The following is a 57116-nucleotide window of genomic DNA, read 5'->3' as shown; positions in this document are numbered from 1 at the left end:
TGAACAAACCGATCTTGGTGCGTACGACCGGTACGCCGACCGCCCGAGCGCTGTCGGCCGACCCGCCGACGGCGTAGATCCAGTTGCCGACCCGGGCGCGTTGCAGTGTCCACGCCGCCAGGGCAACGAACAGGATCCACCACAGTACGGTGATCCAGACGGTCGCCGAGCCGAGCGTGAAACTGGACGCGAAGACCTTCTGGAGCGAGGCGAATCCGTCGATCGCGCTGATGTCACGGCTCGACACCGAGCCCGTGACCAGCTTGGTCACGCCCAGGTTGGCACCTTGGAGCACGAAGAACGTGCCCAGTGTGATCAGGAAGCTGGGGATGCCGGTGCGCATCACCAGCCAGCCGTTGACGAACCCGACGGCCAGGCAGAACGCCAGCGACAGCACCGCGCCGACCCACAGGTTGATCCCGAAGTACCAGCAGAACATCGAGTTGACCAGACCCGCGCTGACCGGCATGACCCCGGCCGACAGGTCGAACTCGCCGCCGATCATCAGCAGGCCCACGCCGACCGCGACGATCCCGATCGTCGACGACTGGTAGAGCACGGTGAAGAACGACGCCGTCGACCGGAACGACGGCGCCACCAGCAGGAAGAACACGAAGATGGCCAGCGCGGCGACCAGGGCGCCCACTTCCGGGCGGGCCAGGAGCGCACCGAGCCGGATCGGCGCGGTGCGTGTCCGTGGCTCGGCGGTGGCGACGGTCATCGGGTGTTCTTCTCGGTGAACGGCAGGATCTTGTCGATGTTGCTGCTGTCGACGAAGGACGGGCCGGTCAGCACCGGCTTGCCGCCGCCGAGGTCGTTGCCGTTCTTCAGGTAGAGGTAGAGCGAGCTGACGGCCATGTAGCCCTGCGCGTACGGCTGCTGGTCGATCGCGAACTCGACCGAGCCGTCCTTGATCTTCTTGGCCATCTCCTGGTTCAGGTCGAACGTGGCGATCTTGGCGGCCGAGGTCGCCTGCTGCTTGGCGTTGATCGCGTCCAGGGCGATCGGGGCGCCGAGCGTCACCACGTAGTCGATCGTCTTGTCCTGCGCCAGCTTGGCCTGCAGGGTCGTCGTCACGGCACTGTCGTCGGCGCCGTTGACCTGCAGGTTCTCGGTACCGGGGACGGCGCTCCGGACGCCGGCGCAGCGGGCCTCGAGGGAGACCGAGCCGGTCTGGTGGATCACGCAGAGCGGGTGCTTGGCGCCCGCGGCGGCGATTCGCTGGCCGACGCTGGTGCCGGCCACGGTCTCGTCGGAGCCGAAGTACATCAGCGCGCCGAGCTGCTTGTACTGGTCGATGCCGGCGTTGAGCCCGACGACCGGGATGCCTGCGGTGGTGGCGGCCTTGACCGACCCGGCCAGCGCGTCCGGCGTGACCAGCGTGGTCGCGATGCCGCTGACCTTGGCGTCGACCGCGCTCTGGATCAGCTGGGCCTGCTTGCCGGCGTCCGGGTCGTTGGAGTACTTCAGGGTGACACCCTCGTCCTTGGCGGCCTGCTCGGCGCCGGCGCGCACCTTGTCCCAGAACGTGTCACCGGGCGTCTCGTGGGTGACGAAGGCAATCGTGTAACCGGAGCTGCCGGCGGCGTTCCCGCCACCGGAGCTGTCCGAGTTTGATTCCTGCCGGCCTCCGTCGCTGCACGCGGCGAGGGAAAGGACCGCCACCGCTGCGGCGGCGAGGAAAGGCCTCATGCGAAAACTCCAGTCTCTTCAAGATATCTGCGCGTTCGTGTGGCGATCGACAGCGGAACATCGAAGTCGACCGGGTACATATCCTGCTCCACCACGACGAACAGGTCCGCATCGAGGTCGCCGAGGGCCGCCAGGACGGCCGGCACGTCGGGTGCGCCAGCCGGCGGGGCGACGCTCACGCCGAGCGTGACGGCCTGCGCGAACGCCAGATCCTCGGCCTCGGCGCGGGCCGCCAGCACCGGGTCCATCTGCTTGAGGTGTACGTATCCGACCCGTTCCGGGTACTTTCTGATCAGCCCGAGCACGTCCGCGCGGCGGTAGGCCAGGTGCCCGGTGTCCAGGCACAGCGACACGAACCGCGGGTCCGTCCCGTCGAGCAGCCGCTCCACCTGTGGCTGGTATTCCACCTGGTAGTCGGCGTGCGGGTGGAAGCGCAGGCGCAGACCGTACTCCTCGGCGAGGATCCGGCCGAGCACGGTGGTGTTGTCCAGCAGCGCCCGCCACTGCTCCGGCCCGAGCTCGGACGCCTCCAGGTAACCGCCGGTCGCGTCGTCGCGATAGCCCGGGACCGGGACGAACACGACGTTCTGCCCGCCGGCGGCCCGCGTCAGTTCGGCGACGCGCCGGGTCTCGGCGACCACTTCCCGGAAGTTGCGGTGCGGCCCGCCGACCCCGCCGACGGTTCCCGCCGCGCACCTCAGCCCGCGTGCCTCCAACTCCTCGGCCAGTTCTTCCGGGTCGGTCGGAAGGTAGCCGTACGGCCCCAGTTCCAGCCAGCGGTAACCGGCCACGGCCAGCTCGTCGAGGAACCGTGACCACGGGATCTGCCGCGGGTCGTCGGCGTACCAGACGCCCCACGAGTCGGGGCAACTACCGAGCTTCAACGGGCGCATGCCGCCGCCTCCGCTGCGCTCCGGTGTCGGCAGGTGTAAAAGCCTGTGCCCGATGATTCACTCGCCGGCTCGCTCATTATCGACCTCCGGGTCTCAGGTGATGACGCTGGTCACGCTTTGCTTCGAGATAGCCGGTGCGGGCGTGCCGGGTGCTGTGCAGGGTCGCCACCTCGGCCACCGGGACGTCCCACCACGCCTCCGAGGAGAGGCCGTCGGCGAGCGGGTCGGTCTCGATGTGCACCACGGTCAGACGGTCCGCCTCGCGGGCGCGTTTCAGGCCCTCGGCCAGGTCGCCCGTCGTCCGGCAGCGGATCACCGACGCACCCAGGCTCTCCGCGTTGGCGGCCAGATCGACCGGGAGCAGCGCGCCGTCGTAGTCGCCGGTCTGCGCGCTCTTGAACCGGTAGCTGGTCCCGAAACGCTGGGAGCCGACCTGCTCGGAGAGCGCCCCGATCGAGGCGAACCCGTGGTTCTGCACGAGGACCACGATGAGTTTCACGTTCTCGGCGATGGCGGTGACGATCTCCTGCGCCATCATCAGGTACGAGCCGTCGCCGACCAGCGCGTACACCTCGCGGGAGGGGTCGGCGATCTTGATCCCGAGCGCGCCGGCGATCTCGAAGCCCATGCACGAGTAGCCGTACTCCACGCAGTACTGCTTCGGGTCCCGCGCCCGCCACAGCCGCTGCAGGTCACCGGGCATGCTGCCGGCCGCCTGGACCACCACGTCACGGGCGCCGCACGCGTGGTTGACGACACCGATCACCGCCGCCTGGGTCGGCAATTCACCACCCTTTCTCCGGTACGCCCGGTCGACAGTCGCATTCCACGCGGCGACGTCGTCCTGGAAGTCACCGGTGAAGCGGCGCCCGTGCAGGGCCGGGCGCAACGCCTGCAGACCGGCCTTGGCGTCCGCGACCAGCGGCAGCGCGGCGAGTTTGCCGGCGTCGAAGGAGGCCACGTTGAGGTTCACGAAGCGCACCTGCGGATGGCGGAACGCGGTACGCGACGCCGTGGTGAAGTCCGAGTACCGCGTGCCGATGCCCAGCACCACGTCGGCGTGCCCGGCGAGCCGGTTCGCGACGGGACTGCCGGTCGCCCCGATCCCGCCGACCGCGAACGGGTGGTCCCAGCTGAGCGCACCCTTGCCGGCCTGGGTGTCCGCGACCGGGATGCCGGTCTCGCGGGCGAACCGGTCGAGCTGCGCCGACGCCTCCGAGTAGATCACTCCCCCACCGGCGACGATCAGCGGACGGCGGGCGCCGCGGATCACCGCGGCCGCGCGTTCGACCGCCAAGGGGTCCGGGGCCGGACGGGTCACGTGCCAGACGCGTTCGGCGAACAGTTCGTCCGGGAACTCGTACGCCTCGGCCTGAAGGTCCTGAGGGAGACACACGGTCACCGCGCCGGTCTCGGCCGGGTCGGTCAGCACCCGCATCGCACCGAGCAGAGCCTGCGGCAGTTGCTCCGGACGCCACACCCGGTCGAAGAACCGCGACAGCGGGCGGAACGCGTCGTTGACCGACACGTCGCCGAAGCGTGGGTCCTCCAGTTCCTGCAGCACCGGCGGGGCCACCCGGGTGGCGAACACGTCCGAGGGCAGGAGCAGCACCGGGATCCGGTTCACGGTGGCGAGCGCGGCGCCGGTGAGCATGTTGGTCGAGCCCGGGCCGATCGAGGCGGTGCAGGCCATCGTCGACAGCCGGTTGCGCATCCGCGCGTAGCCGACCGCGGTGTGCACCATCGCCTGCTCGTTGCGGGCCAGCCGGTACGGCATGTCGGGTGACCCGGTGCGCTGCGCCTGCAGCAGCGCCTGACCGATTCCGGCCACGTTGCCGTGCCCGAAGATGCCGAGGAACCCGGCGACGGCCCGCTGCCGGATCCCGTCGCGCTCGGTGAACTGGTTCGCCAGGAACCGCACGGTCGCCTGCGCGACGGTCAGCCGGTGCTTCACGCTCGCCTCCGCAGGATCAGCCGGTGCTTCACGCTCGCCTCCGCAGGATCAGCCGGTGCTTCACATTCGCCTCCCGCACGGTCAGCCGGGATTTCACGGTCGCCTCCGCTCGCGGGCCGTGGTCAGCGGTAGCCGCGGGTCGATCTTCTGGACCGCCCAGACGCCGCGGACCCAGCTGTGCGCCGGGTCGTCCCGGATCAGCCAGCGCCGCTCGCCGGGACCGGCCATGACGTTGAGGTAGTAGAGGTCGTAGCCGGGCGCGGCCATCGACGGCCCGTGCCAGCCGTACGGGATCAGCACCACGTCACCGCTGCGCACCTCCGCGCAGACGTCGATCGGGCGGTCCGCCTGGCCGTAGACGCGCTGGTAGCCGCACCCGGGCTGCCCGGACGGCGAGGGCGCCACCTCGAAGTAGTAGATCTCCTCCAGCCGGCTCTCGCCGTCGCTCTGCTCGTCGTGCTTGTGCGGCGGATACGACGACCAGTTCCCGCCCGGCGTGAGCACCTCGACCGCGATCAGCGCGTCCGCCTCGAACGACTCGGGCGTGCAGAAGTTGTTCACCTGCCGGCTCGCCGACCCGGCGCCGCGCAGTTCGACCGGCACGTCCTCGGCCGGGCCGTACCGGAACGGCAGCTGGCGGCTCGCGCGGGCGGCCGGCAGCGCGAACCGCCCCCCGTTCGGCGCCCGCAGGGTGATCTCGGCGCCGCACGGCAGGTAGGCGAAATCGGTCACGCGGGAGAAGACCGATCGGCGCCCGGTGAGCGTCAGCCGCTCGTCGTCACAGGCCACGTCGCAGCCCCCGGAGAGCGGCAGGACCAACATCTCGTCGCCGCCGGTGCCGAACTTGACCCGCCCGCCGACCGGCAGCCGGACCACCCGCAGGCCGCTGTGCGCCCACCCGGCGTTCTCCGGGTTGACCACGACGTCGAACGGGCGGACGGCGGTGGAACCGCGCGGCATCACCGGGTTCACCCGTGCCTCAGCCATGACCGGCCCGGATCAGCTCACGCACTTCGGACTCGGTGGGCATGGCGTCGGCACAGGCTAGCCGGGAGGCGACGAGAGCGCCCGCCGCGTTGGCGAAATGAATCGTCGCCGAGAGATCCCAATCGGACAGCAGGCCGTGGCAGAGTGCGCCGCCGAAAGCGTCGCCGGCGCCCAGTCCGTTGACGATCTTCACTTCCAGGGCTTGCGCGTACGCCGTCTGGCCGCGCGTGTAGGCCCGCACCCCGCCCGGCCCCTGTTTGATCACGGCCAGCTCGACGCCGTGGTCGAGCAGTGCGGCGGCGGCCTCGTCCGGGTCGCGGGTGCCGGTCGCGATCTCCACCTCGTCGAGGTTCCCGACGGCGACCGTGGCGTGGCGCAGCGCCTCGGCGTACCAGGGGCGTGGCTCGTCACCCCAGAACATGGGTCGCCAGTCCAGGTCGACGATCGTCACCCCTGATTTGTCGCGACACTTCAAGGCGGCAAGCGTCGCTTCCCGTGACGGCTCCGCGCTCAGCCCCGTGCCGGTGACCCAGAAGATTCCGGCGTCCCGGATCGCCACCGTGTCCAACTCCGGCGGAAATATCATGAGATCCGGAGCCTTGGGATAACGGTAGAAATAGAGCGGAAAATGATCAGGCGGAAAGATCTCGCAGAAGGTCACCGGCGTCGGCAGCCCGGAAACCGTCCCGACGAATTGATCGTCCACCCCGAAATTCCGCAGCGCCGCCCGCAGATATTCGCCGAACGGATCCGCACCCACCCGGGTGATGACCGCCGCGCGACGCCCGTACCGGGCCGCGGCCACCGCCACGTTGGACGGACTGCCCCCGAGGAACTTGGCGAACGTCCGGACCTCGCCCAACGGCACCCCGGCCTGCTCCGGATAGAGGTCGACGCCGATACGCCCCATCGTCAGGACTTCATGGACAGGCATGGTCGTCCCTCCGGCCGTTCACTACACGGACGCGATGAACCAGGCCTGCCAGCGGCACGCGATCACACCACGACGCTGAGTGGACCTGGTTTACATGCAATTACGGCTGTGCGTCCACGTCAATACCCGGGCGGGAACGACAAGGGGGCACGGCTTCACGCCGTACCCCCTTGATCGGATTTTGATCTTTAAGCGGCGGGACGCCACATCCGGAAGAACGGAGTGCCGTCGGGCAGAAGGATCGCGAACGGGTCCATGTCGGTGTAGCCGTAGCGGCGGTACAGCCGGACGTTGTTCTCGTTCGTGGCCTCCAGGTACGCCGGGAGACCCTCCGCGTCCAGGATGTCGTGGACGTTCTTCATCAGCTTGCCGCCCAGGCCGTGGCCCTGCATCTCCGGCCGGACGGCGAGGAACTGCAGGTGCCAGTGCTGCTCGGTGGGGTGGTTCTTCTCGAACAGCTCACCCAGCGCGCCGAAACGCTCCAGGTGCTCGCCGGCGAACGCGGTCAGCCGCTCCATGTAGCCCGGGAACTCCGGCAGCGGGGTGACCCGGTCGTACCAGACGGCGGCGGCCGCGTAGCCACCGTCCTCATGGTCGATGACCTCGACCTTGCCGTGACCGAAGGCGTACTCCGTCTCCAGCGTGAAGAACTCGGCCATGATCCGCTCGCGGTCCTCGGGGACCGGCACCAGGTACGCGTCGGCGTCCAGGTGGTCGAACGAGCGCGAGATCAGCGCGCCGATCGCCGCCAGCTCATCGGCGCGGGCGGGCCGGATGGTGAAGTCGCTCATCGGTGACCACCCGCGTAGGGGTCGTTCGCCTCGTTCAGCGCCGCGGCGAACCCGCCGCCACCGGTGGTGGTGGCGCTGCTCGCGCCGAGGCCGATGCCGGCGTAGACCTGCGGGCGGCTGCTCTTCAGGAACAGGCCCCAGATGATGCCGAGGATCAGCACCACACCGAACGACGACGGCACGACGATCGCCGGCTTGCTGCCCGGCTCGACGCCCAGCAGCGTGGCGATGTTGTCCAGCGCCAGGTAGGAGACGACGATCAGCAGGACCGCGCCGACCACCGGCGCGACGACGCGGTGCATCACGTCCTCACCCTCCGGGTTGCGGGCGAAGTAGCCGATGACCGCGAACGCGGTGAGCGTGATCAGCAGCAGGACGCCGAGGCCACCACCGGTGCCGCCCCAGAAGAAGAGCTGGACCAGCGGGTCCCAGCCGGCGACGGCGTAGGCCACGATGACGATCAGGCCGACCGCGGACTGGGCCAGCGAGCCGTTCTTCGGTGCGCCGGTGCCCGGCACCGTGCGGCCGAACAGGCGCGGCAGCACGCCCTCACGGCCGAGCGAGAACATGTACCGCGAGATGATGTTGTGGAACGAGATCATCGCGGCGATCAGCGAGGTCAGGAACAGGATGTGACCCAGGTGCAGCGCGATGCTGCCGAGCGGGCCGGACGCCAGGTTGAAGAAGAGCTCGGGGCCCTCGGCGCCGGCGCGGGCGACGACGTCGCCACCGGCCGCGGAGATCATCGCCCAGGAGGCGAACGCGTAGATGACGGCGATCAGGGCGATCGCGATGTAGGTGGCGCGCGGCACGGTGCGCTTCGGGTCGCGCGACTCCTCGGAGAAGACGACCGACTGCTCGAAACCGACGAAGCCGGTGATCGCCATGACCAGCAGCGCGCCGGCGCCCGCGCCGGTCAGCTGGGAGACGTCGACCGGGGCGGACGAGGCGTGGAAGCCGTCGGAGAGGATCTCGGCGATGCTGAAGACCACGGTCAGCGCGATCTCGGCGACCAGCAGGGTGGCCAGGACCTTGCCGTTGACGGCGACGTCACGCACGCCCAGGATGGCGACCAGCGCCCAGGCGACCAGGCCGAACGCCCACCACGGGGCGTCCAGGCCGAACCAGTCGACGAAGAGCGGCTGGGCGATCGCGCCGAAACCGCCGTACGAGGCGACCTGGAACATGTTGTAGGCGAGCAGCGCGACCCAGGAGGCACCGACGCCGACCGGACGGCCGAGGCCCCGGGAGACGTACGCGTAGAACGCGCCCGCATTGGAGATGTGCCGCGCCATCGCGACGTAGCCGACCGAGAAGATCGCCAGGACCAGCGCCACCGCGATGAACGCGATCGAGATGCCGGTCAGGCCGGTGACCGCGAGACCGGTCGGCACCACGCCGGCGACCACGGTCAGCGGGGCGGCCGCGGACATCACGAAGAAGACCACGGCGGCGACGCCGAGCCGGTTACGGGCCAGGGCGTTGGAGAGCTGGCTCTCCGAGGGTTGGGTTGCGGTCGAGGACACGCGAATCTCCATATTTATGAGGGGTGAGGGGGCAGAGCGGAAGTCAGGCGCGGCGGGCCATCACGGCGTCGCCGACAGCGGCCTCGGCGTGCGCGACGAGTTGCTGCAGCATCGCCGGGAACAGCCGGCGGAACTGGTCGAAGAGGCGGGCCCGGTCACGGGCGTTGAGGGTGGCGAGCACGTGCTGGTCCAGCCCGGTGGCGAGGATCAGCCCGGCGAGCAACAGGTCGGCCACGTCGAGCTGCTCGTCGCGGGAGACCTTGGTGCGGATGCGGGTGGCGGGCCAGCCTGCGGTCATCGAGTCGGCCGGCACGAAGGCGACCTTGGTGCCGAACAGGCCGCGTTTCTCCTCGCGCTTGATCAGGCCACCCCGGGCGAGGCGACGCTCGACCAGGTCGGTGGCGATGCCGGTGGAGAGGTAGGCGACCCAGTTGCGCACGCCGTGCTGGCCGGCCTCACGCCGGAGCTGTTCCAGCAGGGCGGTGGTGGCGGCGTCCCCGGTCGGGCGCTCGTCGATGACGATCAGCTCGGTCTCGACCAGATCGATGCGGCGCCACAACATGAGCTCGCCGAGCAGCGCGGCCCCCAGACCGAGCCCGAGCGTTGCCGGTGACAGCAGCGATTTGCCCCGGATCGTGTCGTGCGCGGTCAGGTAGAGATCATCCGCGGGCGGAAGCTGCGGCGGTGACGCCACGGCTCGTTCTCCTCTCGACGCTTTGGGAATGCCCGCGAAAATCACCGTGCGTAATCAAGGTGAGAAACCACGAAGCAAGGACGTTGCGCTCCCCGTAGCGCGACCGCGTGTAGCCTGCCAAACCGGATCGTTTCTCGCAACGTCCAGATGCGACAAATGCCGAATCCACCGTGGACGAAGTTGATCACACGGCCTGCCAGCTATTTCGAGCGTCGATCAATAACCCCGCGGGAGCTGGGGTATCACCGCGGGCTCAACGACCACGAAACCTCGATCGATGGCGAAGCACGATTCGATCACGGTGGCGGAGCGTCACATTTCAAGATCAATTACTACACTGAGTAAGTTTCCGTGCGGATAGTTGAAGGGTCAAGCTTTTCCGCGTACGGTGGTGGTGAGTTAGTTGAAGTTTCAACGGAGGTCACCGTGCGGATGCCCACCCTGTTCCTCAGCCACGGCGCGCCGCCCCTGGTGGACGACCCCACCTGGGTCGCGCAGCTGCGTGATCTGGCCGCCACCCTGCCCCGCCCGAAGGCCATCCTGATGGCCTCCGCGCACTGGGAGTCGGCCCCGTTGATGCTCGGCGCCACCGAGACCGTGCCCCTTGTGTACGACTTCGGAGGGTTCGCCCAGCGTTACTACGAGGTGCAGTACCGCGCCCCAGGTGCCCCGGTTCTGGCGGAACAGGTCGCGGCCCTGATGCCGGACGGCGAAACCGTCGCGCGGACCGATCGTGGTCTTGATCACGGCGCCTACGTGCCGCTCACGGTGATGTACCCGGAAGCGGACATTCCGGTCCTGCAGATGTCACTGCCGACCCTGGAACCCGACCGGCTCCTGGAGCTCGGCGCCCGGCTCACGCCGCTGCGTGACGAAGGCGTGCTGATCGTCGGGTCCGGTTTCACCACGCACGGTCTGCCGTTTTTGCGCGACTGGAGCCCGAACGCGGCCGCGCCCGGCTGGTCCCGCGAGTTCGACGCCTGGACCGCCGAGACGCTCGCCCGCGGGGCCGTCGACGAGCTGGCCGACTTCCGGGCGCTCGCGCCCGGGATGCCGTATGCGCACCCGACCATCGAGCACTTCGCGCCGATGTTCCTCACGCTGGGCGCGTCCGGGGCGCCGGATCAGGCTCCCGAGCAGCCGGTCGAGGGGTTCTGGATGGGCCTGTCCAAGCGCTCCTTCGTCACCGTCTGACCCATGAGCCCGGGCGCGCCGGACCGATCAACTCTCCCCCGGCCCGGCGCGCTCCGGTCCGCGCGAGCTGCGGCAACCGGGTGACCCACAGGGATCTTCCAGGGAGTTCCGGGCGTTCTTTGCAGGAACTTTGGGGATCCTTTGAGCATGCTTGAGGTCACCGCGCTCGGCTGGACCCTGACGATCGGCGTCATCGTCGCCCTGCTCGCCCTCGATTTGACCTTGGGGGTGATACGTCCGCACGTCGTCGGCTTCCGCGAGGCCGCGGGGTGGTCGATCTTCTACATCGCCGTCGCGATCGTTTTCGGGCTGGTCTTCGCGAACGTCGCCGGCTGGGGGTTCGGCACGGAATACTTCGCCGGTTACATCGTCGAGAAGAGTCTGTCCGTCGACAACCTCTTCGTCTTCGTCATCATCATGAGCACGTTCGCCGTCCCGGAGCGCTACCAGCAGGAGGTGCTGACCTTCGGGATCATCATCGCCCTGGTGCTGCGCGTCGTGTTCATCGCGCTCGGGGCGACGCTGCTCAACCTCTTCTCGTTCATGTTCCTGATCTTCGGGCTGATCCTGATCTACACCGCGGTGCAGCTCTTCCGGCACCGCGACGAGGATCCCAGCATCGACGACAACGCACTGGTCAAGGCCGGTCGCCGCTTCCTGCCCGTCACCGAGGACTACGTCGACGGCAAGATGATCACCCGGATCGACGGGAAGCGGATGGTCACGCCGCTGTTCCTGGTCCTGCTCGCGATCGGCAGCACCGACATCCTGTTCGCGCTCGACTCGATCCCCGCGGTCTTCGGGGTGACCGAGGAGGCGTACATCGTCTTCGTCGCCAACGCGTTCGCCCTGCTCGGTCTGCGTGCCCTGTTCTTCCTGGTCAAGGGCCTGCTCGACCGCCTGGTCTACCTGTCGACCGGGCTCGCGGTGATCCTCGCGTTCATCGGGGTGAAACTGGTGCTGCACTGGGCACACAAGAGCCTGAGCGACTCGGTGCCGGAGGTCAGCACCCCGGTCTCGCTCGTGGTGATCATCGGCATCCTGGTCGTCACCACGGTCGCCAGCCTGATCAAATCCCGTCGTGACCCGTCACTGAAAGCCCACGCCGGCAGCCTGCGCCCGCACCCCGAGCACGAGCCCCGGGACTGAGGTCACCGGCCCCGGACGGGGAACCGCCCCCGGCACGCATCGCGCCGGGGGCGGTCACGGGTCGGCCCGCGCGGCCCGGGGACGGTCCGGGCCGGGCGCGGGAACCCGCCGGGTCGGCTCCACGACCCGAGGTCCTGCTGCTACCGCTACTGCTGGTCGCTGAGGCTGTACGACGAGAACGCCCGGTGGTAGCGACGCTCGGCGTCCTGACGGTTGAGGATGGCCTCGATCTCGCGGGTCTCCTCGGCGGTGTGCCGGCCCAGGACGAGGTCCAACTCGGTCCGCTCGGCGCCGGTGCGGAACGCGGCGAGCTCGGCGGACAACTGGCGGTGAGCGCGGCGCTCGGCGACCCGGTTCGAGATCGTCCTGCGGATTTCACGAATGAACGGCATGGCGCACTCCTTAACGGATAGTGACGGAGAAAGCCTCGTCGCTTCCGGGTACAACACTGCCGGGTTATCGCGTCATCCCCAAATCAAGCAGGTAAAACTTGGAAGATGAAAGTGACCGCCGCCACCGTATTGCGGTAACCCAGCTCACTCTCCGTCGCCAATCCCCAGGTCAGCGAACCCTCGTGATCTCCGACACCGGGTGCTGCGGCCCGGACCACCGGCGGCCTCGCATGCGAGGCGCGCGCGACGCCCGCCGGGGGTCCGGGCCGTAGCGCGGGGCACCCTTTCCGGCCGGCTCGCACCGCGGTACCGAGCCACTGATGATCACGGTGAGAACCGATCGGCGACGGCGAGCTGCGGCCGTGCGCACCCGCCTGCGTCGCGGGCCCCGACGGGCGGGCACGGCTGCTCACGACGTACCTGATCAGGGGGGAGAAGGACCACGGCGGAGCTCACGCCGGCGAGGCCGGCTCCGGGAAAGGGCCTCCGTCGAGCGCCTGCAACCGCGACGACAGCTGCGTCCGCGAGCGCACGCCCAGCTTGCGATAGACACGGGTGAGGGTGGCCTCGACCGTCTTCACGCTCAGGTACAACCGGCTGGCGATCTCCCGGTTGCTGGCGCCGTCGCGGACCAGCTGGGCGATCCGCAGTTCGGTCGAGGTCAGGCCCTGCTCGGGGGCCAGGCTGCCCTCGGTCCGGGCGAGGGCGCGTTCGGTCTCCTCGGCCCAGGGCCGCGCGTCGGCGGACAGGAAGATCGCCAGTGCGGCGCCGATCAGCAGGCGCGCGGCGGCATAGCGACGGCGACGGCGTTCCGCTCCCCCGGCGACGAGCAGCGCGTGCCCCTGCTCGACGGGCTGCCGCAGCTGCTCGAACAGCTGCGCCGCCGACGTCGACAGTTCCACCGCGGAATCGGCCTGCCCGCTCTCGGAGTGCACGATCGCGGTGGCCCGGTCCAGGTATCCGGCCAGCGCCGGACTGCTCCCGAGCTGCTCAGCGGCCTTGCGCGCGTGCGCCAGGGTCTCCGCCGCCTCCACGTGCTCGCCGAGCGCGGCGAGACCGGCGGCCAGGTCGGCGTGCCAGCGGACGATCATCGGGTCGGAGTTGCCGGCCTCGGCCTCCAGGTCGCGCAGCCGGCGCAGCGCCGCCACCCCGGCGCGGGTGTCCCCGGAACGCAGCCCGGCCTGCCCCAGCGCGTGCAGATTCCGTCGCAGGTAGAGGTTGTCACCCTCCTGTTCGGACGCGCGGATGCCCCGCTGCGCGAACCCGGCGGCCGCGGACAGGCTGCCCCCGGCAAGTTCGGCGACGGCGGCGGTGTACCACGTCGGGCCGGGGCTGAGGCCGGCTTCCTGCGCGGCCTGGACGGCGCGATGCGCGTACCGCAGCGCCTCCCGGCAGCGACCGGCGCGCGTCGCCACCTCGGAGAGGCTGCGCAGCACCTCGACGCGGGCCTCGCCGATCCGGTCGTGTTCGGCGACCGCGAGCAGCCGCAGCAGTTCGGCGCGGGCCTCGTCGAGCCGGTCGTCGATCAGGGCGAACCGGGCGGCCATGTAGTGCGGCCCGAGGTGCAGCCAGTCCGGCGCCGGGGAGGCCGGCAGGGCGAGCGCGCGGGCCAGCGAGTCACGCCATTCCGGTTCGCCGCGCATCCGCTGGATCTGGGCGAGCCCGCTGAGCGCCATCGCCTCGCTGGTCGCGTCGCCGGCCCGGTGCGCGATGGCGGCGGTGCTCAGCGCCTCGGCGGCGGCCCGGTCCGGGTCACCGGTGATCATCGCCTGCCAGATGAGCCGCAACCGGACCGGCGCGAGCAGCGCCGGATCGTCCCCGGCCTCGGCCAGGGCGGCCGCGAACATCTCGCCCATCTCCCCGAGAGCCTGACCGGCAAGATCAATAAGAACCACCCTGGCCCGTACGCGGTGACCAGCCGGAGCATCCGCGGCGATCACCGCCTCGGCGGCCCGTCCGGCCAGAGCCGGGGAGCCACCGGTCAGTGCCGTCCGGGCCGCGGCGACCAGCCAGTCCAGGCGGGCGGCGGCCAGCTGGTGCGGGGCGCGGTCGGCGGCGAGCAGGTACAGCTCGGCGGCGGTCCGGTCGGCGCCGCGGGCCGCGCACTGGTTCGCGGCGTCGGCGAGCCGCCGGGCGACGGTCGTATCCGGCCGGGCGCTGCGCAGCGCCCGGTGCCGGAGGGCGTCGAGCGGGTCGAGCGCGGCCCCGGCGAGCGCGGCGTGCGTGGCGGCCCGGTCACCGGCCCCGGTCTCCTCGACCAGCACCTGCGCGACCAGGGGTGGCGTGAACCGGATCGCCTCCCCGGTCAGCTCGACGACCCCGGCCGTGGCGGCCAGCCGCAGCTCCCGGTCGGCGTCGTCCCGCCCGGCGCGCAGCAGCAGGGTGATCGTCGGGTCGGTGGCCAGCGCCGCCACCAGCAGCGTCGCCCGGACGTCGGCGGTCAGGCCGATCAGCAGGTCACGAGCGAGGTCGCGGGCGGCCTCGGGCAGCTGGGCGGGACGCCACACCGGCCCGTCGGCGTCGGTGCTGCCGAGGGCGAGGGCCAGGAACGGGTTGCCGGCGCTGGCCCGGTGCAGGCGGCTCGCGGTGCGGCAGGGCAGGCCACGGGCCTCCAGCATGGCGGTGAGGTCGTCCGGGGCGAGCGGCGGCACGGCGATCTCGGCGACCGGGGCCGGGACGAGCCGGGCGGCCCGGCGGTGACCGGTCCGGTCGGGGCGGCGTTCGGCGGCGACGGCGCGGATCCGCGGGCCGGGGCGTCGGCGCATCGCGAACGCGATCAGCGCGGCCGACTCCGGGTCGAGCCACTGCACGTCGTCGAGGACCAGCAGCACGCCGGCGCCGCGGGAACTGTGCGTGAGCAGGGCCGGGAGAAGCAGACGGCGGGCGAGGGCCGGCACGCCGGTGCGGGGCGGCCGGCCCTGACGCAGGGCGGCGAGCGCATTGCGGGCGGCGGGCGGGAGGGACGCGACCGCGTCCGGCGGGACCTGCCGGACGAGGTCGGCGATTCCCGCGTACGCCACGGTGCGCTCGCCCCGGGCTGGTCGCAGGCGAAGAACGAGTTCGCCACGAGCCGCGGCCTGATCGGCGACGGCTTCCAGGAGCGCGCTCTTGCCGATCCCGGGCGGCCCGTGGAGCGTCACCCCGCCACCGACGGCGAGGCGATTATCGATCTCCAAAAGCAACGCTGCCCGGCCGACAAGTTCCGGCAAGCGCCACCCCCTAGGGTTCTGAGCTGGGCTCAGCCTAGGGAGCGACTGCCGTATGCATCAATGCGTATTTCATCACTTGCTCTGCGAGGTCACCGATGTGGCGGTCACCGCACCGTCCGAACCGGTCGCGCCCTTGACCGTGATCGAGTCGCCGGTCCGGACGTCGGTGATCTTGCCCTTCTTGGCCGTCGCCACCGTCGTCCTGCCGTCGGTGTTGACCGTGACGACCGTGCCGTCCGCGGTCTGCACGTAGATCGTGGTGCCGCTGACCAGCTTGACCGTGCCCGTGGTGTCGGCCGCGGCCGCGGTCGTCCCGCTGCCCGTCCCGGTCCCGGTGCCCGTTCCGGTGCCGCCGCCGAAGTTGCCGCCGCCCGGGAAGCCGCTGGCGCTCAGCCCGCCGGGGAAGTTCCCGCCGCCGGAGCCCCGGGTGCCGCCGCCCGGGAAGCCGGAGGTGGCGGTCGTGGACGTGCCCCACTGCTTCTGCGAGTAGATGCCGCCGAGGAAGCCACCCATCAGCAGTACGGCCACACCCAGCCCGATCGTGCCCTTGTTCCACCATTTCTTGGGCGCGACCGCGGCGAGTTCCTCGGCCAGGCCCTCGTGGCCGGCGTCGCCGGGCCCGTCCGGATCGGCGGGCGCCGCCACGGTCGGCAGGAGTGCGGTCTCGTCGTTCATCCGGTTCACTTCTCAGTCCTCACTCGTAGCGCAGCGCGTCGATGGGACGCAGGCGGGCGGCGCGGGCGGCGGGCAGGCCGCCGAAGAACAGCCCGATCGCGACGGACACACCGACGGCGAGCCCGATCGAACTGGGCACGATCACCGGTTTGACACCGACGATCGTGAAGTGGCTGCCGATCAGCGCGGCGGCCACGCCGAGGGCGCCACCGAGCACGCTCAGCAGGGTCGCCTCGATCAGGAACTGGGTCAGGATCACCCGGCGCGGGGCGCCGAGCGCCTTGCGGATGCCGATCTCGCGGGTTCGTTCGGTGACCGTGACCAGCATGATGTTGGTGATCCCGATGCCGCCGACCAGCAGACTGATCGCGGCGACCGCGCCGAGCAGCGTGGTGAACGTGTCCGCGGTCTCGGTCTGCGTCTCCAGCAGCGAGGAGGCGTTCTGGATCCGGTACGGCGTACTGGAGTTGCTGTTCCTGCCGCTACCGCTGCGGGACGTGGTGGACGTCGACTTCACGTTCAGCTGCTGGTCGAGGATCGTGGAGACCTCGCTCTGCACCGCGTCGACCTTGTCCGGATCCTTGGCCTCGACGATGATCGAGGTCAGCGAGCCGTAGCCGGCGAGCACCTGCTGCACGGCGGTGAGCGGGGCGACCGCGGTGTCGTTGGAGTCCTGGAAGCCGGTGGAGCTCTTCTCCTTCAGCACGCCGACCACGGTGAACAACGCGCCGCTCACGGTGACCTGCTTGTCGATCGGGTCGACGCCGGGGAACAGTTCCTCGGCGACGGTCTGCCCGATCACCACGACCCGCCGGCCCTGGGTGACGTCGTCCGCGGTGAACGACGCGCCCTTCTCGATCGGGGTGCTGGACGCGCCGAACCAGGCCGGCGTGGTGCCGACGAACGTGGCGACGGAGTGGTCGGTGCCCTCGTACGTCATCGTCGCCGACGACGCGCTGACCACCGGCGACACCGACTTGATGTCCGGGGCCAGCTCCGGGTCGATCAGCGCGTCGGACATCTTCTTGGTCAGGGCCGTGGAACTGGACCCGCCACGGCCGGTGCTCATCACGGTGATGGTGTTGGTGCCGAGGGCCTCGATCCGGTCGCTGATCGCCTTGGCCGAGCCGTTGCCGACCGCGACCAGCAGGATCACCGCGGCGACACCGATCAGGATGCCGAGCATGGTCAGTGCCGAGCGCAGCTTGTTGGCCGAGAGTCCCCGCAGCGAGAACCTGACCACCTCGAGAAAGTTCATGCCGACACTCCGCTTCGCTCCGCGCCGGCCCGAACTTCGAGGAAGCTCAGCCTGATCAGTTCTTCGCTTCGCTCAGTCATGCGCTGTGCCGACCCCCGTTCCCGTCGGAGGCGGCGCTGCCGTAGGTGGTTCCGGCGCCGGCTCGAGCGGCGACGCCGTGACCGGCCGCGAGGTGACCGCTGGCCACCTGCTGCACCCTGGCGTGGGCGGCGGCCGCACCGATCGGCGGGAGCTCGATCGGGGACTGCCGGGTGTCGGTCACGATCGAGCCGTCGACCAGGCGGATCAGCCGCTTGGCGCGGGCCCCGACCTCGTCCTCGTGCGTGATGATGACAATGGTCCGGCCGGCCGCGCTGAGGTCGTCGAAGACCTGCAGCACGTCGTCGGTGGACTTGCTGTCGAGGTTACCGGTGGGCTCGTCGGCTAGCAGCAGGGCCGGCTCGGTGACCAGGGCCCGGGCCACCGCGACGCGCTGCTGCTGACCGCCGGAGAGCTGGTTCGGCTCGTGGCCGGCCCGGTCGGCGAGCCCGACGACGTCGAGCGCCGCCATCGCACGCTTGCGGCGTTCCCTGGGTTTGACTCCGGCGTACGCGAGCGGCAGCTCCACGTTGGCCACCGCGGTCGTACGGGGAATGAGGTTGAACGCCTGGAAGATGAACCCGATGAGCCGGTTCCGGGCCAGCGCCAGCTGGGCGTCGGAAAGCGTTCCGACCTCGACGCCGTCCAGCTTGTAGGACCCGGACGTGGGGACGTCGAGCGCCCCGAGAATGTTCATCAGCGTCGACTTGCCCGAACCGGACGAACCCATGATCGCCACGTAGTCGCCGCGGTGGACGGTCATCGTCGCTCCGCGCAGGGCGTGCACGGTGGCCTCGCCCGTACCGTAGATCTTCTTCAGGTCCGTGACCTCGAGGACCGGCCGGCTCATCGGGACCTGCGCTGCGCTCCGGCGCCCCGATGAGTTGATGACTCTGCTCCTGGACTCGCTCACCGGCTCGCTCATCGGCCGCCGCCCGGGACTCCGCCGCCACCACCGAGGTTGCCGCCGCCGCCGAAGTTGCCGGTTCCGCCGCCGGGGAATCCGCCGCCCGACTGGCTGCCGCTGCCGGTGCTGGTCGAGGTGGTCTTGACGACGACCTGCTCGCCGGCGGTCAGGCCGGAGGTGATCTCGGTGGTCGAGTCGCCCTCCAGGCCGATCTCCACCGAGCGCGTCTCCTGTGTGCCGTTGGCGACCACGGTGACCGTGTGCCGGTTGCCGACCGTGGTGATCGCCGCCGAGTTCACCGCGACGACGTTCTCCTTGGAGCCGGTGGTGACCACGACCGAGACGGTCTGGCCGACCTTCACGCCGGTCGGCACCTTGTCCAGGGTCAGCGTGACGCCGTAGGTGACGACGCTGTTCGAGGTGGTGCCGGACGGGTCGATCGCGGTGACCTTCGCCGTCTCGCTGGTGCCGCTGAGCGCGTTCCAGGTGACCGTCGCCGCCTGCTTCTCCTTGAGCTTGGTCGCGTCGGCCTCGGCGAAGCTCGCGGTGACCTGCATCTTGGTCAGGTCGGCGATCTCGATGAACCCGGTGGACGACGAGGAGGACGAGGACGAGGTGGAGCCACCGCCCTGCGACCCGCCACCGGACGACGACCCGCCCGACGACGAGGAGCCGCTGCCCGAGGCCGAGCTGCCGACCGTCCCGCTGACCGCGGTCACGGTGCCCGCCATCGGCGCCTTCAGCACCGCGCCGTCGACCCCGGCCTGCGCGTCCTCGACGGCGAGCTCGGCCGAGTCGACCGAGTTCTGCGCATCGGTGGTGTCCGAGCCGGCCGTCTCGGCACGGTCCAGCGAGTCGTTCGCGGCGTCGAGGTTGGCCTGCGCCTCGGCGAGCGTGCGCTTGGCCGCGGCCGGGTCGACCTTCGCCAGGACCTGACCCTTCTTGACCTTGTCACCGATCTTGACGTCGATCTCGGTGACGGTGCCACTGGTCTCGAAGCTGGCACTCGCGGTGCTCGCGCTCTCCACGGTGCCGCTCGCGGTCACGGTCTTGGTGACCGTGCCCTGCTGGACGGAGACCGTGCGCTCGGAGGCAACGGCGGCCGTTCCCCCGCCGGCGGAGGAGGAGAATGTCTCGTACACCGTGATGGCCCCGGCGACGAGCATCACGCCGATCACGGCGTTGACCACCAAAGACGGGTGGCGGCTCACAACGCGGATTTTCATTTTGCATTCCGCCGCGGAATAGCAGAGCGTACCTTCATGCCGCACACTTTCGGGGTACGGCCTTGGAGGAGATTCGGGGAAACCTCGGAGCCAGCTTTGAATCGCGGGACAGAACCTAGACCGAGTCACTGAGAGCCGGGAGCAGGACGCGGAACGTCGCGCCGCCACCGGGGGTCTCGTGCAGCTCGATCCAGCCGCCGTGCCCGTGCACGATGGCGGCCACGATGGCCAGTCCGAGCCCGGATCCGCCGCCCTTGGCCCGGTTGCGGCTCGGGTCCGCGCGGTAGAGCCGCTCGAAGATCCGCGTCGCGTGCTCGGGCCGGACGCCGGGCCCGTCGTCCTCGACCTCCAGCACCGCGACCGGCAAACCTTCACGTACGGTGACCGCCCCGGAGCGCACCGCGGCGCCGTCGGCCGGCCCGGCGAGCTGGTGCCCGACCCGGACCGTGACCCGGGTCCCGTCCGGGGTGTGGTTCAGCGCGTTCGCGACCAGGTTGGTCGCCACCTGTCGCAGCCCGTGGTCGTCGCCGAGCACGGTGGCCGGCTCGAACGTCTCCTCGTCGTCGTCGAGCCCGCCGAGCAGCACCTTGCGGCCGGGCATCCGCGCGTGCGCGTCCCGGATGGTGTCCGCGGCGATCTCCAGCAGGTCGATCCGGCGCAGTTCCCGGGTGCGCTGCTGGTCGAGGCGGGCGAGGATCAGCAGGTCCTCGACGAGCACGCCCATCCGGCCGGCCTCGGCCTCGATCCGGCTCATCGTCTCGTCCAGCATCGGGCCGGGCGGGGCGCCGCCGCGGCGGTAGAGCTCGGCGAAGCCGCGGATCGAGGTGAGCGGGGTGCGCAGCTCGTGCGAGGCGTCGGCGACGAACTGGCGCAGCCGCTGCTCGGATTCGGTCCGGGCACTGGCCTCGACCTCGATCCGGGCGAGCATCGAGTTGAGCGCCAGGCCGAGCCGGCCGGGCTCGGTGTGCGGGTCGGCGCCGGGCACACGCCGGGAGAGGTCGCCGCCGGAGATGTCCGCGGCTGCCGCTTCCATCTCGGTGAGCGGCCGCATCCCGATCCGGACCACCCAGGCCGCGCCGAGCCCGAGCAGGGCCAGGATCAGCAGCAGCACGCCGGCGTCGATGATCAGGAGCTGGTCGCTGGTCTGCCGCACCTCGCTCAGCGAGGAGCCGAACAGCGCATAACCGCCGGTGTCGCCGACCGGGACGGCGATCACCCGCCAGCCGGTGCCGTCCGGGCTGGAGATCGTGTACGGCTTCGGACTCGCCGCCCGGGCCGCGACCTCGGCGAACGGCGGGATCGCGGGGCGCGAGTCGTCGGCCGGCGTGGTCCGCTCCGGGTCCAGGGTGCCGTCGGCCAGGTAGAGGTAGTTGATCTGATCCGGGCCGATCCCGCGGAAGAACCGGTTACGCGGTACGCCGAGGTTGTTCTCCGGCTGCTGCGTGACGAACCGGGTCATGCCGGTGAGCTGCTGGTCGATCCGGCCCGTCAGATAGTTGCGGATGAGCAGGACACCGGCGAGGTTCGCGGCGATCAGCGCGATCGCGGCGAGGACGCCGACCACCAGGACGAGACGGGACCGTAGCGTCCAGTGCCGCCAGGGCAGCCGGCGCGGGATCACTCTTCGCCGGTGCGGGGCAGTCTCAACGCGTACCCCACTCCCCGGACCGTGTGAATCAGCGCCGGCTCGGTCTTGTCGATCTTCCGGCGCAGATAGTAGACGTACGACTCGACGATCCGCCCGTCCCCGCCGAAGTCGTACTTCCACACCCGGTCCAGGATCTGGGCCTTCGACACGACCCGGCCGGCGTTGATCATCAGGTAGCGCAGCAGGTTGAACTCCGTCGGCGACAGCTCGATCAGACGGCCCGCCCGACGAACCTCGTGGGCGTCCTCGTCCATCTCCAGGTCGGCGTACCGGAGCACCCCGGTGTCCGGTGTCGGTTCCTCCGGCCGGCTGCGCCGCAGGATCGCGCGGATACGTAGCACGACCTCCTCGAGGCTGAACGGCTTGGTGACGTAGTCGTCGGCACCGGCCGAGAGCCCCAGGATCCGATCCTCGACCGCGTCGCGGGCGGTGAGGAAGAGCACCGGGGTCCGGGACCCGGCGGCGCGCAGCCGCCGGGCGACCTCGAACCCGTCCACGTCCGGCAGCATCACGTCGAGCACGATCAGGTCGGGCTCGAACTCGGCCACCGCCACCAGGGCGGAATGCCCGGTCTCGGCGACTCGCACGTCGAAGGCGACGAGCCGCAACGTGGCGCTGAGCAGCGCGGAGATGTTCGGCTCGTCGTCGACGACGAGGACGCGGGTGGCCCGCGCCGGCGCGTCACCGACGGTCATGGAGTAACGGGTTTCGGAGAGCACCGCAAAGATTTATCAACGTTTTCTTTGAATCAGCTATGAAACCGCTGTCTCTTGCCGTCTGACATTCACCAGGAGCGGGACACGACGTCACCCTCCGTCAAACCCGAGGTGATCTCAGTGTACTGGTCACCCCGGAGGCCGATCTCCACCTTCACCTCGGCGCCGCCCTTCTGCACGGTCGCGGACGTCCCCGAGACGTTGTGCACCGCGGTGCTCGGCACCCGCAGCACGTCGGTCTTGCTGCCGGTCGTCACCTTCACCTGCGCGCTCTGCCCGACCAGCAGGTCCTTGGGCGCGTCGACGAAGGCGAGCACCACGCCGAACGTGGTGAGCGTGCCGTTGCTGGTGCCGACCGGGTCGACCACCACGAGGGTGGCGTCGAAGGTCTCGCCCGGCTTGTCGGCCAGGGTGATCACCGCCTTCTGCTTGACCGCCAGGTGATCCGCGTCGGCCTCCGGGAAGTCGGCGCTGATCTGCATGTCGTAGACGTCGGCCAGGCTGATGAACGTCGAGCCGGAGCTCACCTGGCTGCCGACCTTGCCGCTGACCGAGAGGATCCGGCCGGCGATCGGCGCGGTGATGGTGGCGCCCTCCAGGGCATCCTCCTTCTCCTGCAGCGTGACCTCGGCCGAGTTGACCCGCTGCTGCGCGCTCAGGATGGCGTCGGAGCCGCTGCTCTGGCCGCCGCCCTGCTGGCCACCGCTGCTGCCGCCACCGGCCGTCCCGGAGCAGGAACCGGTGCCCGTCCCGCTACCGGTGCTCGTCCCGGTCTTCCCGCCGGTGCTGCCACCGCTCGTCGTGGCCGGCGTGGCGGTGGCGGTCCGGGTGGCCGTCGCACTCGGGCGTGCCGTCGCGGTGGCCGTGGCGCCGGCGCTGGGCGAGGCCGAGGCACCGGCGCTCGGCGAGGCGCTGGTCTGCAGCCTGTACGCCGCCGCCGCGTTGCACCCCGCCGACGTCGTCGCCGAGGTCGTCGAGGCGGCGTCCTTCGCCTTCGTCAACGCGTCCTCGGCGTCGTCGAGCGCGTCCTGCGCGTCGTCCACCGCCTGCTGCGCGTCGTCGTCGTCGACCGTGGCGAGGACCTGGCCGGGGGTGACCGTCGTACCCGCCCGCACCTTGACCGTCTCCACGGTGCCGTCCACGGCGAACGACAGGCTGCGCGTCTGCGCCGCGGCCAGCGTGCCGGTGGTGGCCACCTCCGTGGTCACCGCGCCCTTGTCCACCTTGACGGTCTCGGCCGCCTTCGACTCCTCGGCGTCGTCCGCCGTCAGCGCACGCACCACGCCGAAGGCGATCAGTGCGAGAACGACGACCGAGACGCCGAGCCAGATCCAACGCCGGCGACCGGCCAGTGCAACACCCATGGTCAGGGAGTGTGGCGAGCGGTTCTCGCCGCGGGCTCGGTCCCGCCTCGGAGTTCGCTCAAAGCCCGGCAGACCACTCAAAGGTAATTCCTAGGCGGATCCGATCTTCCGCATAGGAAGACACGGTTCGCTTTGCCGTCGTGCCCGCCGGATGAAAAAGGAGGCGGGCCCGTGTCGATGAGGAGACGCTTGTGCCGGTGATCAAGTCGAGGGTGGCCCGCCGGGTCGCGGCGTGCGCGGCGGTGGCGTTCGTTTCGGTCGCCTTCACCGCGGCCTGCGGTGACAAGGACGACAGCAGCGCGTCCAGCGGCACGACCGGGCAGAACGGCGGCGGTAACAACCAGGCGTTCGCGGCGTACACCGAATGCCTCTCCAAGAACGGCGTGACGATCACGATGCCCTCCGGTGGCCCCGGCGGCAACGGCATGCGCCCCTCCGGCGGTGCCTTCCCGTCCGGCGGCGCGCGGCCCTCCGGCCAGCCCCGGCCCTCCGGCAGCTTCGGCGGCCGCAACGGCGGCTCCCCCGGCGGGGGCGGCGGCTTCCGGAAACCCGACGACGTGGACGACGCCACCTGGCAGAAGGCCCAGGAGGCGTGCGCGTCGGTCCGGCCCAGCTTCGGCGGCGGCAACGGCCGGGGCAACGGCGGCGGCAACGGCGCGAACGCGGCCTACGACGACTGCCTCAAGAAGAACGGCGTCACCGACACCGCCAACCTGAACACGTCCGACGCCACCACGGCCAAGGCCGTCGAAACCTGCAAGGTGCTGCAGCCGACGGCGAGCGCCGCTTCCTGAAACACCCCCTGACCACCGTGCCGGCGTCGTTCGCCCCCCCCGTCGTGGCGACGCCGGCACGGTCGTTCCTCCTGAAGATCACCACCCCGCTTTTCCCGTACGCCGGATCAGCCCGATCAGGACAGTGGGCACGTGTGCCGGCAGTCGGAGGCCGCTGGGCTGCACGGGTCCGCACCGAGGCAGGTGCGCCGGCGGGAGTCCACAGATCCTGGGTTCATCCCGCCGCAACATCCCGGAAATTTCATCCTCTGCACGACATCGACGTCCTTCTTTCGCTTCGCGTCGTCGCGCGCAACACTTCCGACATGTTTCATGCACCTTTAGTGCAGGAAGTTGAGCATCTGCTGCGATCCGCCGCCGCAGGTCACGGCGGTGCTCTCCAACTGTGCGGCTCCCCCGGATCCGGCCGCAGCGCCCTCCTGCGTCAGGCTGCCCTCCGCGCCGACGGCTGGACCGTCCACTCGATCCCCGGCTACGCCGCCGAGCGCACGCTGCCGCTCGCCGCTCTCCGCCGCCTCCTCCCCGGCGACGACCTGCTGAACCACCTGCGTACGGCGTCGCGGCACCGCCCCCAGCTGGTCCTCCTCGACGACGCCCACCTGCTGGACGCGCCGTCCGCACAGGCCATCGCCCACGCCGCCCGCCGCGTCACCGGCGACCGCATCGCGTTCCTGGCCGCCGGCCCGCCCGGTCTCGCGCTCTTCCCGGCCCGGCACCTCGCCCCGCTGCCGGCCGACGAATGCCGCGCCCTGCTGAGCCTCCACGCCCCGGACCTGACCGACGACGTGACCGTGGCACTCACCGAGCTGTCCGGCGGGAACCCGGCCGCACTGACCGATCTGGCCCACTCTCTGTCACCGGCCCAGCGCCGCGGCTACGCTCCCCCGCCGGACACTCTGCCCCGGGACAGCCCCCTCCGCCACCGGCTCCTCGCCGAGCTCGAGGCCCTGCCCGCGGCCACCCGAACCCTGCTCCGGCTGGCCGCCTGCGAACCGCCGCCCCCGCTGCCCGTCCTGCTCGCACACGGCCGCCTGAGCGACCTCGCCCCGGCCGAGCACGCCGGCCTGATCACCGTCGACGACGACCACGTCCGCTTCGGATCACCGGTCTCGCGATCGGTCACCTATCACGGGATGACCGCGGTCGCGCGGCAGGCGGCCCACCTCGCGCTGGCCGAGGCGTCCACCGGCCGCGGCCGCCACCTCGATGCCCTGCTCCACCATGCCGCCGCCACGAGCAGCGACGATGCCGCCCTCGCGGCCGCACTCACCCAGGCTGCCGCGCCGGCCGCGCCGGCCTTCGCCACCGAAGCTCTCCGGTACGCCGCGCAGCTCACCCCGGACCCGGCCGCGCGCGACGCCGCCCTGCTCGACGCGGCCCGCGCGGCGTGGCTGGCCGGCCGCCCCCACCGCGCCACCCAACTGCTCCGAACCGCCGAGCACACCGCCACCCACCTCACGGGCCCCGCACCCGGAACCCACGTGCGGGCCCGCCGATCCGCGGAGACGCGTCTCCGGGCGCGCGGCCTCGCCGCCGAGATGCGCCCCGACGAGCCCGCCTCCCGCGAGATCCTCATGGACGTGGCCGCCGACATCGGTGACGCCGACCCCGTGACCGCGCTCGACGCGCTCGCCCTGGCCGGTGAAGCCGCCTGCCTCGCCGGTGAGCAGGGCCGATACATCACACTGGCGCAACGCATCGTTGCCGGGCAGCGCGGCGACGAGTCACCGCCGGTCGCGATGGCGTACCACCATGTCGCCGGGCTGGCCGAGCTGGCGCTGGGGCACGAGGACGCGGCGTTCGAGCGCTTCCGGCGGGAGCTGACGCTCGCCGGGTCGGTCGCCGAGCCGATCCCGCTGATCAGGGCAGCGACCGCGGGGATCATCGTCGGCGACGCGCGGGGCGCTACCGGCGCGGCCGGCCGGGCGGCGGTGCTGGCCGGCGCGGGCGGGGCGCACAGCCTGGTGCCCCGTGCTCTGGAGTTGGCCGCGCTGGCGGGGATGGCGTCCGGGGACTACGACGCGGCGACCACGGCGGCGCTCGACGGCGTCGCCCTGGCCCGCGGCACCGGACAAACAGCCCTTGCCGGTACGCACCTGGGGCTCCTCGCCGTCCTGGCCGCGCTCGTCGGGGACCGTGACAGCGGACAGGCGCGAATCCGGGCCGCGACCGGAACCGATCAGGCCCGTCCGTTGTGCGAGTGGGCACTGGCGCTGCTGGACCTGGTCGACGGACGCCCGCTGGCCGCGGCGGAGCGCCTGCGCGTGGTCGTGACCGGCCCGCCGGGCCGCGGGTCGGTGCTGCTGCACGTGGCGGTGGTGCCGCACCTGCTGGAGGCGGCCGGTCCGGAACCGGCGCTGAACCGGGTCGCGGCGGCGTTCGACGACTGGGCCGGACGCACCGGTCAGTCCGGCTGGCTGGCGCTGCGCGACCGGTGCCGGGCGCTGCGGACGCGGGACGGGGAGGCCGCCGAGGCCCACTTCCGCTCGGCGTTGCGGCGGGCCGGGGAGAGCGGGTTCCCCCGGGCTCACACCGAATTGCTGTACGGCCGGTTGCTCCGCCGTCGCCGCCGGCACGTGGCGGCCCGGGAACACCTGCGGCGGGCGGCCGAGACGTTCCGGCTGCTCGGCGCGGAACCGTGGGCGGCACAGAGCGTACGGGAGTTGCGCGCCGCAGGCGAACGATCCGGACCGGAAATGATCGCCGCAGCCCCGGTCCGGGGTGACGGCGACGCGGTGCTGACCGCGCAGCAGCTACGGATCGCGACGCTGGTCGCCGAGGGCGCCACGAACCGCGAGGTGGCCCAGGAGTTGCACCTGAGCACCCGCACGGTCGACCACCACCTGCGAAACGTCTTCGCCCGCCTCGGCGTCCGCTCCCGGACGGAGATGGCCCACCTGCTCACCGCCCGCTGACCCTTCCGCACCACCGCCGAGCCACCGCCGGACCGAGCCGGCCGGCTCTCGACGCTGCCTCGAAGCCCGGGAGACACCCCTGACACCCCCGCCGAATCCGGCCGGCCGCTTCCGGCGGTGCCTCGGCCCCGGCGAGGCACCGCTCACGCCCGCCGGAAGCACGGCGGCCGGCTCTCAGCGGTGCCTCGCGAAGCGGGAAGCACCGCAGAGAGCCGGCCGACAAGGGCGAGCCGACCAGCGAGCCCGAGCCGGCCGCGGGGAGCCGGGGCAGGCGAGATGGGCAAGCGAGACGGGGCGGGTGAGCGAGGTGGGGTGGGACGAACAGGGTGGGGTGGAAGGAGCGGGTGGGGTGGGTCATGCGGTGTGGGCGAGGTCCATCCGCGCCCAGCGCTCCGACAAGTGCCGGCGGCGGCAAGCGACCAGGTGCCCTGCCAGGATCGCCGGATGCCCGCCGCGCACGCACACGTCGGCCCCGGCGGTGAGGACCGACGCGACCAGCTCGGCCGGCGCCCACTCGTTGATGAGGACCACGACCCGGCTGGCCCGCGGCAGCACGGCCCGCGCGGTCCGCACGTCGTCGGCCCCGGCCCCGCTGAGCACCACGATCTCGCCGGGCCGGATGTCGTCGAGGCCGGTGACGGGCCGGACGGTCCACCCGGTCGGCAGGTGTTGCGGGAGCCCACCCACCCGGCTCCGCTGACCGAGGACGGCGACCACCGGGTCACCTGCCGGGGCCGGTGCGGTGACGGCTGGGGCGACCTCGCGGCTGAGCTGCTCGATCATGATGGTCATCTCCTCGGTGAGTCCCTCGTGATGCCCTTCACGATTCGCCCTGGACCTTGAAGTGCCGTGTGCCGTACCTGTGGGTTCGTTGTCAGCTGATCACCTCAGGTCACGCCGGGATCACCACGGACCGGGCCCGCCGCCCGGGACGACAGCGCCCGAGCCGCCCGAGAACCGCCCGGAACACCCGCGGGACGAGGCCCCGAGCCGGCGGAAAGCGGCCGGGGATGCAACCACGGATCAGGCGGAGTCGCGGACCACGACGCGGATCAGCTCGTCCGTCGAGAGCGCCGGCCCGGCCTGCCCACCCACCGCCGCCACGATCGTCGTCGCCAGGTGCGCGGCCAGCAGCTCCTGATCAGTGGTGACCGTGGTCAGCGCCGGCACCGCCAGCCGCGCCGCCGGAATGTCGTCCACGCCGATCACCGCCAGTTCCCCGGGCGTCGCCAGCCCCAGCGACCGCGCCCCGGCGAGCACGGCCAGCGCCACCTCGTCGTTGTACGCGCAGATCCCGCTCACCCCGTCGGCCCGCCACCCCGCGACCGCCGCCGCTGCCCCGTTCACGTCGAGCGGAACGGTCCGCACCACCGGCGCGGTGAGCGTCTTCACCCCGGCCAGGCGTGGCTCGGCGAAGATCTGCAGCCGTGGATCGTCGGGGTACGCGTATCCGAGGCGTTGATGCCCCGTACGGGAAAGGTGGTCTGCTTGTCTGCGGCCGATCAACGTCTGCGGAACCGCGAGCTCGCGCCCGTGCCTCCCGGGGCGCCCGAGCAGCGCGACGACGAGCGCCACCCCGGCCGCCCGCATGGCTTCGGTCTCGTCGTCGGAGAAGTCGGTGAAGGACAGCACCGCGGCCGGCGTGATCGCTTTCCAGATCTCGGCGATGGGCCGGTCGTCGCGGCTGCCGGGGTGGGCGAGGAAGGTGAGCCCCTCGCGGGCGAGGGCGGTGGAGAGGTTGCCGAGGGTGTTGCCGAGTTCGTTGCCGATGGGCCAGTCGGGGAGGAGGCAGAGGACCACGTCGGAGCGTCCGGTGCGCAGGGTGCGGGCGGCGGCGGACGGCGCGTAGCCGAGCCCGGCGGCGGCTTGCCGCACGCGGTCGCGGGTGGCCGGGGAGATGCTCTGGCCGGGGGTGGCGTTGAGGACGTAACTGACGGTGGCGCGGGAGACCCCGGCCCGGCGGGCGACATCGGCGCTGGTGATCCGGCGGGGCTCAGGCATGGGGTGACTTTACTACTTACACGTGTCAGCATAGGGGTCATGACGCTCGACCTCGCCACCAAGGTCGCCCTCCTCACCGGTGCCACGACCTTCACGCTCGCACCGAACGATCAGCTCGGCCTGCGCGAGGTCCGGCTCTCCGACGGCCCGACCGGGGTGCGGGGCCTCAAGTTCAGCGGCGGGCGGGTCGTCGCCCTGCTGCCGAACGCGACGCTGCTCGCCTCCGCCTGGGACACCGCCGCGACGTACGAGGCCGGCCGCATTCTCGCCGAGGAAGCGCTCGCCCAGCGGATCCACGTCGTCCTCGGTCCGACGATCAACCTGCACCGCAGTCCGCTCGGCGGCCGGCTCTTCGAGGCGTACTCGGAGGATCCGCTGCTCACCGGCAAGCTCGCCGCGGCGTACGTGCGGGGTCTGCAGGAGCTGGGCGTGGCCGCCTGCCTCAAGCATCTGGTGGCGAACGAGTCCGAAACTGATCGCAACACGATGAACAGCGTCGTCGACGAGGCCACGCTGCGCGAGGTCTACCTGCTGCCGTTCGAGATCGCCGTCGAGGAGTCCGACGCCTGGACGATGATGGCGGCCTACAACGACGTCAACGGCGTCGCCGCGACCGAGCAGCGGCACGTCAACAACGAGATCGTCAAGGGCGAGTGGGGTTACCGCGGGCTGATCATGTCCGACTGGTTCGCCACGAAGACCACCGCCGAGTCCGCGAACGGCGGCCTCGACCTGGTCATGCCCGGCCCGGGCGGCCCGTGGGGCGACGCGCTGGTCGAGGCGGTCAAGCGCGGCGGGGTCGACGAGGCGGTGATCGACGACCACCTCGACCGGCTCCTGCTGCTGGCCGAGCGGGTCGGCGCCCGCGGCCCGGAACGCGATCACCCCGGCGATCTTCCCCACCCCGATTCGGCCGTACGCCGTGAGCAGCTCACCCGCCTGGCCGCGACCGGCATGACGGTCCTGCGCAACGAGCGCGGCACCCTGCCGCTGTCCCGCGGGACCAGGGTCGCGCTGATCGGCCGGCACGCCGTGCAGACGATCGACATGGGCGGCGGTTCGGCGCAGGTCAACCCGCCGTACCAGGTGAGTGTCGCCGAGGGCCTGCCGGCGCGGATGACGGACGTGACCGTCACCGACGGGGTCGAGGTGCGGACCCGCCCGGTCCCGGCCCGCGGCGGTTTCCTCACCGACCCGGAGACGGGCGACCCGGGCGTCCGGGTCCGGCTGTTCGACGCGGACGGGAACCTGCTGGAGTCCCGTTTCGCCGCGCGGTCCTCGACGATGATCGGGATGGACGACGACTTCGCCGGCGCGGTGTGCGTCGCCGAGCTGACCGGCCGGATCAGCGTCGCCGGGCCGGTCGTGCTGGGCGTGCTCGGTGCCGGCACCTGGCACGTCACGGCGGCCGGCACCGCGTTCGACTTCTCGCTCGACCTGGTCGGCGGCGGCATCGGCGAGGCCGTGCTGACCCCGCCGCTGCGGGTGGACCGTTTCACCGCCGCCGAGGGTGACGTGCTCACCGCGCGGGTCGAGCTGGTCGCCGAGGGGACGTTCGCGAACGCCGGACTGTTCGGCCTCATCGGTCACGTCGCCCCGCGCCCGGTCGTCGACGTGCTCGACGACGCGGTCCGGGCCGCCGCGCAGGCCGACGTGGCCGTGGTCGTGGCCGGCCTCACCGAGGAGCAGGAGGCCGAGTCGGTCGACAAGTCCACGCTGGCGCTGCCCGGCGCGCAGGACGCGCTGATCGAGGCGGTGGCCGGCGCCGCCCGTCGCACGGTCGTGGTGGTGAACGCGGCCACCCCGGTCCTGATGCCGTGGCTGTCGCGGGTCGACGCGGTGCTCTGGGCCGGGCTGCCCGGTCAGGAGGGCGGGCATGCGGTGGCGGCGGCGCTGCTCGGCGAGCTCGAGCCGGCCGGGCGGCTGGTGACCACGTTCCCGGCCGCGGACGGCGAGTCGCCGGCCTGGTCGGTGACGCCGGTGGACGGTGACCTGCCGTACACCGAAGGGCCCTTCATCGGTTATCGGGGACATTACGCCGGGCGGGCCGCCGAGCCGGCCTTCTGGTTCGGGCACGGACTGGGCTACGGCAGCTGGGAGTATTCGGGCGCCGAGCGGGTGGGCGGCGAGGAACCCGGGGTGGCCGTCACCGTCACCAACACGAGCAGCCGCGCGAGCCGCGAGGTCGTGCAGGTCTACCTGCGGCCGGACGACCCGCGGCAGCCGGTCCGGCTGGCCGGCTGGAGCGCGGTCACGGTCGGGCCCGGGGAGTCCGCGCGGGTGACCGTCCGGCCGGACCCGCGAATGTGGCGTGTGTGGAACACCACGGCCGGGGACTGGGAGCGTGACTCCGGTGGAGAATTGCTGATCGCTCGCGGCCTGGGCGACATCCGAGCCACCCTGTGACCGGGCGGGGCCGGCCCGATGAGGCAACCGTCCTGCTTCATCGGGCCGCCCGCCCGAGAACTTCTTCGTTCAGCAGGGAGCGTTCCACGCGCTGAGCACGGGATCCACCTCGTGCTCGAAGCCAAGGACCGACACCGTCGCGGTGTCCAGTTTGAGCAGGCCACCGGCGCTCGGCGGCAGGCCGACCCAGCGCGCGCCGGCCACCCGCAGGCTGTGACCGTGCGCGATCAGTGCGACGTCACCGCCGATCGCGCGGGCGCGGGCGAGCACCCGGTCGAGCCGCTCGCCGACCTGCTCCGGGGTTTCGCCGCCGGGGCAGCCGTCCGTCCAGAGCGACCAGTCGGGCCGGTCGGCGTGGATCTGTTTCGTGGTGATGCCCTCGTACTCCCCGTAGTTCCACTCGGCCAGGTCCTCGGTCACCTCGGTGACGGTCAGCCCGGCCAGCTCGGCCGTGCGCAGCGCACGCCGGCGCGGGCTGGAGATCACCGCGGCGAACGTGCGCCCGCCGAGCCGCTCCCCCGCACGACGTGCCTGCGTCTCCCCTTCCGGGGTCAGTTCCAGATCCGTGTACGACGTGTGCCGCCCGTTGGCGCTCCACTCCGTCTGCCCGTGCCGGATGAGCACGATCTCCGTCATCGCACGCCCTCTCGTCGCTGATCTTCAGCCTTCCATCCCGGAGTGGGCCGACGCAGGAAGGTTGCCGGAGGTCACATCAGTCGGCGCTGGGTCCGATCTCACCCGGGAGGCGCATCGGATTGCGGGCCTCCTCGCGGACGGCCAGGCACGCCATCGCGCTGTGATACTGCCCGGGGCTCAGAACCCCGTCGATCAACCGGCTGCTGAGCAGGCCCTCGGCCGTGTTGGCGCGGCGCGGCGCCGGGGTCGCGGGTTGCTCGGCCGGCAGCAGCACCGCCGAGACCGGGCCGGGCCCGGCCGCGGGACCCGACGGCCCGCCGCGACGCCCGGGCCAGAACGTCAGGGCCAGGGCGGCGACCAGTCCTGCGATCAGCACGGACAGCAGCATCTCGATCACATCCTCGGCACTCATGGCGAACCGCGCATACCCGCGGGCACTGTGTCTATACCGCACCCACGCAAGTTCACGAGCCCAAGACAAAGACCGCAATCGATTCGGTACGCCGTCAGCCGCGCCGCCGCCGCTCGATGTCGCGAGCCACGTCGGGGTCCCAGCCGGTGCTCCAGCCCTCGGCGGTGACCTGCCCGGACATGACTCCCTGAGCCTCCACGGGCACGTCGGTCCCGGACCGTCGCCGGATCCACCGGCGGGTGTGCGCCACCCCGGCGATCAGCAGGATCACCCCGAGCAGGCGTTCACCGGCGGCCAGCAGCAGCGCGTCGGCGAGCCGCAGTCCACCGGGCCGGACGTAGGCAGCCGCGAACAGCAGCACGAACGCCCCGATCCCCCAGTAGCCGAGGTGCCCGGCGGACGGCGACCCGTACGCCGGTCTCGCGGTCTGCACCAGCCACACCACCGCGCAGACGACCAGGCCCAGGAGGGCGCCGAGCAGCAGTGCGGAGAGCACGATGCCGACGATCACCACCGCCGCCGCGACGGTGACCCCGCCGACCGGGTTCCGGGTGGCCCAGGCGAAGCTCGGGACGACGAGCACCGCCACGAGCGCGTAGGCGATCGCGAACCGGATCGTCCGCTTCCCGGCGAGCTCCCAGTCCGCCGACGGCGGTGCCGGCACCCGGTCGTCGTCACTGCTCACGGCACATCCCCATGCGCCGCAGACTACTCAGGGCCGGTGATCGCGCGGGACGGAGAGAGGGTGGCGTCGCTCGTCCCGGGCGGCGATCCGTTCCATCGCCCGCGTGTACTGCGGGCGGGAGATCTCGGCGGCGAGCAGCTGCGCGGTGAGCACGCCCTCGAGCGTGTCCGGCGTCCGCGGCGGCTCGGGCGGCGGCGCCTGCCGGGGGGCATTGCGGGCGGCATGCCGGGCCACGCGTTCGGGCCACGGCCAGAACGCGAGTCCGAGCCCGATCACCAGGCCCGCCGACGCGACGAGAACGATCATCATCAAAGGCACCCCCGCACCCCGCGACAACGTGGGGGCCATCATCGCCGATGAAGTTGAGCGGTGCTCGACCAAAATCCGACACCTTGCGTGTGACCTGCGGATACTCAGGGTGCTGAGCACCACCCGTACGCGCAAATGATGCTGATCCGGTCAAAACGGCGCGGGCCCGGTGCTCTCCCGGTGGCGGATGCTGATCGACGGGCCGGGGTGCTCACGGCCGGGCTCGCCGCGCACCACGCCGAGCACCGCGCGACCCAGCGTCAGCCCGTGCTCGTGCACGTCGGTGCCGAGCGCCGAGAGCGGCGGCACGGCCAGCTCGCACAGCGGCGAGTCGTCGCAGGCCAGCAGACTCACCCGGGCCGGCACGGGCACGCCCGAGCGGATCAACTCCTGCTCGGCGGCGACCGCCATCACGTCGTTGTCGAAGACGATCGCGGTCGGCGCCGGATCCGCGGCCAGCAGCTCGCGCAGCCCGCGGACGCCACCCTCGGCGCTGTAGTCGCCCTCGGCGATCAGGACCCTGACCCCGCGCCGGTCGGCCGCCGCCCGGATCGCCGCCGTGCGTTCCGCGGTGTGCACCAGGTCGGCCGGCCCGCTGACCCGGCCCACGACCCGGTGACCGAGATTGCTCAGCGTCTCGATCGCGGTGGTCATCGCCCCCGCGTCGTCGGTCACCACCTTGGCGAACGACCCGGGATGCCGGCCGGCGAGCACCGCGGGCAGCCCGAGACCGGCCACCCGCTCGGGCCGCACGTCGTCGTGGACCAGGTTGACCACCACGACCGCGGCCACCGTGTGGTCGTCGGCCCAGCGGCGGTAGGTGGCCAGCTCGGCGTCGAGGTCCGGCACGACCAGCAGCAGCACGGTCGCCCCGGCCGGGGCGAGCGCCTCCTCCATGCCGGCGATCAGCTCCATGAAGAACGGCTCCACCCCGACCCGGGCGGCACTGCCGGTCAGCACCAGCCCGATCAGCGCGCCGGCCACCGCGATCAGTCCCCGGCCACGAGGGTGTTCGCCGAGCGCAGCACCGCCGGCGTGCCGAACGCCCGCGCGTCGGCCCAGGTGGTGCGGACGTGGAAGGTGTGACTCTCGCCGGGCAGCAGGTCGACGAGCATGTCGTCGACGTACGCGCCGGGGTCGATCTTGTCGGCGAGGAGGGCGACGTCGCGGGCGAAGGCGGTGGCGGTCACGGTGATGGAGTATCCGCCCTCGGCCGGGGTGATGTCCGCAATGACCGGCGTGGATTCGTAGGCGAGATCGACGTCCTCGGCGAACAGGTGGGTGGCTCGGAGTCCGTCGAGGTCGGCGACGAGCACCTCGCGGGTCGCGTCCTCGGGCGTGGTGAGCCCGTCGTCGAGCTTGACGACGGCCACCGAGCGAGCAGGCACGGTGACCGATCTCGCCGATTTTTCGCGCACCTCTCCGTCGAACCCCACGCGCTGCAACAACGCCGAGCCCTGCCACTCCTCCGGGCTGTCGTTGATCACGATCAGCGCGCCCTCGCGGAAGTGGATCAGGCGCGGCGCATAGGACCGGCGCAGCGCGTACCAGGCCGGTTTGAGCCGCCCCGCCCCGTCCACGACGGCCCACGACGTCACCGGCCAGCAGTCGTTGAGCTGCCACAGAATGCTGCCCATGGTCCGCGGCGCATGACTGCGCAGATGCCCGATCGCGTACGCCGTGGCCCGCGCCTGATTCAGCTGTGCCGCCCAGTGCCAGTCCTCGAAGTCCTCCGGCACCGGCAGGTGACGGGCGATCCCGGTGTTCAGCTTGTCGTTGCCGCCCTCGGCCTTCTGGTGCAGCAGGAACGCCGGCGACTCCTGGTCGAGGTCCTCCGGCGCGAGCGACTCCCGCAGCGTCGACCAGGTCGCCGGTGCCTGCCAGCCGAACTCGGAGCAGAACCGCGGCACGAAGTTCGCGTGATAGGTGTAGTCCTGCCGGTTCCACGCCTCCCACTCGTGCCGGGTGCCGTACCGGTCGTCGTTCGGGTGCACGTCCGAAGGGTCGTGGCCGGGGCTCGACGGGCTGCCCGGGTGATACGGCCGGGTCGGGTCCAGCTCGGCCAGCAGCGCCGGGAACAACTCGTAGTAGTAGCCCGCGCCCCAGGTCAGGTCGCCGAGCTTCGCCTTCCAGTGCCAGTCCTCGTGACCCCAGATGTTCTCGTTGCCGCCGTTCCACAGCACGAGTGACGGGTGCGGGGTGAGCCGGCCGATGTTCTCCCGCGCCTCGGCGAGGATCTCGGAGCGGATCGGCTCCTCCTCGGCGTAGGCGGCGCAGGCCAGCGGGAAGTCCTGCCAGACGAGGACGCCGCGCTCGTCGCAGAGGTGGTAGAAGTCGTCGCTCTCGTAGATGCCGCCGCCCCAGACGCGCAGCAGGTTGGTGTTCGCGTCGATCGCACGCTGGATCGCGGCCTCGTAGATGCCGCGGTCCAACCGGGTGAGCAGGTGGTCCTCGGGAATCCAGTTCAGGCCGCGGACGAAGACCGGCTGACCGTTGACGATCAGCGTGAAAGCGCTCCCGGTCTCGTCCGGCGTCTCGTCCAGGGTCACCGTGCGGAAGCCGACCCGGGTCTCGAAGACGTCCAGGTCCTCGTCGTCGTCACGCAGGATCACGCTGACGCCGACCAGCGGTTGATCGCCGTGGCCGATCGGCCACCACACCGGCGCGTCCGGGACCAGGATCTCGGTCATGCCGGAGATCTCGCCCTCTCGCAGGCGGATCTGCGAGACGTGCTCGCCCAGTCGCACCTCGGCGACGACCTCACGGTCCTCCCCCCGCTTCGCGTGCTCCACGTCGACGTGCACGACGAGCCGGCCCGTCCCGTCCGCGTCCAGCGTGGCCAGCGGCCGCACCGACGCGAGCCGCGCCACCCGCCACCGCTCCACTCGCACCGGCTTCCAGATCCCGGCCGTCTGCAGGTCAGGACCCCAGTCCCAACCAAAAGAACAGGCCATTTTCCGTACGGCGTTGAACGGGTGCGGATAGGGCCGGGGACGTTCCCCGATCACCTTCTGCAGCTCCTCCGCATAGTCGAGCGCCGAGTCGAACCGCACCGACAGCGGGATCCGCCCGTCCCGCAGCCGATCCCGCACGTCGAACCGGTAGCTGCGGTGCATGTTCGCGGTCCGGCCCAGCTCGATCCCGTCGAACTCGATCGTCGCGACCGTGTCGAGCCCCTCGAAGACCAGGTCGACCCGTTCGTCCGCGGCGGCCGGCGCGATCTCGGCCGTCGTGGCGTAGAGCCAGGCCGCCCGATGGAACCAGGCCAGGTGGGCCTCGTTCTCCCCCAGGTACGGGTCCGGGATCAGCTCGGCGTCCAGCAGGTCGGTGTGGACCGTGCCGGGCACCGTCGCCGGCACCGGCTCGTCGGCGATCCCGGCCGGCACCGGACCACCGGCGGCACGCACGGTCCAGCCCTCGTGAAGATCGGTTCTGATCATTGAGAACGGCTCCTGTTCCTAGTGCCGCCGCATGCGGGGCAGATAGCATTCTTAAGCAACTGAACGAAGTCCGTCAACGCTGGTAAAGGAGTCGCCGATGGGGCCGGACCTGGTGCACCTGAGCGCCGCCGGGGTGAGTCTCGTGCTCGACTGCCGCGGGCCGGGCCTGCCGTCGGTGGCGCACTGGGGCGCGGCCCTCGACGAGGCCACCGCCGAGCTGCTGACCGCCGTCGCGCCGCAGCCGATCGGGTTCTCCGTGGACGGCGAGGTGCGGCCGTCGCTGCTCCCGGAGCAGTCGTCGGGCTGGCTCGGAACGCCGGGACTGGCCGGGCACCGGGACGGCCGCGCCTGGTCCACCGCCTTCGAGCTGACCGCGATCGATCAGCAACCTCATGCCGTACGGCTGACCGCTCTTGATCCTCGGGCGAGTCTGGAACTCATCCTCGACCTGGAATTGCATCCGGCCGGGGTTCTTCGTGGCCGGGCCGCGCTGACCAGCACCGCGCCCGGCACCTACTGGCTGGAGCACCTCACGCTCTTCCTGCCGGTGCCCGACCGGGCCGCCGAGCTGCTCGACTTCACCGGTCACCACCTGCGCGAGCGACAGCCGCAACGGACCGCGTTCACGCACGGCCTGCGCGTCCGGGAGAACCGCACCGGCCGCACGGGATACGACTCGGCCTATCTGCTCTGCGCCGGCACGACCGGTTTCGACAATCGCAGCGGCGAGGTCTGGGCGCTGCACACCGCGTTCTCCGGCGGCGCGCGCTCGATCGCCGAGCGCACCTGTCACGGCTGGTCGGCGCTGGGCGGCGGCGAGCTGTTGCTGCCCGGCGAGGTGGGACTCGCCGAGGGCGAGACCTATCGAACCCCCTGGGTGTACGCCGTGCACAGCGCGACCGGGCTGGACGGCGTCTCGTCCCGTTTCCACCAGCACCTCCGGAGCCGTCCGAACCATCCGTCGACGCCGCGCCCGGTCGTGGTCAACACGTGGGAGGCCGTCTACTTCGACCACGATCTTGCCCGGTTGACCGAGCTGGCGAAGGCCGCCGCCACGATCGGCGCGGAACGTTTCGTGCTCGACGACGGCTGGTTCGGCTCCCGCCGCGACGACACGTCCGGGCTCGGCGACTGGTTCGTCTCGCCCGACGTCTGGCCGCACGGCCTCGGGCCGCTGATCGAGGTGGTGCGCGGGCTGGGCCTGGAGTTCGGGCTCTGGGTCGAACCCGAGATGATCAGCCCGGACTCGGAGCTGGCTCGCGCGCACCCTGAGTGGATCATGGCGGCCGGTGATCGGCTGCCCCGGCCGGCTCGCAGTCAGCAGGTGCTCGACCTCGCGAATCCGTCCGCTTTCGATCACGTGCTGGAACGCCTGGACGCACTGCTGACCGACTACGACATCGCGTACCTGAAGTGGGACCACAACCGGGACCTCGTCGAAGCCGGGCATCCGGCGAGCGGGCGCGCCGGGGTCCACGATCAGACGCGCGCCGCGTATCGGCTGCTCGACGAGCTGCGGGCGCGGCATCCCGGCGTGGAGATCGAGTCGTGCTCGTCCGGGGGCGGGCGGGTCGACCTGGAGATCCTGGAGCGGACCGATCGGGTGTGGGCGTCGGACTGCATCGACGCGCACGAGCGGGTGTCGATCCAGCGGTGGACTTCGCTGCTGATCCCCCTCGAGCTGATCGGGTCGCACGTGGGAGCGCCGGTGTCACACACGACTCGCCGTTCGTTGCCGCTCGCCACCCGGGCCGGCGCCGCCCTTTTCGGACACTTCGGAATCGAGTGGGATGTGACCCGCGCCGCCGAGACGGACATCGCCGAGATCTCGGCCTGGGTGGCGCTCTACAAGGAAGTGCGCGGCCTGCTGCACAGCGGCGATCTGGTTCACGCCGACGTGACTGATGCCGCCTATACGGTGACCGGGGTGGTCGCCGCGGACAAATCAGACGCGTTGTTCGCCGTCATCGCCACCGCCACCAGTCCCTCCTACCCACCCGGGACCATCGGGCTCCCCGGGCTCGACGAGAACCGGACATATCACGTACGCCCGCAGCCGCCGGGTGACGTTGCTGACGGTAACGCCGCGACGTGGGGCGCTGCGTTACCCTGGTGCACGCCCCAGGGGGTACGCCTGAACGGCCGCACACTCGGCACCGTCGGACTCCGGCTCCCGGTGCTCTATCCGGATCGCGTCCTCCTCGTGCGCGTCACGGCGGCGGTGGAGGAAGCGTGAGAGAAGGGGTCGGCGCCACTGCGCCGGCAGGCCGGCCCGGGCGGGGGCGTCGTCCCGGCGCGCGGGAGAGCATCCTCGACGCCATCCGCGCCTCCGAACCACTCAGCCGCGTCGAGCTCGCCAAGATCACGGGGCTGACCGAGGCCGCGGTGTCGATGACCGTCCGCCGTCTGCTGGAGGAGGGCCTGCTCGTCGAGACCGGCCGCACCCCGACCGGCGGAAAACCCCGCACGCTGCTGCAACTCGACCCGACCGCGCGGCTGTCGGTGGGGGTGCACCTGGACGAGGACGCCACGACGTACGTGCTGACCGGCCAGACCGGAGGCGTCATCTCCCGGCTGGCCCGCCCCGCACCGCTCGGCGACGACCCCGACGCCGTCCTGCGCGCCCTCGCCGCCGACATCGACACGCTGCTCGCCGGCTCCGGCGTCGACCCGGCCCGATGCCTCGGCGTCGGCATCGTCCGCCCCGGCCCGCACAGCGGCACCGGTCCCGCCGACGACACCCTCCCGCACCTGCGCGGCCTTCGCGGCGACGAGCTGGGCAACCGGCTCTCGGCCGCGACCGGCTGGCCGGTGCTGGTGGAGAACGACGCGACCGCCGCCGCCGTCGGGGAGTACTGGGTGGCCCGGGTCGGCCCGGAACAGGCGTTCGCCGCGCTCTACATGGGCGGCGGGCTCGGCGCCGGCATCGTCGTCGAGGGTCGCGCCATGCGGGGCAGTCACGCCAGCCCCGGCGAATTCGGGCACCTCTGCCTGGACGTCTTCGGCCCGGAATGCTGGTGCGGCAGCCGCGGCTGCCTGGAGGTGCTGGCCGGCCCGCGCACGGTCGTGGCCGCCGCCCGTGACGACCGCGTCGCCGCCACCGAAGCCGGCCTGGACCTCTCCCAGCCGCTGCGCAGCGTCACGTCGGACTTCGGCGCGGTCGCCCGGGCCGCCCGCGCCGGCGCCCCGCACTGCCGCGCCCTGCTGGAGTCCTCCGCCCGCTACGTGGCCGCCGCCGCCGAGTCGGTGGTGAACCTGCTCGACATCGATCTGGTCGTGCTCACCGGCCCGGGCTTCGCGGCCGCCTCGGCGATCTACGGCCCGGCCATCATGCGGCGGCTCGCTCCCGCCGACTCCCGCACCTGGCACCGCAACGTCACCGTCACCGTCTCCCTGGCCGCCGCCACCGCCTCGGCCACCGGCGCCGCCGCCCTGGTCCTCCAGTCCCACCTGCGCGCCTGACCCACCTGCCGCGTCCCGGCCGCGGCCGGGCCGCCCGACGAGGCGACCGCACCGCATCGGACCGGCCGCCACTCCCGGCGGGCGCGCCCGGGTCACCGCCGGCCGGCCGCCGCTCCCCCGCACCGGCCTCCCGCACGTGACCCGCTACTCTCCCGGCGCGACCTCTCGGCACCTGACCGGCAACGCTCTCCCGGCGCGGCCCGGCCGTGCCCGATCTGGTCGCGGGTGCTCAGGCCTCGGCGGCGGGGACTCCGGTGCGGACCCGGTTGCGGGCCTGCGTGAGTGCGCGGCGGACCAGCACTCGGAAGGCCTGCTGTCCACGGCCGTCGGCCTCGGCGGCGCAGTCGGCCGCGGCGTTGATCATCGTGTCGGAGGGGGGATGACCGACCAGTTCCCGCTCGGCGGTGCGGGCCCGCACCGGGCACGGCCCGGCGTTGACCAGCCCGATCGCCGCGCCGGTGACCACACCGTCGACGACCGTGAGCGTGGCCAGGGCCGCCGCCTGGGGGTAGATCGTGGTGCGCCGGTCCTCGGCATACCCGGCGCCGGTGCTCTCGGGCAGCACCGGCAGCCACGCCTCGATCAGCAGTTCGTCGGGCCGCCGCACGGTGCTGAACGGGCCGGTGTAGAAACTCACCGCCGGCACCGTCCGCCGCCCGGTCGTCGTGGCCAGGACCAGATGCGCGCCGAGCGCCACCGCGACGACCGGCCATTCCGCCGCCGGGTGGGCGTAGGCGAGACTGCCGAGCATGGTGCCGCGGGCCCGGACGGGCGGGTGCCCGATGTGGCAGACGACCAGCCGCATCAGGTCACCCAGCGCGCCGCCGACCACGTCCGCCTCGAACGCGTCGTGCCGGACCAGCGGCCCGACCCGCAGCACCCCGTCGGCCTCGGTGAGCGTGTCCAGCCCGGCGATCGGGTTGATGTCCACCACCCGCAACGGGGGCTCGGGGCAGGGCGGGCCGGAGCCCAGGGTCGGCTCGACCAGCAGGCTCTGGCCACCGGCGAGCACCGAGGTGCGCCCGTCGGCCAGCGCGTCCAGCACGTCGCCGACGCTGCGCGCGGCGATGTACTCGAAGGCTTCCGGCATGCCTGATCCTCCAGCTGATCAGCTCACGCTGCGGGCCCGGCCGGGCGGCTCCCCGGCCGGGTTGACAAGTGCCTACATTGTCGGCCGCCGATCGCCGGTCGGCCACCCCGCGCCCCCGTCCGGGTGACGGTCACCGGCCGCGGCCGGTCTTTTCCTGAAGGTCGTCGATCCGCTGCGAGGCCTCGGCCTTGGTCAGGCCGTCCGGCACGTCCTCGTGCGCCTCGGTGGCCAGGGTGTGCAGGTAGGACTCCTGCGCCCCGGTCGCCGGCTCGTCACCGGTGGTCCAGTCCTCCGGGTCCTTCACCCGGTTGTCACCCGTGGGTGCGCTCTTCGGGTCCGCCATGTCAGGTTCCTCCGCTCCGGTGCTTCGAACGTCCGTGCCAGTACCCAACCCGGACGCGATCACACCGGCCGGTCACCCGTCCGCGTGCCCGGCTGCCGGTAACCGGGTCGCCGCGAGGCCCCGGATCCGCTGCTGGAACGCCTCGGAGTCGTTCAGCCGCGGGAACGGCTCGTCCGGGACCGGGTGTCCGAGGAACTCGCAGAGCGGCTCCCACCCTTGCCCGATCCGGTATTCGAGCAGGCGGTCGGCGGGCACCGCCTCGCGGACGGCGGCGTTGTGCCGGTCGAAGACCCCGATCGCGTACGCCCGCTCCCCGAACCGCCCGTGGAACATGCCCTCGAAGTTCGTCGCCTCGGCCATCTCCCGGAAGGCGGTGAGTCGTGGTGGCACGGGCGTCTGCGCGGCGGCCCAGATGGTGCGTTCCGCGCTGGCGTACCACTCCCCCGCATCCCGCACGGTGAGGATGACCTTGGCTGTCGGGTACTGCTCGATCAGGTGCCGCCAGAAGTAGACGCCGGGCCAGTCGACCGTCGACCGGAACCCGGCGAACGCCTCGTCGAGCCGGTCCAGCTCGCCGCCGGCTGCTCGGGTGAACAGCCGGCAGCGCTCCTCGTCCGCCATCAGCGGCAGCATGTGCGCGCACGGCCCTTCGCCGAGCCGCTCCAGGGCGGCTCTCAGGCTCAGTGTTCCGGTTCGTCCCAGTCCCGCACCGATGACATCCATCTATCTTTCATACACGGACTTTCTTGATCGGAAAGGTGAACGATCATTTCGCCAGGGTCATCAGGCGGTCGAGGACCGCGGCGCCGTCCACGCGCAGTCCGTCGTGCCGGTGGTCGGCGGTGACCCAGGTCCGCAGGTTGCCGACCTGCTCGGCGGTGCGCAGCGACAGCGGGGCCGGCACGTACATGTCGTCGGCGTAGACCGCGGCGGCGATCGGCACCTCGTTGGCGGCCAGCCGGTCCACGTCGTAGAGCTGCGGCCAGTCCGGAGTCGTGGCCAGGAGCTGGGCCGCCCCGGCGAACGGGCGCAGCGCCGCGATCTCGTCGAACATCCAGGGGTACATCATCTCGCCGGTGAACAGCAGCGGATCCGCGTCGGCGGCGAACTCCGGGTACTCCTTCAGGGCCCGGTCGGCGGCCCACGCCGGCGCTCGGCCCTGACCGAAAGTGCACTCCTGCAACGCGAAGAGCGGCACGTCGACGAACGCGGTGAGCCGCTGGACCTCGTGGAGGAACGTGTCCGACAGCGACGAGGAGTGCCACGCCTCGTCGAGAATCCAGTGCAGCTGGGCGAGCCCGGTGCCGGCGCCGAACAGGTTCCCGAGCAGGCGCAGCCGGCGCGTGGTCAGCCGGTCCCCGTCCGGCAGGCGCACCTCCTCGGCGTCGAGCCGGTCGGCGATCCGGCGGACCGTCGCGGCGTCCTGCGGGAACTCGCGGTAGAAGTCCGCGTTGCGGGCCGCGACGGTCGGGTACGTCAGCGCGTACACCTCGTCGGCGGTGACGTCCAGCCCCGGCAGCCCACCGGTGATGTAGCAGGTCCGCAACGCCTCCGGCACCACCGACAGGTAGGTCAGGGTGATGAACCCGCCGTAGCTCTGGCCCAGCGTGTCCCACTGCGCGCCGCCCGCGACCCGCGACCGCAGGACCTCCGAGTCGGCCACGATGCTGTCGGCCCGGAACATCCGGATGTACGCGGCGAGCGCCGCATCCGTCATCCCGGCGACCGACCGAGCGGTCAGCGGGGTGCTGCGCCCGGTCCCCCGCTGGTCGAGCAGCAGCACCCGATGGGTCTTCAGCGCGTGCCCGAGCCAGCCGTCCGCCCGCAGCGGCCGGGGCGCCTTGCCACCCGGCCCGCCCTGCAGGTAGAGCAGCCACGGCAGGTCGTCGCCGGCCCGGTCGGCGGCGACCACCTCCCGCGCGAACACTTCGATGATCGGGCCCTCCGGCCGCCGGTGGTCCAGCGGCACGGTGACGGTGTGGTCGGTGAAGCGCAGTCCCGGAGTCGCGATCATTCAGTAACGATAGTGACCGTGATGACGGTAATGCCCGTGGTGACGGTAGTGACCGTGATAGGCCGGGCCCGGGTGGTACGCCGGACCGGGGTGATGGCCCGGGTGGCCGTAGGCGCCGCGCGGGTATCCACCCTGCCGGACCAGCTTGTGGTTCACCTCGCGCAGCATGTGGTGCACGAGCGGGTTGCGGCTGTGATGTGCCCGGCGCTCCAGGTTCGACGCGATCATGCCGAGGACCGTTCGTTTGATGAAGCCCACCGCAACTCTCCCTACCTGGCGAAACGTTGCGGTCAAAGGTATCGGGCGCCGTCCAGTCCCCACCCTGCCCGACACTCTCCCGGGTTACGCCCACCGCCCGGCGCCGGCTTGCCGGCTGGTTCGCACCGTGGTCATGAGGGAGGCGAACAACCACGGTGCGAACCAGCCGGGACCGCGAGCCGCGCCGCGAGGTCTCACCCCGCGGAGATCGCACCGGCGAGCGCGGGCCGGCTCAGGGGCCGGTCAGCCGGAGGTGGATCTGAGCCGGCCGAGGCGACGCTCCGGGTTGGGGGCGGCTTCGGCCAGAGTTTTGGTGTATTCGTGTTGCGGGTTCAGGATCACGTCGTCGGACGGGCCGCGTTCGACGATCGAGCCCTTGTACATCACCAGGATCTCGTCGGAGAAGTGGCGCGCGGTGGCCAGGTCGTGGGTGATGTAGAGGACGCCCAGATCCTCCTCGCGCTGCAGCGTGGCGAGCAGGTTGAGCACGCCGAGCCGGATCGAGACGTCCAGCATCGACACCGGCTCGTCGGCGATCAGCACGCCCGGTTCGGGGGCGAGCGCCCGGGCGATGGCGACGCGCTGCCGCTGGCCGCCGGAGAGCTCGTGCGGGCGGCGGCGGGCGACGTTCGCGGCCGGGGTCAGGCGCACCCGTTCCAGCAGTTCCAGGACGCGTTCCTGCACGTCCGCGTCGCTCATGGCGGGGTGGTGCAGCCGGATCGGCCGGTCCAGATGATGACCGATCGTGTGATAGGGATTCAGGGACGCGAAAGGATCCTGAAAGACCATCTGGACGGTACGCCGATAGGCCGCCAGCCCGGCCCCGCGCCGCGCCACCGGTGCCCCGTCGAGCAGGATCTCCCCCCGCGTCGGACGCTCCAGCTGGAGCAGCAGCTTGGCCACGGTCGACTTGCCGCTGCCGCTCTGGCCGACGAGTGCGACCGTCTTCCCGTGGTCGAGCGTGAAGCTGACGTCGTCCACGGCCCGCAGCGTGCTCGACCGCCGGCCGTCCCGCAGCCGGTAGTCCTTGCCGAGTCCGCGCACCTCGAGCGTGGTCATGACGCTGTACCTCCTTTGTCGCGTCCTTCTGGCCCTGGCCTGCGAGCCCCCGGGCCGGCGGCGGGTGGCTGCCGCTCGGTGCGGGCGGTCACGGCGTCACCTCGACCGCGTCCAGGGCGAGCAGCCGGTCGTCCATCGCGCCACGGACGAACGAGCCACGGTCGCCGGTCAGGCTGGGGAACGATGCCAGCAGCTGCTTGGTGTACTCGTGTTTCGGGTCGGTGTAGAGCTCGGCGGCGTCGCCCAGCTCGACGATCTCGCCGCTGCGCATCACCGCGATCCGGTCGCTGATCTCCAGCAGCAGCGGCAGGTCGTGGGTGATGAAAATGACCGCGAAGCCCAGCTCGTCGCGCAGGCGGGTGATCTCCCGCAGGATCTCGCGCTGGACCACGACGTCGAGCGCGGTGGTCGGCTCATCCATGATCATGATCTGCGGTTCCAGGGCCATCGCCATCGCGATCATGACGCGTTGCCGCATGCCGCCGGAGAGCTCGTGCGGGTAGGAGGTGAGCCGACGCGGGTCGACGCCGACGCGTTCCAGCAGCTCGGCGCAGCGCGCGCGACGATCCTTCTTCGACATCGCCGGCCGGTGGGTGGTGAACACGTCCTCGAACTGGTCACGGATCGAGATGACCGGGTTGAGCGAGTTCATCGCCCCCTGGAAGACCATCGAGATCTTCTCCCACCGGTTGCCCCGCAGGTCCTCCGCGTGCAGCTCGTTCCAGTCAATGTCAGAACCGTCGCGGCCGTGGAACACCGCCCGTCCGGAAGTGATCATCGCCGGTGGTTTCAAGAGGCGAATTATCCCGTACGCCAGGGTGCTCTTCCCGCATCCGCTCTCGCCCGCCAAGCCCAGCACCTCGCCGCGCTCCAGCTCGAACGACACGTTCTTGACGGCGTGCACGACCGGGTCGACCAGATAGTCCACGCTGAAGTTCTCGATCGACAGGACCGTCACAGCGTCGCCTCCTTGGCCTTGGAGAGCTGCTCGCGGGACATCCGCCAACCCTTGCGGGCGGATCGGGTCTGGTTGCGCAGCTTGGGGTTGATGATCTCGTCGATCGAGAAGTTGATCAGGGACAGCGCGGCGCCGAACGCGGCCAGCATCAGGCCGGGCGGGACGAACCACCACCACGCGCCGAGCCGCAGGGCCAGGCCGTTCTGCGCGTAGTAGAGCATGGTTCCCCAGGTGAACGAGCCGCTCGCGCCCAGGCCCAGGTAGGAGAGGCCGGCCTCGCCGAGGATCGCGAAGATGATCGCGAAGACGACCTGCGAGGCGAGCAGCGGGATCAGGTTCGGCAGGATCTCCACGGCCAGGATCCGCCGGCGTTTCTCACCGGCCACGCGCGACGCGAGCACGTAGTCGCGGCTGCGCAGGCTCAGCGTGTAACCGCGCAGCACCCGGGCCGACCCGGCCCAGCCGGTGATCGCCAGGACCACCGAGACCAGCCAGATGCTCTTGTCCGGCACGTAACTGGAGATCACGATCACCAGCGGCAGGCCGGGGATGACCAGCATGACGTTGGTGAACAGGGAGAACAGTTCGTCGACCCAGCCGCCGGCGTACGCGCCGACCACCCCGAAGAACGCGGACAGCAACAGCGTGAGCAACCCGACGATCGCGCCGACGGCCAGGGAGCCGCGCGTGCCGTAGGCGAGCTGGGCGAGGACGTCCTGGCCGGTCTGCGTGGTGCCGAGCCAGTGCTCGGCGCTGGGACCGCTCAGGCCGATGTCGTCGACGAGGCGCGGATCCTGGCAGAAGAGGGGGCCGAGCAGGCCGAAGAGCAGGATCCCGCCGGCGATGATCAGGCCGGCCAGCAACTTGGAGTTGCGCGCCAACCGCCGTACCTTGATCGGCTTTGGATCTTGATTGATGGACTGCTCGGACAGTTCCGTGGTCATGGTCATGATCGCGGACCTCTCAGGCTCGGGCGCGGGTGCGCGGGTCGATGACCGAGTAGAGGAGGTCGACCAGCAGGTTCGCGCCGAGCACGGACAGCGTGATCACCAGGAAGATGCCCTGCATGAGGGCGTAGTCGTTGCCGCCGACCGACTGCAGCAGCGCCGAACCGATGCCGGGGTAGGAGAAGACCGCCTCGGTGACGATCGAGCCGGCGACGACGAACCCGAGCGAGATCGCGAAGCCGGAGACCGACGGCAGGACCGCGTTGCGCGCCGCGTAACGCCGCATGATCCGGCCCGGGCGCAGGCCCTTCGCCTCGGCGGTGACCATGTAGTCGTCGCTCAGCGTGGACACCATCATGTTGCGCATGCCCAGCATCCAGCCACCGACGCTGGAGAGCACGATGGTGATCGCCGGCAGCGCGCCGTAGTAGAGGACCGAGCCGATGAACGCGGCGTTCCAGCCGGGCGTCACGTTGTAGACGTCGTAACCGCCGTTGAGCGGGAAGACCGGCCAGATGCTGCCGAACGCGAACAGCAGGATCAGGGCCAGCCAGAAGTACGGCACCGACTGGAACATCGTGGTGACCGGGATCAGGCTGTCCAGCCAGGAACCCCGTTTCCAGCCGGCGACGGTGCCGAGACCGACGCCGGCCAGGAACGAGACGACCGTGGCGAGACCGATGAGGCCGATCGTCCAAGGCAGGGTCTGCTCGATGATCGAGCCGACCGACGCGGGGTAGAACACCACCGAGGTGCCCAGGTCCCCGTGGACGAGATTGCCCAGGTAGTCGACGTACTGCGACCAGAGCGGCTCGCCGGTGTTCGTGCCGAGCAGGGCCTCGACCGAGGCCCTCATCGCCGGGGTGACCGGGCCGTGCTGACCCAGCTTCGAGAGCAGGATCTCGACCGGGTCGCCGGGCATCAGGCGCGGGACGAAGAAGTTCACCGTCAGCGCCGCCCAGAGGGCGACCAGGTAGAACCCCAGCTTACGGAGCAGGTAGCGCACGGCCGGTCCCCTACTTCGCCGGCTTGACGGTGCTCAGCACGATGCCGTTGTCCCAGTTCTTCCAGGTCGCCGGCAGGGCGTACTTGTTCTCGTTGGCCGGCCAGCCGGTGGCGTTGGCCGTGCTGAACTCGGTCAGCAGCGAGTTCACGTAGATCGGGATGTACGGCAGGTCCTTGACGATCTCCTGCTGGATGATCGCGTACTGCTGTTTCTGGACCGCCTCGTCGTTGGTCGCCGACGCGGCCGCGACCGCCGCGTCCACCTTCTCGTTCTTGTACCGCGCGTAGTTGCCGGTGAGCCCGGCCGCCGTGCCGACCTTCGCCGTGGTGGTCGAGGAGTAGCGCAGGTAGGTGAAGTACGGGTTCGTCGACGCTCCCAGCCCGATCGAGTCCAGCGACAGCTGGTACTTGCCCTGGACCTGGTTGTTGTTCCACTCCTGCCAGGCCACCTGGGTCGGCTTGAGCTCGACGCCGATCTCCTTGAACTCCTGGGTCATCGCGTCGTTCAGCGAGATGTAGTCGCTCCAGCCGGTCACCGTCTGGATCGTCAGCGACAGTTTCTCGCCGCCCTTGGCCCGGATGCCGTCGCTGCCCTTGGCCCAGCCGGCCGCGTCCAGGATCTGGTTCGCCTTGGCCACGTCGGCGGTGCCCGGAACGGTCAGGTTCGCCTGGTCGGCGATCCAGTCCTTGTCGCGCTGCGGCAGCAGCATCGTCGGGGACGCGGTCTCCGCGAAGCCACCGCCGGCCAGCTTGTTCAGCTGGTCCCGGTTGAGCGCGTAGTACAGGGCCTGCCGGACGGCCGGGTCGGTCTGCGGGCCCTTGCAGCCGAGCTCCGCGGACGAGCAGGTGAAGATCGACGTGGTGAGCGCGGGCGTGTTGACGTACGTCAAATTCTTCTGGTTCTTGAGAAGTTGATCGAGACCGGGCAGGAAGCTGCTCATCCAGTCGACCTGACCGCCGGTCAGGGCGGCGGTCGCGGCGTCCGCGGTGGCCAGCGCGATGTAGCGGACGTTCTGGATCTGCGGCTTGCCGGGCTGCCAGTAGTTCGGGTTCTTCTCCATCACGTAGCTCTGCGCGGAGAACGACTTCAGCTTGTACGGGCCGGTGCCGACCGGGTTCGGGTTGATCGACTTCGTCGGGTCGGCGATCTTCTCCCACACGTGCTGCGGGACGATCGGCGTGTTGCCGAGGACCTGGGCCTCGTCGGTGAACGACGGCTTCTCGAACGTGAGCACCGCGGTCTTGTCGTCCGTGGCGACGGACGAGACCAGCTTGAGGCCGGTGGCGTTGAGCGCCGGCGTCCGGCGGTTCAGGTCGAACGTGTAGGCCACGTCCTTGGCGGTGAACGGCTGGCCGTCCGACCACTTCACCCCGTCCCGCGTGGTGATCGTCAGGACCTTGCCGGTGGTGTCCCAGGAGAACGCGGTGGCCAGCATCGGCTGCGGGTCCGCGTCGGAGGCGAAGTTGTACCAGTACAGCGCCTCGTAGATCAGACCCTCAGTGGGCTGCAGGAAGTTCGGCAGGAAGGGATTCCACTGCTCGACGATCGTGCCGGTCGAGCCGTTGAAGATGGTGATGGAGCTGTTCGCCGCGTTGCCGCCGCCGTTCGCCTTGCCGCCGTCGCCGGAACACCCGGCCGCCGCCAGGGTCAGCGCCGCGGCCGCGGCCACCGCGATTCTCGTCAATCTGAACATATGCGAATACCTCGATCTCGGACGTCGGGGTAACCCGCGCATGCCCAGCCCAAGCGCGAGGTTCACCTATTGACGGGGACATTATTAAGTGGCTTAAGTTTGCAATGTCAAGAGTGGATGTCGGGACGTCGCTCGCTGCGTCATTTCCCGGCACACGACGAAACACGGAGGCGCCGGATGAGCCCGATCACCCTCGTCTGCACCGGTGACAGCGTCACCGACTGCGGGCGGCGCGACGACCCGGACGACCTCGGCGACGGGTACGTGCGACGGCTCGCCGCAGCGCCCGAACTCGCCCCGGTCCGGGTCGTGAACACCGGAGTCGGTGGCGACCTCTCGTCCGACCTGGTGAAACGCTGGGACGACGACGTACTGGCACACGCGCCCGCGGTGGTGTCGGTACTCATCGGCATCAATGACGTGTGGCGGCGCTACGACGGGGCCGGCGTGGTCACCAGCGCAGCCGCGTTCGAGGCGAACCTGCGCGGCGTGCTGGCGCCGCTCACGGCCCGGCTCGTGCTGATCGAGCCGTTCGTGGTGCCGGTCTCGGCCGAGCAGGAGCGGTGGGCCGAAGAAGACCTGGGGGCAAAACAATCGGTGGTACGGGGGTTGGCGGCCCACCTCGGGGCGGCGTTCGTGCCGGCACAGGCGGTGATGAGCGCGGCCGCCCGGACGGAAGGGGCGGCCGCACTCGCGGCGGACGGGGTGCATCCGACCGCGCGAGGGCACGAGCTGCTGGCAGCGGCCTGGTTGAGCCGATTCGGGAGCGCTTCCACGAGCTGGGGGTTCGAGGGGATTCGCCCGGAGTGACGCTGGGTGCACGAGAGCGGGCTTGTTGACTACTCTCCGTTTGAACTCATCATCCTCGATACTCGTACTCCAGGGCACCAAACCCGGGGGACGGGAAGAGGAAGACCTGATGAGCGATCGTCCACGAATCGATCTCGACATTCTCCGAGCGATCACGGATCAACTACGCCGAGTGAACGAGGCGGCACGGCGTGTCGCTTCTTCGAAGCGTGGGTCAGCTTCGGTTTCCGATGGAGCGGCGTCGCCGGCATCCGCAGCCGGCGCGGCGTCGCCGACGGGCGGCTCCGTCGGGCCGCTTACCCCGCGCGCGGCCGGTCCCGCTGGGCCGCTTACCCCGCGCGCGGCCGGCACTGCTGGGCCGCTTACCCCGCGCGCGGCCGGTCCCGCTGGGCCGCTTATCCCGCGCGCGGCCGGTCCCGCTGGGCCGCTCGCCCGGCGCGTGCGGCGCGCCCGGTGAACTCGCGCGCCAACACGCCCCGCCGGCCGCTGCGGCCGGCGGGCGCGCGACCACGCAGCCTTGCCGACCTCCGTCGTCGCGCAGGGAACCGGCTCCACGGCGCACTCCGCACCGCCCGCAACCAGACCCGCTCCCGCTACCGCCCCTGGAAGAATCGATGACACTCTACTTCGATCTGCCGCGCACCACCCCGGTCTCCGCCGACCCGTCACCCTGGCGAGACCACGAACCGTCACCCCGGCTGGTCCACGCGGCCGTCGGCACCGGCCTGCTCTCCGTCCTGATCCTGGCCGCCGGCGTGTGGTCACTGATCCTGCGCGACCCGTCAGCCGCACTGGCCTGCGGCGTCGCCGTACTCGTCCTCGGCCACCTCTTCGGGCTGCTGCTGCGCCTGTGGGTGCACCCGTACAACACCGGCGACCGGATGCGGATCGCCGGTATCGACGACGGGACGCCGGGGTTGACGTTCGGATACTCCGGGCGGCTCTACTACTGGTACGCCGGCTTCCTCAGCCTGCTCGCCGTCGCCCAGCTCGCCCTGGTCGTCAGCGGCTCGCCACTCACCGCCGGCGCTTCGTTCACCGGGGTGCTTCTCACCGGCGCTTTGATCATCGGCGTCCTGTTCACCGGCGCGGCCCTCTTCGTCCTGCTGCGGCGGGCGCCCGGGCGGCTCGCCCTGACCCCGGACGGCATCTACCACCACGGCGTCTGGGCCCAGCAGTTCCTCCCGTGGCAGGCCATCAGCACGATCGCCCCCGGCGAACACGCCCACATCCCGGTCATCGGCGTCCCCGCCGTGCCGTCCCCGGACACCCGCACCCGGCGCACCCTGTTCCGCGCGCCGGAACAGATGACGATCCAGGTCCCGTGGCTGGCCGCCGACCCGGCGCTGGTCCTGCAGGCGCTTCGCTGGTACCACGCCAACCCTACGCACCGGTTCGAGCTGTCCTACCAGATCGCCGTCGACCGCACCCGCCAGCGAGCCTGGCACCTCCGCTGACCCCATCCCCCGTTCCCGCTGCCCCTGCCGACCCCGCAGACCGGCACGGCCGAGACGAGCGCCGCTGAGCCACGCACGGCGAACCTCGGCCGTGCTCACGGCCCGGCCGCGACGCCCGCTCCCCGGCCGGCTGTCAGAGGTGCCGCAACCAGCTCGAAACACCTCTGACAGCCAGCCGGTCGGTTCCGGCTGGTCCTCCGGGGCGGTTCCGCTCGGTGAGGCACCACCGAAGGACCAGCAGCAGCCGACCGGCTGGTCCTGGGCGCCGGCTCAGGCAGGCGGGAGCGGGCCAGAACGGCACCGTTGGCCTCGTGGGTCAGGGGTGGCGGAGGACGGCGACCAGGAAGTCGGCTTCGGGGGTGAAGGGGCGCAGGTCCCAGGTGCTCAGAAGCAGATCGGGGACCAAGCCGGCCGTGGTGGCGTCGGACAGGAACTCGTCGAACGGGTAGCCGCGGCCGGCGCCGAAGCCGATCGCCGCGCGGCCGGTGGGGGCCAGGTGGGCGCTGAAGCCGCGCAGGATGTCGACGCGGGAGTCCGGGGCGGCGAACGTCATCACGTTGCCGGCGCAGACGATCGCGTCGAACGGCGGGCCGGGCAGGGACAGCGTGGACAGGTCGCCGACCAGCCATTCCGGGCCGGGGTGGTCGGCGACGGCGGCCGCGATCAGCTCCGGGTCGAGGTCGACGCCGGTGACGTCGTGGCCGAGCGTGGCCAGGTGCCCGCCGACACGGCCGGGGCCACAGCCCGCGTCCAGGATTCGCGCGCCGCGCCGGACCAGCGTGTCGACCAGCCGGGCCTCGCCGACCAGGTCGGCGCCGGAAGCCGCCATGTCGCGGAAACGCTTGATGTACCACTGCGAGTGCCCCGGGTCCTCGGCGATCTTGCGCAGCCACCCGTTTTGTACCGTCACAGCCAAACCCTACGCGCCGAAGGTCGTCCGCCCGATCGCGGTGGCGCCGCCGGAGACGGCCGGCACAGCGGCCGGCCGAGCGCGCACTCCCGCACCGCCGGCGACTTGCGAACAGCGGCGAGCTCGCCGCACACGGCAGCGCCGCCGGCAACACCCGGCGAACAACGACCCCACCGCGCACGACCCAGAGGCGCACGACCGGGGAGACGCTCGGCGGACCGGGATTCTCGGCGCCGGGTCGGCTGGGCACGGGTCACGCGGGGAAGGTGACCTCCTTGGTGGCGGTGGTGGTGGCGGTGCGGCCGGGAGCGTCCTGCCACGTCCAGTACATGTTGAGGTGGGAGATCACCTTGTCGGGCGTGGGGGCGCCCCACTCGGTCAGGTCCTCGGTGGTGTGGGCGTCGCTGACCAGGGTCACGTCGTAGCCCCGGGTGAAACCGCCGTGGATCGTCGAGCGGATGCACGCGTCGGACTGCGCGCCGGTCACCACCAGGTGGCCGACGCCCAGCTCGGCGAGACGGTCCTCCAGGTCGGTGGCCTCGAACGAGTCACCATATTTCTTGTGGACGACCGGCTCACCCGGGCCGACCGGGAGCTCGGCCACGAACTCCCACTGCGGGCTCTTCAGGGGCAGCTCCTCGGACGAGTGCTGCACCCAGATCACCGGCACGCTCTCCGCGCGCGCCTTGCCGACCAGCGTGACGATGTTGGCAATGACGGCGTCGCGGTCGTGCGCGCCGGTCATCACTCCCTGCTGCACGTCGATGACCAGCAGCGCGGTGCCGGGTCGATCGGTCAAAGTGGTCATGCGAGCCTCCCGGGGGTCACGTTCGCCCCCACCCTAGGACGACCCACTGACATTTTCGGGGTCCGGGCGTTTACTGGGCCCATGCGTGAAGTCCGGGCCGGGCTGGCCGACGTGGCGCGGTCGGCCGGCGTCTCCCCCGCGACCGCGTCCCGGGCACTTTCCGGGGCCGGCCCGGTCTCGGAGGGCGCCCGGCGAGCCGTGCTGGCGGCCGCCGACGAGCTGCATTACCGGCCGCACCCGGTGGCCCGGCAACTGGCCCGCCGCAGCGGGACGCGAGTGCTCTTCGCCGTGCGGGACGCGCACACGCGAATTCTGCGCGACCCGTTCGTCGCCCGGGCCACGGCGGCCATGGCGGCGATCCTCGGTCCGTACCACATCGGGGTGTCCCTGACCCGGCTCGAGCTGGAGTGCGCGGCGGAGCTGGACCACCTGGCGGATGATCGCGGACTGACCGCGGTGATCCTCGCCGGGCACGACCATGAGCTGCTGCAACACCTGCCGGCGGGGTTGCGCGGGCGCACGTCCGTAATCGGCGTGGGCGGCGCCGACGTCGACAGCGCGGCGGGGGTCGGCGCCCTGCTCACCCACCTGTACGCCCTGGGTCGTCGCCGGATCGCCCTGGTCGCAGGTCCCTCCTGGCTCGCCGCGTCGGTGCCGCCGGTCGACGCCTACCGCGAGCTGACCCGTGCCGCCGGGCTGCCCACGCGCATCGTGCGAGGCGACTTCACCAGCGACCGCGGCCGGGTGGCGGCTCGGAGCATCCTGCGGCGCTGGCCGGACACGGATGCGATCGCGACGGTCAGCGACGCCACCGCCCTGGGCGTCCTGCAGGCGCTCGCCGCGACCGGAATTCGGGTACCGGACGATGTTGCCGTGACCGGTTTTGATGATGCTCCGCTGGCCGCTGCGGTGCATCCGGCGCTGTCGACGGCGACGCATCCGGTGGAGGAGGTCGCCGCCGCGGCGGTGCGGACCGCGCTCGGCGAGCCACCGCCGTCCACATTGTTCCCGAGCGTGCCGAAGCCGCGAGGCACTTGCGGTGGAAGCGCTTCCACGGCTTAGCGTGCGGGCGTGCCCGAGATTCGTCCCTATCGGCCGGCCGATCGCGCCGCCCTCTACGACATCTGTGTCCGCACTGCCGACGCCGGCGGCGACGCCCGCGGGCAGTATTCGACCGACGAGCTGATGGGCGACCTGTTCGCCGTACCGTATGCGCAGCTCGAACCGGGTCTCGCGTTCGTCGTCGACGACGGTGGGAGCGCGGTCGGTTACGTGGTCGGCACCGCGGACACCGCGACCTTCGTCAAGCGTTACCGCGAGGAGTGGATCCCACTGCTCGACGGGAAGTACCCGGTCCCGCCGCCCCCGCCGCGCACACCCGAGCAGAACATGGTCGCGCTGCACTACTGGCCGGAGCGGATGATCGTCCCCGAGTTGGTGGACTATCCCGCCCACCTGCACATCGACCTGCTACCGCCGTACCAAGGAAGGGGTCTCGGCCGAAGGCTGATCGAGATTTTCCTGGCCAAGGCCCAGGTCGGGGTGCATGTGGGCATGGTCACCGCGAATGTCCGCGGCCCGCGGTTTCTACGACCGCCTGGGCTTCACGGTGCTGCCGGTCCCCGACCCGGGGCCGCTGACCTACCTAGGCAAGCTCGGGGTCTGACGACTGCTCCTCGTCGAGCGGCTGCGGGACCTCACGCAGGTGCCGGTTGTGCCGCGGCTCGTGTTTGGTCTTGGCGTCGTTGAGGCGGCGCTTCAGGTCGTCGCGCACGTCCATGATCGCGGCGTGCAGGTCCTCCTCGGAGGAGGTCACGACCAGCTTCTCGCGGCCGCCGACGGTCGCCTCCAGGGTGACCTTCTGACCAGGGTGTTCCCGGTCCTTCACCGAGATGTACAACGCGGTGGTGTCGGCCTGGAACGCGGCGAGCCGGGCGTCGAGCGGGCTGAACTGCTCGGCGATCCAGTTCAGGTCGCCCTGGGAGAAGCCCGCGCCCACCCGCAGACACTCGTCGACGGTGGCCGGATTGGCGACTGCGCTCATCGGAACCTCCTGCATCCGGTGAAAGTTGGTCATCCCTCCGTTACCCAGTTGATCAACCTTGAATCCGGTCAAGGAGTCTCAGTCCGATTTCAATCACGTCCCGCGCGGTCCATTCCAGCGCCGGTGCGAGGACCGTCACCTCCGCCATCGCCTGCCCCGGCACCGCGGTGTCCTGCCAGCCGCCGGTGAACCAGACCTTCTCCTCGTCGGCCATCGCGAGCACACCCTCGTTCAGGCGCGCGGCGGGGAACGGCAGCCAGACGCGGAACTGGTTGGTGTGCGGCGGGCGCGGGAAGACCTGCGCGCCGGGCAACTCGGCGAACGCGTCGGCGACGACCCGGGCCTGGCGCACGAAGTCCGGGATCCGCGGCAGCACGCGCTCCAGCCCGGCGAGCGCGGTCAGCGCGGCCGGCCACTGCTGGAACAGGTGGCCACCGTAGCGGTGTCGCCAATTCCGGGCGTACGCGGCGAAGGCGGTGGTCCCGGTCAATGCCGCGCCGCTCAGGCCGCCCAGAGACTTGTAGAACGAGACGTACGTCGAATCGGCCAGCCCGGCGATCTCCGGAAGACCCCGATTGAGGTACGGCGTCGACTCCCACATCCGCGCCCCGTCGAAGTGGACCCGGGCGCCGAGCCCACGCGCCGCCGTGCACGCGTCACTGAGCTCCGGCCAGGTCGGCAGCACGAACCCGGCGTCGCGCATCGGCAGCTCGAAGACGACGGTACCGACCGGCTCGGCGAGCGTCATCAGCTCGGCGGCGGTCGGGTTGCGCGGCGCGGTGGTCGGGTGGACGGCACGCAGACCGGTCAGATCCGCGTACGCCCGATGCTCGTGCACCTCCTGATGCCCGAGCGGGTGCAGCGCGACCGCGGTGCGACCGGTCACCTCGGCGCCGTAGCGGAGCGCCACCTGCTGAGCCATCGTCCCCGTCGGGAAGAACACCGCGGCCTCGGCGCCGAGCAGGGCGGCGACCCGCTCCTCGAGCTGTTCGACCGGCCCGTCGCCGTAGAAGTCCGGCATCAGGTCGTCGGGGACGCCGGCGGCCAGCTCGGCGAGTTTCTCCCGCACGGTCGCCGGGCGCATCCCGGAGAGGAGCCGGTCGGAGTTCCGCATCGCGGCGATCCGCCGTGCCCACGCATCGTCAGCCACGGGCGCATGATCTCAGACTTTGCCGTCCCGCGTCTTTCTTGTACGATCGTACTTGTACATACGTACAAGATGAGGTGCACAGCAGTGCCATACGTTCTTCTCGCGCTCGCCATCGGGTGCGAACTCTTCGCGACCAGCATGATGAAAGCCACCGACGGATTCAGCCGGCTCTGGCCCACCCTCGCCGTCCTCGCCGGATACGCCATCTCGTTCATCGCCCTG

Annotated in this window: 51 protein-coding genes (2 of these 51 cut by a window edge); 11 read left to right on the top strand and 40 right to left on the bottom strand. The window is 71.2% G+C overall.

Going from position 1 to position 57116, the window contains the following annotated elements:
* From ACH442_RS13315 to ACH442_RS13275, 9 genes are all read right to left on the bottom strand, one after another.
* A protein-coding gene (locus ACH442_RS13315) for an ABC transporter permease (RefSeq protein WP_396338229.1) crosses the window boundary here: on the bottom strand, window positions 1-721 show its 5' portion. It extends 320 nt beyond the left edge of the window; only the first 721 of its 1041 coding nucleotides appear in the window; it begins with the start codon at window positions 719-721; its stop codon lies beyond the left edge, outside the window.
* The gene (locus ACH442_RS13310) at window positions 718-1692 is read right to left on the bottom strand and encodes a sugar ABC transporter substrate-binding protein (protein WP_396338228.1); all 975 of its coding nucleotides are present in this window, start codon (window positions 1690-1692) and stop codon (window positions 718-720) included. Before ACH442_RS13310 ends, ACH442_RS13315 begins: the two co-directional genes overlap by 4 nt.
* Window positions 1689-2585, bottom strand: a complete 897-nt coding sequence (locus ACH442_RS13305) for a TIM barrel protein (RefSeq protein ID WP_396338227.1) — start codon at window positions 2583-2585, stop codon at window positions 1689-1691. Before ACH442_RS13305 ends, ACH442_RS13310 begins: the two co-directional genes overlap by 4 nt.
* A gap of 76 nt (window positions 2586-2661) precedes the next feature.
* Entirely contained in the window at window positions 2662-4539 is a 1878-nt protein-coding gene (gene iolD / locus ACH442_RS13300; protein ID WP_396338226.1) for a 3D-(3,5/4)-trihydroxycyclohexane-1,2-dione acylhydrolase (decyclizing), read from the bottom strand.
* A 93-nt stretch (window positions 4540-4632) separates the two neighbouring features.
* Window positions 4633-5526, bottom strand: a complete 894-nt coding sequence (iolB, locus tag ACH442_RS13295) for a 5-deoxy-glucuronate isomerase (RefSeq protein ID WP_396338225.1) — start codon at window positions 5524-5526, stop codon at window positions 4633-4635.
* On the bottom strand, window positions 5519-6460 hold the full coding sequence (gene iolC, locus ACH442_RS13290) for a 5-dehydro-2-deoxygluconokinase (RefSeq protein WP_396338224.1): 942 nt from the start codon (window positions 6458-6460) through the stop codon (window positions 5519-5521). The genes iolB and iolC overlap by 8 nt, the downstream gene beginning before the upstream one ends.
* A gap of 188 nt (window positions 6461-6648) precedes the next feature.
* Entirely contained in the window at window positions 6649-7251 is a 603-nt protein-coding gene (locus ACH442_RS13285; RefSeq protein ID WP_396338223.1) for a GNAT family N-acetyltransferase, read from the bottom strand.
* Window positions 7248-8777, bottom strand: a complete 1530-nt coding sequence (locus tag ACH442_RS13280) for an APC family permease (RefSeq protein WP_396338222.1) — start codon at window positions 8775-8777, stop codon at window positions 7248-7250. The genes ACH442_RS13285 and ACH442_RS13280 overlap by 4 nt, the downstream gene beginning before the upstream one ends.
* A gap of 43 nt (window positions 8778-8820) precedes the next feature.
* Window positions 8821-9471 carry a GPP34 family phosphoprotein gene (locus ACH442_RS13275; protein WP_396338221.1) on the bottom strand — a complete coding sequence of 217 codons (651 nt, stop codon included), beginning with the start codon at window positions 9469-9471 and terminating at the stop codon, window positions 8821-8823.
* A gap of 432 nt (window positions 9472-9903) precedes the next feature.
* Between ACH442_RS13275 and ACH442_RS13270 the strand changes: the two genes are divergently transcribed.
* Together ACH442_RS13270 and ACH442_RS13265 are read left to right on the top strand one after the other, a co-directional pair.
* The gene (locus tag ACH442_RS13270) at window positions 9904-10665 is read left to right on the top strand and encodes a dioxygenase (RefSeq protein ID WP_396338594.1); all 762 of its coding nucleotides are present in this window, start codon (window positions 9904-9906) and stop codon (window positions 10663-10665) included.
* Window positions 10666-10812: 147 nt separating this feature from the next.
* Window positions 10813-11814 (top strand): TerC family protein, encoded by a 1002-nt coding sequence (locus ACH442_RS13265; protein ID WP_396338220.1) that lies wholly within the window; start codon window positions 10813-10815, stop codon window positions 11812-11814.
* 146 nt (window positions 11815-11960) lie between these two features.
* Here the strand turns inward: ACH442_RS13265 and ACH442_RS13260 are convergent, their stop codons facing one another.
* The 9 genes from ACH442_RS13260 to ACH442_RS13220 form a co-directional block, all read right to left on the bottom strand.
* Entirely contained in the window at window positions 11961-12206 is a 246-nt protein-coding gene (locus tag ACH442_RS13260) for a hypothetical protein (RefSeq protein ID WP_396338219.1), read from the bottom strand.
* 452 nt (window positions 12207-12658) lie between these two features.
* On the bottom strand, window positions 12659-15346 hold the full coding sequence (locus ACH442_RS13255; protein ID WP_396338218.1) for an AAA family ATPase: 2688 nt from the start codon (window positions 15344-15346) through the stop codon (window positions 12659-12661).
* A gap of 141 nt (window positions 15347-15487) precedes the next feature.
* Entirely contained in the window at window positions 15488-16090 is a 603-nt protein-coding gene (locus ACH442_RS13250) for a hypothetical protein (RefSeq protein ID WP_396338217.1), read from the bottom strand.
* Window positions 16091-16109: 19 nt separating this feature from the next.
* A complete protein-coding gene (locus ACH442_RS13245; protein WP_396338216.1) occupies window positions 16110-17348 on the bottom strand; it encodes an ABC transporter permease in 1239 nt (412 codons plus the stop codon).
* A gap of 76 nt (window positions 17349-17424) precedes the next feature.
* Window positions 17425-18276, bottom strand: coding sequence for an ABC transporter ATP-binding protein (locus ACH442_RS13240; protein ID WP_396338215.1), 852 nt, complete (start codon window positions 18274-18276; stop codon window positions 17425-17427).
* Between the two features lie 71 nt (window positions 18277-18347).
* The gene (locus tag ACH442_RS13235; RefSeq protein WP_396338214.1) at window positions 18348-19559 is read right to left on the bottom strand and encodes an efflux RND transporter periplasmic adaptor subunit; all 1212 of its coding nucleotides are present in this window, start codon (window positions 19557-19559) and stop codon (window positions 18348-18350) included.
* 115 nt (window positions 19560-19674) lie between these two features.
* Window positions 19675-21180 (bottom strand): sensor histidine kinase, encoded by a 1506-nt coding sequence (locus ACH442_RS13230; RefSeq protein ID WP_396338213.1) that lies wholly within the window; start codon window positions 21178-21180, stop codon window positions 19675-19677.
* Window positions 21177-21902: a response regulator transcription factor gene (locus ACH442_RS13225; protein WP_396338593.1), complete on the bottom strand. Its 726-nt coding sequence runs from the start codon at window positions 21900-21902 to the stop codon at window positions 21177-21179. The genes ACH442_RS13230 and ACH442_RS13225 overlap by 4 nt, the downstream gene beginning before the upstream one ends.
* An 89-nt stretch (window positions 21903-21991) precedes the next feature.
* Window positions 21992-23287, bottom strand: a complete 1296-nt coding sequence (locus tag ACH442_RS13220) for an efflux RND transporter periplasmic adaptor subunit (RefSeq protein WP_396338212.1) — start codon at window positions 23285-23287, stop codon at window positions 21992-21994.
* A 197-nt stretch (window positions 23288-23484) separates the two neighbouring features.
* On the opposite strand from ACH442_RS13220, the gene ACH442_RS13215 reads away from it, so the two are divergent.
* Both ACH442_RS13215 and ACH442_RS13210 read left to right on the top strand, forming a co-directional pair.
* Entirely contained in the window at window positions 23485-24081 is a 597-nt protein-coding gene (locus ACH442_RS13215) for a hypothetical protein (RefSeq protein ID WP_396338211.1), read from the top strand.
* A gap of 323 nt (window positions 24082-24404) precedes the next feature.
* Complete coding sequence (locus tag ACH442_RS13210) at window positions 24405-26996, top strand: LuxR C-terminal-related transcriptional regulator (protein ID WP_396338210.1); 2592 nt, start codon at window positions 24405-24407, stop codon at window positions 26994-26996.
* 354 nt (window positions 26997-27350) lie between these two features.
* Here ACH442_RS13210 and ACH442_RS13205 read toward each other — a convergent pair whose 3' ends face one another.
* Entirely contained in the window at window positions 27351-27788 is a 438-nt protein-coding gene (locus ACH442_RS13205) for a hypothetical protein (protein ID WP_396338209.1), read from the bottom strand.
* Between the two features lie 231 nt (window positions 27789-28019).
* Window positions 28020-28997: a LacI family DNA-binding transcriptional regulator gene (locus tag ACH442_RS13200; RefSeq protein WP_396338208.1), complete on the bottom strand. Its 978-nt coding sequence runs from the start codon at window positions 28995-28997 to the stop codon at window positions 28020-28022.
* 39 nt (window positions 28998-29036) lie between these two features.
* Between ACH442_RS13200 and ACH442_RS13195 the strand changes: the two genes are divergently transcribed.
* Window positions 29037-31403 carry a beta-glucosidase gene (locus ACH442_RS13195; RefSeq protein WP_396338207.1) on the top strand — a complete coding sequence of 789 codons (2367 nt, stop codon included), beginning with the start codon at window positions 29037-29039 and terminating at the stop codon, window positions 31401-31403.
* A gap of 69 nt (window positions 31404-31472) precedes the next feature.
* Here the strand turns inward: ACH442_RS13195 and ACH442_RS13190 are convergent, their stop codons facing one another.
* The 6 genes from ACH442_RS13190 to ACH442_RS13165 all read right to left on the bottom strand — a co-directional run bounded on the left by ACH442_RS13190 (window position 31473) and on the right by ACH442_RS13165 (window position 36885).
* On the bottom strand, window positions 31473-32039 hold the full coding sequence (locus ACH442_RS13190) for a histidine phosphatase family protein (RefSeq protein WP_396338206.1): 567 nt from the start codon (window positions 32037-32039) through the stop codon (window positions 31473-31475).
* Between the two features lie 76 nt (window positions 32040-32115).
* Window positions 32116-32451: a hypothetical protein gene (locus tag ACH442_RS13185; RefSeq protein ID WP_396338205.1), complete on the bottom strand. Its 336-nt coding sequence runs from the start codon at window positions 32449-32451 to the stop codon at window positions 32116-32118.
* Between the two features lie 94 nt (window positions 32452-32545).
* The gene (locus ACH442_RS13180; RefSeq protein WP_396338204.1) at window positions 32546-33136 is read right to left on the bottom strand and encodes a hypothetical protein; all 591 of its coding nucleotides are present in this window, start codon (window positions 33134-33136) and stop codon (window positions 32546-32548) included.
* Between the two features lie 27 nt (window positions 33137-33163).
* Window positions 33164-33445: a hypothetical protein gene (locus ACH442_RS13175; RefSeq protein WP_396338203.1), complete on the bottom strand. Its 282-nt coding sequence runs from the start codon at window positions 33443-33445 to the stop codon at window positions 33164-33166.
* Window positions 33446-33595: 150 nt separating this feature from the next.
* The gene (locus ACH442_RS13170) at window positions 33596-34429 is read right to left on the bottom strand and encodes a LacI family DNA-binding transcriptional regulator (protein ID WP_396338202.1); all 834 of its coding nucleotides are present in this window, start codon (window positions 34427-34429) and stop codon (window positions 33596-33598) included.
* A gap of 5 nt (window positions 34430-34434) precedes the next feature.
* Window positions 34435-36885, bottom strand: a complete 2451-nt coding sequence (locus ACH442_RS13165) for a glycosyl hydrolase 2 galactose-binding domain-containing protein (RefSeq protein WP_396338201.1) — start codon at window positions 36883-36885, stop codon at window positions 34435-34437.
* Between the two features lie 97 nt (window positions 36886-36982).
* Between ACH442_RS13165 and ACH442_RS13160 the strand changes: the two genes are divergently transcribed.
* Window positions 36983-39121 (top strand): alpha-galactosidase, encoded by a 2139-nt coding sequence (locus ACH442_RS13160; RefSeq protein ID WP_396338200.1) that lies wholly within the window; start codon window positions 36983-36985, stop codon window positions 39119-39121.
* Window positions 39118-40347, top strand: a complete 1230-nt coding sequence (locus ACH442_RS13155) for an ROK family protein (RefSeq protein WP_396338199.1) — start codon at window positions 39118-39120, stop codon at window positions 40345-40347. Before ACH442_RS13160 ends, ACH442_RS13155 begins: the two co-directional genes overlap by 4 nt.
* 229 nt (window positions 40348-40576) lie before the next feature.
* Here ACH442_RS13155 and ACH442_RS13150 read toward each other — a convergent pair whose 3' ends face one another.
* The 10 genes from ACH442_RS13150 to ACH442_RS13105 form a co-directional block, all read right to left on the bottom strand.
* Window positions 40577-41437: an FAD binding domain-containing protein gene (locus ACH442_RS13150; protein ID WP_396338198.1), complete on the bottom strand. Its 861-nt coding sequence runs from the start codon at window positions 41435-41437 to the stop codon at window positions 40577-40579.
* Window positions 41438-41567: 130 nt separating this feature from the next.
* Entirely contained in the window at window positions 41568-41780 is a 213-nt protein-coding gene (locus ACH442_RS13145; RefSeq protein ID WP_396338197.1) for a DUF3072 domain-containing protein, read from the bottom strand.
* Window positions 41781-41852: 72 nt separating this feature from the next.
* Window positions 41853-42503: a sulfotransferase family protein gene (locus ACH442_RS13140; RefSeq protein WP_396338196.1), complete on the bottom strand. Its 651-nt coding sequence runs from the start codon at window positions 42501-42503 to the stop codon at window positions 41853-41855.
* A gap of 43 nt (window positions 42504-42546) precedes the next feature.
* On the bottom strand, window positions 42547-43794 hold the full coding sequence (locus ACH442_RS13135) for an alpha/beta fold hydrolase (protein ID WP_396338195.1): 1248 nt from the start codon (window positions 43792-43794) through the stop codon (window positions 42547-42549).
* On the bottom strand, window positions 43795-44052 hold the full coding sequence (locus ACH442_RS13130; RefSeq protein WP_396338194.1) for a hypothetical protein: 258 nt from the start codon (window positions 44050-44052) through the stop codon (window positions 43795-43797).
* Between the two features lie 243 nt (window positions 44053-44295).
* Window positions 44296-45111: an ABC transporter ATP-binding protein gene (locus ACH442_RS13125; protein WP_396338193.1), complete on the bottom strand. Its 816-nt coding sequence runs from the start codon at window positions 45109-45111 to the stop codon at window positions 44296-44298.
* 88 nt (window positions 45112-45199) lie between these two features.
* Window positions 45200-46069, bottom strand: a complete 870-nt coding sequence (locus ACH442_RS13120; RefSeq protein WP_396338192.1) for an ABC transporter ATP-binding protein — start codon at window positions 46067-46069, stop codon at window positions 45200-45202.
* Window positions 46066-47019: an ABC transporter permease gene (locus ACH442_RS13115; protein ID WP_396338191.1), complete on the bottom strand. Its 954-nt coding sequence runs from the start codon at window positions 47017-47019 to the stop codon at window positions 46066-46068. The genes ACH442_RS13120 and ACH442_RS13115 overlap by 4 nt, the downstream gene beginning before the upstream one ends.
* 13 nt (window positions 47020-47032) lie before the next feature.
* The gene (locus ACH442_RS13110; RefSeq protein WP_396338190.1) at window positions 47033-48022 is read right to left on the bottom strand and encodes an ABC transporter permease; all 990 of its coding nucleotides are present in this window, start codon (window positions 48020-48022) and stop codon (window positions 47033-47035) included.
* 10 nt (window positions 48023-48032) lie between these two features.
* On the bottom strand, window positions 48033-49715 hold the full coding sequence (locus ACH442_RS13105; protein WP_396338189.1) for an ABC transporter substrate-binding protein: 1683 nt from the start codon (window positions 49713-49715) through the stop codon (window positions 48033-48035).
* A 177-nt stretch (window positions 49716-49892) separates the two neighbouring features.
* On the opposite strand from ACH442_RS13105, the gene ACH442_RS13100 reads away from it, so the two are divergent.
* A complete protein-coding gene (locus tag ACH442_RS13100; RefSeq protein WP_396338188.1) occupies window positions 49893-50525 on the top strand; it encodes an SGNH/GDSL hydrolase family protein in 633 nt (210 codons plus the stop codon).
* A 614-nt stretch (window positions 50526-51139) separates the two neighbouring features.
* Window positions 51140-51982: a hypothetical protein gene (locus ACH442_RS13095; RefSeq protein ID WP_396338187.1), complete on the top strand. Its 843-nt coding sequence runs from the start codon at window positions 51140-51142 to the stop codon at window positions 51980-51982.
* A gap of 316 nt (window positions 51983-52298) precedes the next feature.
* Here ACH442_RS13095 and ACH442_RS13090 read toward each other — a convergent pair whose 3' ends face one another.
* Together ACH442_RS13090 and ACH442_RS13085 are read right to left on the bottom strand one after the other, a co-directional pair.
* The gene (locus ACH442_RS13090; protein WP_396338186.1) at window positions 52299-52892 is read right to left on the bottom strand and encodes a class I SAM-dependent methyltransferase; all 594 of its coding nucleotides are present in this window, start codon (window positions 52890-52892) and stop codon (window positions 52299-52301) included.
* A gap of 253 nt (window positions 52893-53145) precedes the next feature.
* A complete protein-coding gene (locus tag ACH442_RS13085; protein WP_396338185.1) occupies window positions 53146-53700 on the bottom strand; it encodes a cysteine hydrolase family protein in 555 nt (184 codons plus the stop codon).
* 81 nt (window positions 53701-53781) lie between these two features.
* Here ACH442_RS13085 and ACH442_RS13080 point away from each other — a divergent pair, with 81 nt between their 5' ends.
* A complete protein-coding gene (locus tag ACH442_RS13080) occupies window positions 53782-54762 on the top strand; it encodes a LacI family DNA-binding transcriptional regulator (protein WP_396338184.1) in 981 nt (326 codons plus the stop codon).
* Window positions 54763-55345: 583 nt separating this feature from the next.
* Here ACH442_RS13080 and ACH442_RS13075 read toward each other — a convergent pair.
* Together ACH442_RS13075 and ACH442_RS13070 are read right to left on the bottom strand one after the other, a co-directional pair.
* On the bottom strand, window positions 55346-55744 hold the full coding sequence (locus ACH442_RS13075) for an HPF/RaiA family ribosome-associated protein (protein WP_396338183.1): 399 nt from the start codon (window positions 55742-55744) through the stop codon (window positions 55346-55348).
* 52 nt (window positions 55745-55796) lie between these two features.
* Window positions 55797-56894 (bottom strand): threonine aldolase family protein, encoded by a 1098-nt coding sequence (locus tag ACH442_RS13070; protein ID WP_396338182.1) that lies wholly within the window; start codon window positions 56892-56894, stop codon window positions 55797-55799.
* Window positions 56895-56978: 84 nt separating this feature from the next.
* Here ACH442_RS13070 and ACH442_RS13065 point away from each other — a divergent pair, with 84 nt between their 5' ends.
* Window positions 56979-57116, top strand: the 5' portion of a protein-coding gene (locus tag ACH442_RS13065; protein ID WP_396338181.1) for a DMT family transporter. 192 nt of this gene lie beyond the right edge of the window; 138 of the gene's 330 nt are visible here — the first part of the coding sequence; the start codon lies at window positions 56979-56981; its stop codon lies beyond the right edge, outside the window.

The organism is Actinoplanes sp. NPDC020271 (assembly GCF_044388125.1).
Classification (GTDB): domain Bacteria; phylum Actinomycetota; class Actinomycetes; order Mycobacteriales; family Micromonosporaceae; genus Actinoplanes.
This window is presented reverse-complemented; position numbering and strand designations above follow the sequence as displayed.

Excerpts from the sequence above, each read along its gene's own strand:
- ACH442_RS13305 (WP_396338227.1), bottom strand. The coding sequence starts at position 2,585 with ATGCGCCCGTTGAAGCTCGGTAGTTGCCCCGACTCGTGGGGCGTCTGG.
- ACH442_RS13100 (WP_396338188.1), top strand. The coding sequence starts at position 49,893 with ATGAGCCCGATCACCCTCGTCTGCACCGGTGACAGCGTCACCGACTGC.
- ACH442_RS13195 (WP_396338207.1), top strand. The coding sequence starts at position 29,037 with ATGACGCTCGACCTCGCCACCAAGGTCGCCCTCCTCACCGGTGCCACG.
- ACH442_RS13075 (WP_396338183.1), bottom strand. The coding sequence starts at position 55,744 with ATGAGCGCAGTCGCCAATCCGGCCACCGTCGACGAGTGTCTGCGGGTG.
- ACH442_RS13240 (WP_396338215.1), bottom strand. The coding sequence starts at position 18,276 with ATGAGCCGGCCGGTCCTCGAGGTCACGGACCTGAAGAAGATCTACGGT.
- ACH442_RS13140 (WP_396338196.1), bottom strand. The coding sequence starts at position 42,503 with ATGGATGTCATCGGTGCGGGACTGGGACGAACCGGAACACTGAGCCTG.
- ACH442_RS13190 (WP_396338206.1), bottom strand. The coding sequence starts at position 32,039 with ATGACGGAGATCGTGCTCATCCGGCACGGGCAGACGGAGTGGAGCGCC.
- ACH442_RS13165 (WP_396338201.1), bottom strand. The coding sequence starts at position 36,885 with ATGATCAGAACCGATCTTCACGAGGGCTGGACCGTGCGTGCCGCCGGT.
- ACH442_RS13095 (WP_396338187.1), top strand. The coding sequence starts at position 51,140 with ATGACACTCTACTTCGATCTGCCGCGCACCACCCCGGTCTCCGCCGAC.
- ACH442_RS13150 (WP_396338198.1), bottom strand. The coding sequence starts at position 41,437 with ATGCCGGAAGCCTTCGAGTACATCGCCGCGCGCAGCGTCGGCGACGTG.
- ACH442_RS13235 (WP_396338214.1), bottom strand. The coding sequence starts at position 19,559 with ATGAAAATCCGCGTTGTGAGCCGCCACCCGTCTTTGGTGGTCAACGCC.
- ACH442_RS13220 (WP_396338212.1), bottom strand. The coding sequence starts at position 23,287 with ATGGGTGTTGCACTGGCCGGTCGCCGGCGTTGGATCTGGCTCGGCGTC.
- ACH442_RS13080 (WP_396338184.1), top strand. The coding sequence starts at position 53,782 with ATGCGTGAAGTCCGGGCCGGGCTGGCCGACGTGGCGCGGTCGGCCGGC.
- ACH442_RS13185 (WP_396338205.1), bottom strand. The coding sequence starts at position 32,451 with ATGAGTGCCGAGGATGTGATCGAGATGCTGCTGTCCGTGCTGATCGCA.
- ACH442_RS13145 (WP_396338197.1), bottom strand. The coding sequence starts at position 41,780 with ATGGCGGACCCGAAGAGCGCACCCACGGGTGACAACCGGGTGAAGGAC.
- ACH442_RS13225 (WP_396338593.1), bottom strand. The coding sequence starts at position 21,902 with ATGACCGTCGGTGACGCGCCGGCGCGGGCCACCCGCGTCCTCGTCGTC.
- ACH442_RS13160 (WP_396338200.1), top strand. The coding sequence starts at position 36,983 with ATGGGGCCGGACCTGGTGCACCTGAGCGCCGCCGGGGTGAGTCTCGTG.
- ACH442_RS13310 (WP_396338228.1), bottom strand. The coding sequence starts at position 1,692 with ATGAGGCCTTTCCTCGCCGCCGCAGCGGTGGCGGTCCTTTCCCTCGCC.
- ACH442_RS13125 (WP_396338193.1), bottom strand. The coding sequence starts at position 45,111 with ATGACCACGCTCGAGGTGCGCGGACTCGGCAAGGACTACCGGCTGCGG.
- ACH442_RS13205 (WP_396338209.1), bottom strand. The coding sequence starts at position 27,788 with ATGACCATCATGATCGAGCAGCTCAGCCGCGAGGTCGCCCCAGCCGTC.
- ACH442_RS13245 (WP_396338216.1), bottom strand. The coding sequence starts at position 17,348 with ATGAACTTTCTCGAGGTGGTCAGGTTCTCGCTGCGGGGACTCTCGGCC.
- ACH442_RS13085 (WP_396338185.1), bottom strand. The coding sequence starts at position 53,700 with ATGACCACTTTGACCGATCGACCCGGCACCGCGCTGCTGGTCATCGAC.
- iolC (WP_396338224.1), bottom strand. The coding sequence starts at position 6,460 with ATGCCTGTCCATGAAGTCCTGACGATGGGGCGTATCGGCGTCGACCTC.
- ACH442_RS13115 (WP_396338191.1), bottom strand. The coding sequence starts at position 47,019 with ATGACCATGACCACGGAACTGTCCGAGCAGTCCATCAATCAAGATCCA.
- ACH442_RS13135 (WP_396338195.1), bottom strand. The coding sequence starts at position 43,794 with ATGATCGCGACTCCGGGACTGCGCTTCACCGACCACACCGTCACCGTG.
- ACH442_RS13270 (WP_396338594.1), top strand. The coding sequence starts at position 9,904 with ATGCCCACCCTGTTCCTCAGCCACGGCGCGCCGCCCCTGGTGGACGAC.
- ACH442_RS13260 (WP_396338219.1), bottom strand. The coding sequence starts at position 12,206 with ATGCCGTTCATTCGTGAAATCCGCAGGACGATCTCGAACCGGGTCGCC.
- ACH442_RS13250 (WP_396338217.1), bottom strand. The coding sequence starts at position 16,090 with ATGAACGACGAGACCGCACTCCTGCCGACCGTGGCGGCGCCCGCCGAT.
- ACH442_RS13285 (WP_396338223.1), bottom strand. The coding sequence starts at position 7,251 with ATGAGCGACTTCACCATCCGGCCCGCCCGCGCCGATGAGCTGGCGGCG.
- ACH442_RS13175 (WP_396338203.1), bottom strand. The coding sequence starts at position 33,445 with ATGATGATCGTTCTCGTCGCGTCGGCGGGCCTGGTGATCGGGCTCGGA.
- iolB (WP_396338225.1), bottom strand. The coding sequence starts at position 5,526 with ATGGCTGAGGCACGGGTGAACCCGGTGATGCCGCGCGGTTCCACCGCC.
- ACH442_RS13200 (WP_396338208.1), bottom strand. The coding sequence starts at position 28,997 with ATGCCTGAGCCCCGCCGGATCACCAGCGCCGATGTCGCCCGCCGGGCC.
- ACH442_RS13105 (WP_396338189.1), bottom strand. The coding sequence starts at position 49,715 with ATGTTCAGATTGACGAGAATCGCGGTGGCCGCGGCCGCGGCGCTGACC.
- ACH442_RS13265 (WP_396338220.1), top strand. The coding sequence starts at position 10,813 with ATGCTTGAGGTCACCGCGCTCGGCTGGACCCTGACGATCGGCGTCATC.